We start from the raw sequence: 57,671 nt of genomic DNA, 5'->3' as shown, positions 1-57,671 counted from the left end.
ACTCCGGACGAAAATCATGTCCCCATTGAGAAATACAGTGGGCTTCATCGACGGCCAGTAAAGCAGGCTGCCAATCGTGAAGCTGATCAAGAAAGTTATCTGTTACCAACCGTTCAGGGGCGACATAGAGCAGTTTAATACCCCCTTGACGGCAACGTTGAATGATATCAAATTGCTGTTCACGACTTTGGGTTGAGTTCAGGCATTCTGCTTCAACTCCATTCGCACGTAGCTGATCAACCTGATCTTTCATCAATGAGATTAATGGAGATACAACCAGAGTCAGCCCGCTTTTTACCAGTGCAGGAATCTGGTAACACAGCGATTTACCGCCTCCCGTTGGCATAATGACCAGACAATCTCGCCCATCAAGAACGGCGTCAATAACCTGCTGCTGTCCCGGACGAAATTGTTGGTATCCGAATGTTTTTCGTAATGCTTGTTCAGCCAGCGATGCCGTGCTGATGAGTTCTGCGGTAGACACGCCTTTCCTCGATCGTTAGAAGCTAATCCCTGAAAAAACCTAAAAATAGGCTGTAAAGAATACAGCCGCGATCCAAGCGCCTGCATATTATGCTATCTCACTGTAAGAATTGTTACAGCATATCATTCAGCATGACACCTATACCAAAACGGGTCTGCTTGAAATTGTAGTCAATCATTGATTCGCCATAACCGCAGAAAAGTTGCGTATATACACGAACATGTTTCGATATCGGATAACTCCACCCCAATTCTCCACTACCATAACCATTGTTCCAGTTATAGTGCCCTTGAGCGGTAAACACACTATCGCCCCAGATATAACCAATTTTCAGTCGGTAATGCCCCATATAGCGGATCATCTCTGGGTTATCATCATGACGGGAGCTTTCGGGGAGTCGATACCACGGTTTAAAATCCACCTGCCAATTGCCATTCTGAGCCATAATGCGCGCATAAAGTCGGTTCCAGCTACGGGAAGTCGCTTCTGGCCGCCCGTTGGATTGATGGTTCAACCCTGCCTCAATTTCCCGCAAGTGCCAGCCGGCAAATTCATAGTCAGTTAACCATGCCAAAAAAAGTTGCGGTTCATAATTCGTTTCACGAAACGGAGACGATTCCGTTTTATTACTGAATTGCCACCATGAACGCTGTGTATAAGAGGCGCCAAGCAACGAATTCTCTCCAGCAATTCCTCGCCACAATGGAAAGCCGAAACTTATCTGAAAAATGACTTCATCTTTGCGGACATGATCTGCCCAATCATAGCTATGAATCGCCGGTTTATTAACTTTGTTGCCATAAGTGTAAATAATGTAATTCGTATCATAGGGATAGAGCATTAACGCAGAATCTTGCTCGCCCAACATCATCGAGAGCACACTCCCTCTCACTTCACCAACCTGATTGTTTGCTGCATGAGCCAATGGCGATAATAAACCGATAATAACCAGTATATTCCATAACAAGCGCATTTCTGGTTTTCCTATGGTGGTAATTTCAAACTAAAAAATTACTGCTTATTCTACACACTATATGATTATTTTTTGTAGTCTGTTTTTTTCGATGAATTGTTTTTCGAAGCACTTCACAGACTGGCAAAGTTGATAACGAAAGCATAAACTTAACAAGTTATTAACTATAAATATCCATTTAATATCAGTCGGCTTTACTTTTCATTATCAGGAAATCCACCATGGAAAATATACAGCGAGCAGACACAACCTTAACGCCAGAAGAAGCCCGAAAATTTATTGGTGAAGTTTTTGTTTATCATATGCCATTCAACCAACTGTTGGGTCTTGAATTGCTCCGCTTCGAACAAGACTATGTAGAACTGCAATTTCGCTATCAGGAAAAATTAGTCGGTAATATGGTGCATAAAATTCTGCACGGTGGTGCGATCGCTTCCATATTAGATGTTGCAGGAGGGCTGGTTTGTGCAGGCAACGCACTGGCGGCAATTGAAACGCTCACAATCCCAGAGATCCAAAAACGCCTCACGACATTGGGCACTATTGATTTGCGTGTGGATTACCTGAGGCCCGGACGTGGTGAAGTATTTACCGCCAGTTGCAACATTATCCGCTCTGGTAATAAAGTTTCTGTCGCCAGAATTGAATTGCATAATGAGAAACAAGTGCATATTGCCAGTGCAATGGGGACTTATTTGGTTGGTTAATATTCTTTATTAATTTCAAACAACAATATCCATCAAATACCAATACCCAAAATACAAATTTAAAATAAATAAAGGAATGTGCCAACAAAACACATTCCCTTTTCATTTGATACTGATAACTGCCAAACCCCCCATTTCTAACCCCCACCATGAGTTTATAATTTATTGAAGCCCTCTTCGCCTTCCCTATAGTACAATATCGGCAAAAACGCCCACAAAATGTTCATTTTTTAATCTTCCACAGTGTATACAAAATTTGAGATAAAACAGGAACCAGACTGTATAAATACAGACAACTAATTCACCTAATCATAAAAATTTAGCATAAAACGCCATTTAAATGGGTGAAAAAATTTAATTTATTACTCATGCCATTAACTACTTGTAAATCATTCATCCCAATGACACATTGTATAGGTTTATGAGCTATCATTTTCTTAACAAGCTCCTCTGATTTTTTCTGAACACTCTCTAAACATCCAAGGATATTATGACTAACCAAAATACGACCCAAGGTATCCTGTATGCCTTGGGGGCTTATCTCATTTGGGGATTGGCTCCTATCTACTTCAAGGCCATACAATATGTGCCCCCCGATGAAATCGTGTCACACCGCGTTATATGGTCGGTTTTTTTTATGGTACTGATGCTGATAGTGACTCGTCACTGGCGTCAAGTTTGGACTGTCGTCCGTCAACCTAAAATTCTGCTGCTGTTAGGTATCACTGCTTTCACTATTACCAGTAACTGGCTGACTTATATTTGGGCGGTTAATAATAACCATCTGCTTGAAGCGAGTCTGGGGTATTTTATTAACCCTCTGGTAAGTGTGCTGTTTGGCATGATTTTTCTTGGTGAACGTTTCCGTCGTATGCAGTGGATTGCCGTAGGATTAGCCTTTACTGGCGTACTGATCCAACTATGGCACTTTGGCTCTGTACCGGTAGTTGGTTTGTATTTAGCGACGACATTTGCCGTCTATGGGTTGATCCGCAAAAAACTGGGAGTGGATGCACAAACAGGTATGTTGATTGAGACAATCTGGGTGTTCCCTGTTGCTCTGACTTACCTACTATTTTTTACCCATAGTCCGACAAGCAATATGCTGGACAATGCGTATTCTTTGAATCTTATGCTGATTGCTGCCGGTATTATTACAACTGTGCCATTGTTGCTCTTTACCGCAGCAGCCGCACATCTACGTTTGTCCACCCTGGGCTTCTTCCAGTATCTTGGCCCAACACTGATGTTTTTGCTGGCAACACTGGCTTTTGGTGAGAAAATAGGACCCGAGCGTTTGATCACTTTTGGCTTTATCTGGGCTGCATTGATTTTGTTTACGCTGGATGCGCTTTATACTCAACGCCGCTTGCGTAAAGCAGCTAAACACCCCGAAACGAGATAAATCGCTCTCATCTGTTTGAACTGACCCAAAACATTATTAATAAATCGGGTCAGTTTATCCATTAAATCGGACGTGGTTTTTATTGACAACTGATGAAATGACTACAGCCAGTTTTTCCGCTTGAAGTAGAGATAAGGGGCCAAACCTGCTGCTATCATCAATCCAATAGCGGCAGGATAGCCGAATGTCCAGTCCAATTCCGGCATAAATTTGAAGTTCATACCATAACTGGACGCTACCAACGTCGGTGGCAGGAATACCACAGAAACAACAGAGAAGATCTTGATAATGCGGCTCTGTTCAATGTTGATAAAGCCCATCGCCGCCTGCATTAAGAAATTCACTTTCTGGAACAGAGATTCATTGTGTGGCAGCAAGGATTCAATATCCCGCAGAATTTCGCGGGCCTGTTCCAATTGATTGGCAGGCAAGCGGGCACGACGCACAAGGAAGTTCAGGGCACGTTGGCTATCCATCAAACACAAGCGGACTTTCCAGCCAATATCTTCCTGCTCAGCAAGGTTAGACAAAGCAGAATCAAACTCATCACCCTGCTTGCCTTTCATAATGACCCGGCTCAGGGATTCCAGCACACTATAAATGTTTTCAATGACATCAGCCAATTGTTCGATTTTAGTTTCGAACAAGTCCAGCAGCAGTTCATAGGCATTCCCGTCAACCATCGTCTGGTTACGGGCGCGCATTCGATATAATCGAAATGCAGGGAGTTCACGCTCTCGCAATGTGTAGAGACGACCGTCACGGATGGTAAATGCGACTGTCGAGTTGCCAGCATGGTCTTCGGCATCTTCAAAGTAGAAGAATGAGTGGACGTGCATACCATCTTCATCTTCAAAAAAACGGGCCGATGCCTCAATGTCATCTAATTCAGTGCGGGTCGCCAGAACTTGTCCCAGCTCATTCTGGACCCGGAGGCGATCATTATCCCCCAGCCCAACTAAATCTACCCACATAGAGTCAGATAACTTATCACCTTCTTCAAGTTCAAGACGGAGCAGGCGATTATTCTCTAATTTAAATGCGTTCAGCATGTACCATAAGTCTCCTTATACTCCCTACGTTTATCGTAAGGCGCGAATGTTACGCTTAGAAGAAAAAGCCTGTCAACATTCGACCGGATTATTGGCCCGTTTCGAGTCTGGCATAAGCGGCCACCAGCCACTTGATGCCTTCACCTTGAAACGCAATTTGCAAACGGCAATGCTCCCCACTGCCTTCTATATTGATAATCGTCCCTTCACCAAATTTGGGGTGACGTACACGCTGTCCAAGTACGTAACCACTATCGCTGGCGCTGATGGGCGTACCCAGCCGTTTGTGACTGACCGGACGGGATACGGTTGCTCTCAGACGAACTTCTGCCACGCATTCCGTCGGTAGTTCCCCAATAAAACGAGATGGGCGATGATTCACTTCCTTGCCATATAAGCGACGGCTTTCGGCATAAGTCAGCGTCAGTTTTTCCATCGCCCTGGTAACCCCAACATAGGCCAAACGCCGCTCTTCTTCCAACCGGCCGCTTTCGTCAATGGACATCTGACTCGGAAACATGCCTTCTTCCATGCCTACAATAAAGACTTGCGGGAATTCCAGACCTTTCGCTGAATGCAGTGTCATCAATTGCACGGCATCCTGATAGGCATCCGCCTGCCCTTCCCCGGATTCAAGCGCTGCATGGGAGAGGAAGGCCTGCAATGGCAGCAGGTTTTCATCTTCATCCTGATAGCTGAATTGGCGGGTTGCGGTGACCAATTCTTCAAGGTTTTCGATACGCGCCTGCGCCTTTTCACCTTTTTCTTGTTGATACATCGCCCACAGACCAGAATCACGGATAATGCGATCGGTCTGCACATGCAATGGCATTTCCTGCGTTTCAGTTTCCAACGCTTCAATCAATTCAATGAAGCGCTGCAATGCGGATGCCGCACGACCAGCCAACACTTTTTCTTGTATCAATAATAGGCTACTTTCCCACAAGGTTTTTTGCTGATCACGCGCTACTTGGCGTACAACATCAAGTGTTCTGTCACCAATACCGCGCGTTGGTGTATTCACCACGCGTTCAAAGGCAGTATCATCTTGACGGTTTACCACCAATCGCAGATAGGACAAGGCATCTTTGATTTCCTGACGTTCGAAGAAACGCTGGCCACCATAAATGCGGTAAGGCATGGAAACCTGCAACAAGGCTTCTTCCAAGACCCTAGATTGGGCATTGCTTCGATACAAGATCGCACACTCTTTCAGTGCACCGCCATTATCCAGCCAATGCTTGATACGACCGACAACATAACGGGATTCATCCAGCTCATTGAAGGCGCAATAAAGTGAAATCGGCTCTCCATCACTCCCTTCTGTCCATAAATTTTTGCCCAAACGATCACTGTTATGGGCAATCAGGGCATTTGCAGCCTTAAGGATATTGCTGGTCGAGCGATAATTCTGTTCCAGACGGATAGTCTCCGCCCCCGGAAAATCCTTGAGGAAGCGCTGGATATTTTCTACCTGCGCACCACGCCAGCCATAAATGGACTGATCATCATCCCCGACAATCATGACCTTGCCCCTCTCGCCAGCCAGCAGGCGAATCCAGGCGTATTGAATACTGTTAGTATCCTGAAATTCATCTACCAGTATATTCGTGAAACGTTCACGATAATGTTGCAGGATCTGTGGCTTATTCAGCCAAAGTTCATGGGCGCGTAACAGCAATTCGGCAAAATCCACCAATCCTGCCCGGTCACATGCTTCCTGATAGGCCTGATAGATTTTCAACCAAGTTGCTTCTACCGGATTGCCATAACTTTCAATGTGCTGTGGGCGCAAACCTTCATCTTTTTTGCCATTGATGTACCACATCCCCTGACGGGCTGGCCACTGCTTGTCATCCAGATTCATTGCCTTGACGATGCGTTTGATGAGACGGTGCTGATCGTCGCTATCAAGGATCTGAAAATCCTGCGGTAAATTGGCATCAAGGTGATGGGCGCGCAACAAACGGTGAGCAAGGCTATGGAATGTACCGATCCACATTCCCCCCTGACTGGTGCCAATCAGGTTTTCAATGCGGTGCCGCATCTCTGCCGCAGCTTTATTAGTAAACGTAACCGCCATGATGGAAAACGGCGAGGCATTTTCAACTGACAGTAACCAAGCGATCCGGTGAACCAGCACGCGCGTTTTACCACTGCCGGCACCCGCCAGCACCAGCATATTACTGCGGGATGCTGCGACCGCTTCGCGCTGTTTATCATTGAGGCTTTCGAGCAGATAAGAAACGTCCATAATTACCATCAGTTGTTAGCTCGGATAAATAAACCAAGCTGTTTTTTTATACAGATAACTAACTGAAATTATATCAGTGCTATCAAAGAAGCCAAATCAGAAATCTCAACATGTGGAACCAAACGCCCTTCAGGTTCCCGCATCAGGTCTTTATTTTCGATATTGAGCCAACAAGCCTGCATACCGCTGCAAAGTGCCCCTTCTACATCCGTATTCAGGTTATCCCCTACATGCAGGATCTGATTGGTGGGTAGGTTCAAACGCTCAGCCGCCAGATGGTACATATCAGGGCAAGGCTTGGAACGCCCATCTATGCCCGCTTTCAAGACAAAATCAAAATAAGGGGCAAGCCCACATGCGGCAGGTTCAGCGTTCCCATTGGTAATTGCCACCAACGGCATTTTTTTTGCCAATATGGCCAAGGTATTGTGGGTAGATTCTGGAACAGCAATTTGATTACGCCAATACGCAAAGCAAGACATAATTTCATCCATGCCACGTGCTGTCTCTTCATGACTGAAACCATGATGGGTAAACATGAGTTCTGCGGATTGTCGGCGCCATGATGTAACATCATGGTAAATATCCGGCTCCCGTTCAAGGACGGCCTGACGGTATAAATACAGATCTTCATGCCCAAAATGACCGAACCTGACATCGTACTGCCTGATAAAACACAACACTTCTTTTTCGGTTTTATCGATTACAGGATGATTATCATAAAGCGTATCATCCAGATCGAATGTCATCGCAGCGAATGGCGCGAGAGGCCGATAAAAACGCATTATGATTTCCCTCGTTTGGCTCTGGGGTGGGCCACATCATAAACTTTGGTCAAGTGTTGGAAATCCAAATGGGTGTAGATCTGGGTTGTTGACAAGTTCGCATGACCAAGCAATTCCTGCACTGCACGCAGATCACCGCTGGACTCCAGAATATGAGTGGCAAAAGAGTGACGCAATTTATGGGGATTGATGTGACTGCTAACGCCTTGCCGAATCCCCCACTGTTCAAATCGTTTCTGTACATTGCGGGCAGAGATACGTTTTCCACTCTTGGTGGAAATAAAAAGCGCATCACTTTCCGGCTCAAACAATTCCCGCATTTCCAGCCAACGCTGGAGCCATTCCTGAGCCATGCGACCGAACGGCACCTTGCGCTCTTTGCTGCCCTTGCCATATACCCAGACATCCCCACTTTCCAAATCTAAGTGGCGACAATCAAGACCCACTAGCTCAGACAAACGCAAACCCGCGCCGTACATAACTTCCAGCATAGTTCTGTCACGCACTGACAGAGGATCATTCAAATTAATATTGAGCAGTTGGCTGATTTCATCCACATCCATATTTTTAGGTAAGTGGCGTTTTTTACGAGGGGCACTGACTGTTTTAGCAGGATTGGCATCCAGTTTATTTTGCATCACCATCCAGTCAAGAAAACTACGTAAAGAAGAAAGACGCAGGGCAAGGCTGGCGGATTGCAACCCTGCCCGACGACTGTGGGAGGCAAACATTCTGACTTTCGCTGGCTCCAGTTCCTGCCATTCACGTATCCCCATTTCCAGTGACATTTTCGCCAATACTGCCAAATGGCGTCGATAGTTAGTGATCGTGACAGGGCTTAAACGTCGCTCAACCCGCAAATAGTGCAAAAAATTTTCTACGGGCGCTAACAGTAAATCAATCGGATGAGTCATGCGCGTTCAATCCAACGGGACAATAAACCCGGTAACAACTTCGCCAATTGATCGAGAATGTCAGTTCCCATATCTTCATGATAATGCTGTTTATCATGGCTATTGAAAATCACCATACCCAAATCTCCCTGCGATCCTAAAAGGGAAATTGCCACTGAGCCAACATGGCGTGCCTGTGGCATTAACAATAAAATCTCTGGGCCGTGCAATCGGCCAAGATAGTGATTCTTTTCACCAAATCGTTTAATGCGGACAGATTCAAAAGCATAACGGGAAATAGCCAGCTCCGGCGAATTCAGTGGTGCGCCGAGATGCCATTTGTCACTGAACAACCGAATATAACTGTTACTCAATCCAAGTGTTTTTGACCATGAACTCAGGCAGGAAAGAAAGTCCTGCAAACTATTGGCACCAGAGAGATCTGACAGCAATTGCAATAAGCTGCTGAACAGCACTTCATTCTGTTTCGCCTGTTCGACCAAATGGTTCAGATCGTCTTCCAAATAACAGATGCGGTTCCTCTGGCGGTTCATATGCCATTCCATCAGAGAGACGCATTCCCGTACCGGATGGGGGACCCTGATCTTGTCGACCATATTGGCATTACGGATAAAAAAATCTGGATTATTCAACAAATAATCCACTACCGCTTGGTCATTAAATCTGTTTTCGATGTGCAATGGATCGTTTTTTTCATCCATTTTCCAATGCCCCATATTTTCAAGAGTGACTCAGTAAACACAGAATCAATCACAAATGAATCGTACCATCATAAACGTGGGTTGCAGGCCCAGTCATAAAAAGTGGTTTATCCGGCCCATCCCAGCGAATTTGCAAAGTACCACCTGGAAGATCGACCCGAACCTGATTATCCAACAGATTCTGCTGAATACCGACTGCGACCGCAGCACATGCACCACTGCCACAGGCTTGTGTCTCACCTGCGCCACGCTCAAAGACACGCAACCGAATATGTCCCCGATTCATTACCTGCATGAAACCAACATTGACCCGTTCAGGAAAACGTTCATGACTTTCCAGCACTGGTCCCAATACTTCCACTTCGGCGGTGCCTACATCCTCAACTTGTATGACACAGTGAGGGTTTCCCATCGACACAACACCACAAAGCACCGTGCGTTCAATGGCACGGATAATGTAGGTTTTTTCAGCCTTATTGGCACGAAAGGGAACATGCTGCGGCTCAAAGTCCGGCTCTCCCATGTTCACACAGACTTGATCATCATTTGTGATGCTCAATACTATCCGGCCTGACTGCGTACTGACCTTGATATCACGTTTATTAGTCAGCCCCTTGAGGCGGACAAAACGGGCAAAGCAACGCGCTCCATTACCACACTGAGAAACTTCACTGCCATCAGCATTAAAAATGCGGTAGTGAAAGTCTAAGTCAGGATCATAAGGCGCTTCAACGATCAAAAGCTGATCAAAACCCACCCCAGTATTACGGTTAGCCAGACGGCAAATTAACTCTGGAGAAAAATAAACATTTTGGGTCACTGCATCAACGACCATAAAATCATTGCCAAGACCATGCATTTTGGAGAACTGCATATACGACTCCGAGAGAAATCATATTACCGAATCACTATCATTAAGCATCCATTGATATATTGTCTTTTAATAAGCTGTTTTTTGACAATTTTTCTGGCTGCGCCTTATCCGCTTTTTGCATAGGTGCCTGTGTCGCAGATGTTTCCACGGGGGGAAAATAGAGAGGTCCTTTCAAGCCACAACCAGCCAGAGAAAGTAATGTTATGATAGCCAGTGACCAACGGAGTTGTTTTTTCATTATATTAATGCCTGTGATTCATGCGCCAATACTCTCTATAATCGCAGCTAGGCCCTGAAAAGCAAATAGGAAATAAACATGAACGATAGCGAATTTCATCAATTGGCCGATCAATTGATGCTTCATCTTGAAGAGCAACTGGATAATTACGATGGGGATTCGGATATTGACTATGAAACAAACGGTGGTGTGATGACACTGAGTTTTGAAAACGGCAGCAAAATCATTATCAACCGCCAAGAGCCTTTCCATCAGATATGGCTGGCAACCAAAAGTGGTGGTTACCATTTTGATTATCGGGATAGTCAGTGGATTTGTGACCGCAGCGGTAATGATTTTATCTCCATGCTGGCACAAGCCATTACTGAGCAGAGCGGTGAATCATTCCAGTTTTCGTGACTATCTTTTACACACCTTATAAAAACAATTACCCAGTGGAAATAAGCGCCTAATAAAATAGGCGCTGAAAGTACTGGGAAAAACACGAAATCACCAATGTATTATCCAGAAAATGAGCAATATGAGCAGAATATGTAGAGTTTAGTCTGCCTAAAAAATATATATGATAATAAAATCAGGCTAAAAATTTAAAGAATAGCAAGCGTTCTACTTGACGGTTGGGCATTTAATATATTGTTCTAAGCTGTGCTTGGTATTTTAACTGTACCCAATGGATTTCAAGGTGCGTCGCGGCGGCAAGGGAGCGAATCCCTGAGAGCATAGATAACTATGTGACCGTGCTGAGCGAGCGCAGCCAACAAAGAGGCAACTTGAAAGACGCAGGGTATATCAATAATGATATAGCGAACGATAAGGGTCATGCGCCCCACAAGTTTCATCAGGTTGCTTATCAGAATGGTGCCTTGAGCCATTAACTTCTATATCATCCAATGGGAAAATACCATCTACAAATGGAGCAACATGGGTGCGTTCACCTTTCTTAACGATTTGATAGAATTGTGGCAGGTTGAAGTTGATAAAACTGGAGCCATAAGTAAAACGATCATGCGATGATGAATAAAAACGGCTGATATCTTGTACTAACTCTTCTTTGCTACCTTCGCAATGAGAATAAATTTCCACCCGGTTTGATTCATCAAGAATATAAATATTGAAACCTTGTTTCTCTTCGATATCCTCGAAAAAAAACTGAATAATTCCCTCACAAGCAAAGCCATCTATTACAGGTGGTAAGTGTTTTTCTTTGGTATCAATTTTGACAGGCAAACCATGCAATTTGGTATTGGAAATAGCACCATAAAATTCCACTGCGTTTTCCAATTTTTGTACCGAAACGTTTAACCGTTCGAAAAATAATCCCCAAGTTTGCCCTGAAATCCGTAGCGCCTTGAAACGATTTGGATCTTGCCGATTACTGGACAGGCGTAACTCTATACATTCCGAAACTAATTGCTGGATACGTGTACGGATCAATCCACACAAATGTTCGCTATAACAGAATACTTCAACGGCAGATGGTGGCGCTGCATCTTGATGCATTTTGCCCAATATGGTCTTCAATGCTTCCAGTACCGATTGTTCGCCACTGAAATGTAATGTTCTCACTTCGTTCCATGAATTGCGGTAAAGCAAATCGATGCTACCTACCAGACATTTTTGCGACTCACCAAAACTGAAAACATTCAGGTTTCTTAAATCAAAGCGCACAGCTTGCTCGGAAAATGCAGCTGTTGGATCTTGCTCTAAATTGACAATGAGAGCCAAGTGGCGGATTTCACAAGGACTGTATAACGCTTTTGGTGTGGGTGCAGGTAAACGGATCGAGAAATGAGTGGCAATGTCATCCACCAAATCACACAGTTTCGGCCCGTCACACTGAGACTTCCCATGATGCATATGAAGCCGGGTTTCTTTGGTCAGCAAACCATTAAAATAGGTCCAGGAAACTAATTTATTCAGGTAACGGTTGTATTCCAGTGGTTGATGACCAACGATGGATTCGATCGTCGGAGCATAATTGTAAAGATACCAACCACTGCGGTTTGCTCTCCCCGGAGGAACATAAATGAAGGTCAAATCCTTTTCTGACAGATCAGGGGATATCTGAGGATTCACCAAAGTCACTTTACCGGGCAATGCTTCAAAAGCCGCATACAATTTACGTGTCAATACACCAATATCTTGCGGACTGGCACTCACACTTAAATTATTGCGGCGGGCAAAACGGATTAGGTTGCGATAACTCTGCATCATGGTATCAAGCAATTCATTATGGGCATCACGCACCTGCTCAATTTTCCATGAGTTACGATTATCCAGCATGGCCAATTTACTGTCATCCCAGCCCCATTCACACACCAATTGGGATATAACCTGACGACGCCATCCTATACAACCTTTGTCATCTTGGCTTTCCAGTAATTTCTCACATACTTTGAGGTAAAAACAACGGCGCGCCAAATCAAGGCGCGTAAGATCGTTCGTGGCAGTAAGATAGCGAGTTACACGCTCCAGCATCATGCTATAGGCATCGAGACCAAAGGAAACAATCGCGCCATCATGAAAATATTGCTTCATTTCCATCGCCAGAAGTTTTCCATTGGGGTATTCCCATGAATAAGCTTCCAACAGCAGGCTTTTCAATACTGCCTTATAAGGAGAGTCCACACTCTTGTAAAGTTGCCAGAGACTCGCACCAAAATACTCTTCTGCGGACAATTCGCCCAAGCCGCCCAGATCCAACCACTCATTTGGCGTTAACACGCCTTGGGCATAGAGAGAAAGGACATATTCATCATAATGTGCTTCTTCTTCCACTGGAACCATTGTCCATAGCAAGCGTTTACCCGCCATGCAGACCGCAGTGCGATAGAATTCATCAAGTAGAAGAATATGTTGGGTTGAACCGCAGTCTTCACCGTTCAAACTACCGCTGGCATTATGCCGGAAGCGGTTCTCATCAATCAGAAAAAAGGTAACTTCAATTCCCAGTGAAGCTGCCCACTGTTCTATCAAGGCACATTTTTGCTCCAGCAAGGTTTTTTCATCGCTATCCAGCCAAGATTGATGGCAAACCCAAATATCTACGTCAGAGGAGCAACTTTGCCCTATAGAAGAGGTACTGCCCATGGAATAAATCCCCGTAATCGGCAATTCACCATTGGGCGTATGTGACGATACATCTGATAAGCCACCAATAAGATGACTGTCCAAATCATTAATCCAAAACTGTTGTGATTCATCAGGCATAAAAAAGCAAACACCATGAGGAACGTCGCTTTTGATATGGCCCGGCATCATTGGATGGTGATAATGCAATAATACTGGAATTAAACTATAAACTTGCTTGAAAGCGCTCCCCATTAAGCTGGTGGCGCGTTCTAATCTAAGTTGGTTAATTGCATCCAGTCGCTGCTTCAGCGTTTCAATATAGAGATACAAGAGTTTCGCCTGATATCAGTTCCAGTGCCTAAAGTAGTCCCCTGTTTCCGCTCATGCGTGGTAATACAAGATTATTTAAAATTATTTTTATAAACTTATTTGTCGGAAACGTGATCAATCTAACACCTTGCAGTCAAAGCGTAAAGTACGCATTAACACTTTTTCTCTTATCCCGCAACCGTGCAATTACAATTAAATGCTTTAAAAACATTAAGTTAATCACAAAATAAGAACAATAATATGTTTTAAGAATAACTATTATAGCTGGTTATTTTTTATATATCTTGATGTAATGCATTGTAAATAAATCAATCTTTCATAAATATGAAATCAAATAATAATTTAATGACCTATTATTGAAACACTTCTAAACTTTTTTATCATAAAGCTAAACATAAATATCAATTTTCTTTTAAATCAATATCTTTGTTCATCGCCTCCGTTTAATGAAATATTATTTTAATATTTAAAATTATTTTTATTTTATTGTCTGTATATCCATATACTATTCCGATTTTTCTGGCTTTTTCGTAACTGGAAAAAAAATCACCGAAGTGTTAAAACTGACACTATTTTTCATTAATTGGTGACTAACTGGTGGCTAAAAAAACACTACTTCCAATCAACGTCAAGTTGCGTAGCAATCAGTAAAGCAACAAATTGAAAAGAAGCAGGATTAGAAACCATTAGTTAATACGATTATTTAATACACTTATTTATGACAATGAAAATCATTCGCATCGCTACCCGCCAAAGCCCGCTGGCTATGTGGCAAGCTCAATATGTTCAAAAACAACTGAAACACTTTCATCCGGATCTGCAAATAGAGCTGGTTCCAATGGTTACACGCGGCGATATTATCCTTGATACACCATTGGCAAAGGTGGGAGGCAAGGGACTGTTTGTGAAGGAATTGGAGCTGGCACTGCTTGAAAAACGAGCTGATATTGCCGTCCATTCCATGAAAGATGTCCCCGTCGAATTTCCTGATGGTTTGGGGTTGGTCACAATCTGCGAACGCGATGATCCACGGGATGCTTTTGTTTCAGTAGAATACGCCTCGCTTGATGACCTACCCGCTGGCAGTGTAGTTGGCACATCCAGTTTACGCCGCCAGTGCCAAATCCGTCAGCTACGTCCTGATCTTATGGTTAGCGACTTGCGCGGTAATGTCGGTACCCGTCTGAGCAAGCTTGATAATGGCGATTATGATGCCATCATTCTTGCAACGGCTGGCCTGAAACGGCTCGGGTTGGAAAAACGCATTCGTATGTCATTAGAACCAGAGTTATTACTACCAGCCGTCGGTCAAGGGGCTGTAGGTATTGAGTGCCGGCTTGATGATCATCAAACCCGTGAGCTGCTGTCACCCTTGAATCATGCAAGAACAGAAGTTTGCGTTTTTGCTGAACGAGCCATGAATACTCGTCTTGAAGGAGGTTGTCAGGTACCGATTGGCAGTTATGCTATCTGGCAGGAAGATAACATTTGGTTGCGTGCGCTGGTTGGTGCCCCTGATGGTACGGTAATCGTGCGTGGTGAAAGAGTGGTATCACCAGAAGAGGCCTATCAAGCTGGTATTGCATTGGCGGAAGAATTATTGAGGAAAGGCGCACGCCAGATTTTGGCTAGCGTATACCAGAGGAATTCACCGGAATGAGCATTTTGATCACCCGCCCAGCCCCCGCAGGAGAAGAATTGGTCAAGCGGCTGCGAGCTATTGGAAAATCAGCTTTCAGCGCCCCACTCATCGAAATTCACCCGGGGGCAGATTTGCCATTACTGTCACAAAAACTACAATGGCTATCTGCGGGTGATCTAGTTTTTCTATTATCAAAAAATGCCGTCCATTATGCGAATAAGCAGCTTACTCAAGAAGGCCAGTCATGGCCTGATCAGCTATCTTATTATGGTATCGGTAAGTCAACTTCCTTGATGTTTCACCAATACACAGGACTGAAAATCCTCTACTCTGAGCAAGGTGAGACCAGTGAAGATCTACTGCAACTCCCCACGTTACAGAAAATGGACAATAAAAAAATTTTATTGCTCCGAGGCAACGGTGGCCGCGAAGTAATTGCCTCAACATTGAGAATACGTGGAAGTGAAGTAGATTACTGTGAATGTTATTCACGCCAGCCAGTCAAATACAATACAGCCGATTTCAGCCACCACTGGCAACAATGTGATATAAAAACCATCGTTGTAACAAGTGGCGAAATGTTGCAACTGCTATATAACTTAGTCACTGATAGCGATGGAAAAGCGTGGTTATTGGGCTGCGACCTGATTGTGGTCAGCGAACGCCTTGCTAATATCGCCCAGACATTGGGCTGGCAAACAATAAAAGTAGCTAAGAGTGCAGATAATGACGCCTTAATCCAGGCGCTGGAATAAATTAATACGGGATGCCCATTATGACGGAACAAAAGCAATCCACCGATGCGGTTGAGACAAAACAACCTCAGCAGCCTGCAACGCCTCCCCATAAACCCAAGAGTTATGGATGGGTAGGCAATACGCTTTCAATTGCCATTTCTCTGGCGATAGGTGTTGGTGGTCTTTATATTTACTATCATGGTCAACAGCAGAATGCAGCATTAAAGGCTGAAAATCTCGCTCTTCAACAAGAAGTTGCCTCTCTGACACAACAGCAATCTGCCAATCAACAAAGTCTTGATACCAAACTCCAAAATATGGAGGCTTCCTTACAACAAGCCAGCTCACAAGGCCAACAGTTAGATAGCCGCATGGATGAGCTTCAAAACCGTGTTGCTGCATTTTCAAATACTGATATCGAAAACTGGCGGCTGGCACAGGCAAGTTCACTCGTCAAAATGGCTGGCCGAAAAATATGGAGCGAACAGGATATCACCACAGCTATCGCCTTATTGAAAGATGCTGACCAGAATCTTGCTGAAATGGATGATCCCAGCCTGCTCTATGCCCGTGAAGCTATCACAGTAGATATTGATTCTCTATCCAAAATCAAACAAATTGATTTAGATGGCATTATCTTGATGTTGAATCAACTATCAAACCAAGTCGATAGCTTGCACCTTGCCAATAAAGTAGAACAAGCCGCATTACAGAACACAGACAAACATGAAATTACGGCTTCACTTTCTGATTGGAGTCAAAACCTGCGCAATAGCTGGCACAGTTTTATGGACAACTTCATTACCATTACTCCGCGTGATAACAGCAAAGCGCCACTGTTGGCACCCAACCAGGGCGTTTATCTTCGCGAAAACATTCGTTCCAAGCTGCTGATTGCTGCGCAGGCGGTTCCCCGCCATCAGGTTAAAATTTATCAGAGCGCATTAGCAGATATTCAAACTTGGGTGAAGGATTATTTTGATACCTCTAACCCGGATGCAGAAAACTTTTTAAAAAATGTTAATTCACTGCAAAAGAGGCCACTCTCTATTGATGTGCCTGAACAACTGAGCAGCCAACCAATATTGGTAGAACTGGTACGCAAGCGTATCTACAATTTACCGCATTCCGTACAATCACCTGATTCCAAACAATTGCCTAATTCCAAGCAATCACAAACCAGCACCCAACCAGAAACTCAGCCTGAAGCGCAATCACTGTCGAAAACAATTGACCCCGCCAATCAGGTAAAAACATCCACTGAGGAGATCTGAACATGCTAAAAGTATTATTGCTGTTCGTTATCCTTATTGCAGGGATCGTACTCGGCCCCTTGATAGCGGGCCATCAAGGATACGTATTGATCCAGACGGATAAAAACAATATCACTACCAGCATCACCGGGCTGGTGATTATCTTCCTTCTGCTGCAATTCCTGCTGATTTTCATCGGTTGGTGTTATCGTCGGTTAAAACGAACCAGTACGTCCACCCATAGCTGGATCTTTGGAGGATATAAACGTAATCGTGCTCGTTCACAGACTAAACAAGCATTATTGAAACTCGCCGAAGGAGACTTCAAGCAAGTTGAGCGCCTGATGACCCGCAACGCTGACCATGCAGAATATCCTGTCGTGAACTATTTGCTGGCGGCCGAAGCCGCTCAACGACGCGGCGATTATTTCCATACCAACCAATATATAGAACAAGCAGCAGAAGTTGCTGATAAAGATCAGCTACCTGTTGATATTACCCGTGTCCGTATCCAACTGGCACAAGGCGAAATTCATGCCGCGCGCAATGGTGTGGATAAATTACTGGAGCGTGCTCCTCGTCACCCTGAAGTATTGCGATTGGCTAAACAGGCTTATTCTCTTTCAGGTGATTATCAATCTCTGATTGATATCTTGCCTTCTATGCTGAAAGTTAATCTGCTTGATGAAGAAGAGAGCCTTAAATTGCATCAGCAAGCTTATATCGGATTAATGAATCAAGTTATAGCAGAGAAAGGCAGCACTGGGCTGAAAGTATGGTGGAAAGATCAAAGCCGCAAGATTCGTAATGATACTGTGCTGCAAGTCGCAATGGCCGAGCATTTGATTGAATGCGATGATCACGAAATTACTCAGCAAATCATTTTAAATGGATTAAAACAGCAGTACGACGAACGTTTCCTGCTATTAATTCCACATCTAAAGACAAGTGATTATGACGCTATACAAAAACTGCTTTCTCATCTATTAACGCAACATGGTGCAACTCCATTGCTCAACAGTACACTGGGGCAGGTTGCCTTGCGTCATAGTGAGTGGGCGAATGCTGAGTCAGCATTTAAAGCCGCTCTTGCACAACGCCCGGATGCCCATGATTATGCATGGCTTGCCGATGCATTGGACCGATTGCAAAAACGTGAAGAAGCCACCCAAACCCGCAATAAAGGCTTTATGCTGACCTTGAAGCGCAATAATACCTCCGAAGCATAAGAGAGCATATGACTTCACGCCTCAGTTAACGATGATATGTGTATGGGTGCAGTTGAATCGTTAGCCGAGGTGCTTTCATATGAGAGATGCGCCATAAAAATATAAACCTTTCAATTAGAGCCAATAGCAGACTTATTGCAGCTCATCCTCGCTTTTCTACAGACAAAAAAAACACCTATCAAAAAGACAGGTGTATAAATACAATCAGGTCTACAGACGGATAGTGCCTCACTCAACGTTGTGTCCGGTTTGCGATGAAAAGACAGTGATGCTTACTCATCTATAACTTGGACCATAGGCACTGACAATCAGCTCTACATCATCCCTGGGTTTATGAAGCCATATGCTGTCATAACGAGTGGGATGAGTATCTACAGTTCTAATAATGCATTTTGCATGCCAACTTTTTCAATTAAGATAAATACCTCTTACCCAAGGTTTAACTGACTTTCCATAATAGATAGTCTTACTTTCGCCAAATATCGTTAAAAACACCGTCTCTCATTTGAGACGCCTTTCGAGGGCATTCACATATAGATACTATTAATCATATAGTTAAGAGTCTCCAATTTGAGACACTATGAGGTATAATTTGTCGTTGAAATACAACACCAATATAATTATTTTTTTAAAATACAAAAAATTAACATATTGATGAAAGTGATAACATTAGATTTTATGTTAAAAAACCAGAAAGAAACTAAGAAGAAATAAAAAGGAAATTTTTTATTGGTAGGAAAAGTGGAAAAAAGAAAAAACCCCGCTATTGCGGGGTTTCCTCAGAATCTGGTCGGCGAGAGAGGATTCGAACCTCCGACCCACTGGTCCCAAACCAGTTGCGCTACCAAGCTGCGCTACTCGCCGAAATATATCTTTTATATCTCTTTTATGGTGCGAAGGGGGGGACTTGAACCCCCACGTCCGTAAGGACACTAACACCTGAAGCTAGCGCGTCTACCAATTCCGCCACCCTCGCGTTTCATAAAAAAGATGGGGTGGCTAACGAGACTCGAACTCGCGACGACTGGAATCACAATCCAGGGCTCTACCAACTGAGCTATAGCCACCATAACAATTGTCTTTTTACGAACAATTATCTTTTTACATACTACTATTTTTTACATACTGCTATATTTCACAACAACGCCATCGACCACGATAACTCTTTACCACTGCTCTTGCACGCTTTAAATGGCGCGCCCGACAGGATTCGAACCTGAGACCTCTGCCTCCGGAGGGCAGCGCTCTATCCAGCTGAGCTACGGGCGCTTAACGCCGTTGCGGTGGAGGATAGTACGGATTTAATGTCGTACTGTCCAGTGCTTTTTTAAAAGAAATGATGCGTTTGATTACGCTTTGCTCACTTAGTTGATAAAGACAGCACATTTCCACCGCAATACTGCTACAAACAGTTTAACCGATCAAATATTAGCCAATAAAACTATATTGATTTTTTTTGCGAAAACAATTTATTCAACCAATAAATTGATGACACGATCAGCAGAAATGCTCCCCCTACTATTAGAGAAAGGCGTGTGTCAGGGTTAATTGCCATCCCCACCAAGACACAGCAGAGGAAAATCAATGTCAGGTAATTGACATAAGGGAACAAGATCGACTTAAACCCATGTTGCTTTAGGGCTTCATCATGATGCTTCCGGAAACTCAGCTGACTAACCAGAATCACAAACCACGGCACCATGCCGGGTAATACACTGGCACTATAGACGTAAACAAATACTGATTTCGGATTTGGTATCAGATAATTCAGGCTGGAACCCGCAATCAAGCAACCAATGGTAATTGCAATACATCTTACCGGCACGCCATTTTTCGACAATTTCAGCAATGAAGCAGGTAATTGACGGTTCTGCGCCAAGGCATACAACATTCTGCCGCCGCTGTACATGCCGCTGTTACACCCTGAAAGCGCAGCAGTCAGTACAACAAAGTTAATCACCGCGGCCGCAGAAATAATGCCAACTTTAGAAAAAGTCATCACAAAGGGGCTGCCATGTGTTCCTACTTCTGTCCACGGGAATAACGTCACAACAATAAAAATAGCACCAACATAAAAAATCAGGATACGCCACAAAATATTGTTGATCGCTTTTTTGAGGGTAACTTGTGGGTTTTTCGCTTCACCAGCGGTAATGCCAACCAGCTCTACTCCTTGATAAGAAGCAACAACAATGCAGAGGGCAAATAAAAAGCCTTTCCATCCACCAGAAAAAAAGCCGCCATGTGAGGTCAGGTTATCCAAACCAATAGGTTGCCAATCGTTACCCAAACCGAAGAAAATCAGGCCGATACCAATCAGAATCATCACAATAATCGTTGTGACTTTAATCATGGCAAACCAAAACTCCAACTCACCATACAGTCTTACCGCCGCCAGATTCGCCAAGGCAACCAATCCAACCGCGACTAATGCTGAAACCCATTGAGGCAATTCAGGGAACCAGAATGCAGCATAGACGCCCACGGCCGTGATCTCTGAGATCCCCACAGAAACCCACATGAACCAGTATCCCCATGCTGTCAGGTATCCCCAGTACGGGCTGAGGTACTTATGCCCAAAAGCAGCAAATGAACCCGTTACAGGTTCAAGGAACAACATTTCTCCCATGGAACGCATGATGAAAAAGACAAAAAGTCCAGCAATAATGTAAGCCAGCAAAACAGAAGGACCGGCCCATTTCAAAGTACTGGCTGAACCCATGAACAACCCTACGCCGATTGTGCCACCCAGCGCAATCAGCTCAATATGACGTGCCTCAAGTCCCCTTTGCAGGCTCTGTTTTGAATCACTCATAAAACTCCCTATCCACTTTTATGATGTCTATATTTGCAAACAGAAAAAATACAGGAATTGATAATCAATCGTTGTAAAAAAGGCTGGGATCAAAACACGTTTTGCCAATCAGTGAAATAGAAAATTATAAAATTGAGTTGATGTCTGTTTTATTTGACACCGCAGCTGAAGAGAATAGCCTCATAATGACTACTTTTTGATCATCCAACAAGATGGTTATTTCACGTTTTCGCAAAATTAGATTTAAGAACAGATAACCAAACAACAAGTCATTGGAGAACAAAAAGCCCACAATAAAAATTGCCAGCAATCCATTAAACATGAACAAGAAAGAAGCATAAGCCTGCTGCATATAAATAACACATGCTCGGTGCAGCAGGCATAAGATAGATACGTTGTCGAGATTACAGCTTGCCGCCGTAATAATAACCAAGAAACCTCAACAGTTTTAGTTGCCTGCGAATGCGGCTTGGCTGGGAAAGCAAGCGATACAACCACTCCAAACCTAGATTCTGCCAGATTTTCGGAGCACGCTTGACTTGGCCAGTGAAGACATCGTAAGTTCCTCCAACTCCCATATACAATGCATCTGGATGAACTTTGCGGCAATCGCGCATAAAGATTTCCTGTTTAGGAGAGCCCATTGCTACCGTAATAATTCCCGCGCCACTGGCATGAATCCGCTCAAATACTTCATCACGCGTTTCAGACGTAAAATACCCATCCTGACTGCCCACGATATTGACGTTCCATTGGGTACACAATTTATTCTCGGTTTGTGCCAAGACATCAGGTTTCCCGCCTATCAGAAAGACCGGTGTGCCTTCTTGTCCTGCCCGTTCCATCAGGGCTTCCCACAAATCAGCACCCGCAATACGCGATACATCCGTATCAGGGTATTTACGGCGAATGGCACGTACGATACTAATACCATCTGCGTATAAGTATTCAGCTTCATCCAACAATTCATTTAGCTCATTGTCTTTCTCTGCCGTGAGAACTTTTTCTGCATTAATCGCAACCAATGTCCCCGTTTTTATCTGTCCATCCTGGAAAAGGTGGTCGAGGAAATGTGACATGCCACGGAACCCCCAGATACTGAGGCCACGAATGCGGTATTTGGGAATGTTATTCAACACTATTTTTTTTCCTTACATCCAAAATAACAGATGTTTTTCGCGCAGTAGCCAAATTACTGACCACTATCTTTCGAATCAGCCCTGCACTCTCAAATAGCCAATACAGCAATTTCGCCGCAATCAGACACAAACCAAAAACAATACAAAAGAACACAACCCTAGAAACAAAAGAATCTACACCTTCACGGGCAAGCACAATCATGTTAAAGATTGCTCCAAAACAGAAAGCCTGCAAAATTGCTGCCTTATGGCGATTGGTTTCCTGTTTTCCTGTTTCATAGATCCAATCAAACCATTTGATAATAAAACCGACGGCTATCGCGCCCAGAGGGATAGAGAATACGCCCCCCATAACGACAAGAGAACCAATCAGCGTTGGTGAAATCGCAAGGCCAGAGTGATTATTCAATACATCCCATGTGAAATAGTTAGCTGTATTCCAGACCAGATTAGGTCTGTCCGGCCATACCCAATTGGGGATAAAAACATAAAAATCACGGATAATCGGGGCCAGCCCCTGAAAATCGATTTTGCTGTAATTATCCAGCAACAGAGCCAAATTTTCCCACGGTGAGAAGGTATCCCGCGTGAGGTACAGGAACGTATAAAATGCTTCGGCTCCGCTCACATCCAAGCTATAACGCTTCAACGCCAGCCAGAACATGCCGACAATTCCCATAACACCCGCGGTAAACAGCATCCACAGCGTGATCCAACCACGAACAATCCCGATAAACAGGAATAATGCAAACGCGATAATAATGTTAGCCCGTGTTCCCCCAACTATCACATAAGTCAGGATTCCAAATCCTACTGTTCCCACCAAAAAGCACAGCCATCGTACTTTGGTCGGCTTCAGGAAAAATACCACCAACATGGCAGGGATAAAGAAATAAAAGAATCGCTTGAGTGCCACACCGGAAACTTTACTGGAAAATATCTGGCTATAGGACTGTAACTTAAACAACAAGAAGCCGTTCTGCATAAAAAACGAACCTACCGTAACGATGGCAATACCCGCGAGCAGCAGCCACGTCAGATTCGTTTCCACCCGATTCATGGTAAATAAAGGCTTCCGCGGAGAAGTGATTATTAAAGTTTCGGGTTTTATATTACCGCCAGACCGCGTTTTATAAGTGAGGCGTGTTTTATAAGCCACATAGTAAATGGCGTAAAAACAGCCGGATGCCAACATCGCATGTAGCAATGAATCGACAGGCACTACCTGCACATCAAACTGAAACACCAACAGGCTGGTCAATGGAAAGCCAAAATAGAATGTCAGCAAGTACAACAATGAGAAAAAAACATTAAAGTTAAAGCGGACACGCCGAAACTCTTGATACGTCAAGGTCAGGATAAAGACGAGAGATATCACGTAAACAACGAAAAGCCCACCGAATTGTGTCAAGGTCATTGATACTCTCCAGATGTATCCGATAGGGCAGCTTTCCACCCCTCAATGAAATTGGGATCAAAAAAAGCAATCGCTTTTTTATTGAGGGACAGCATCTGGCGCTGTGCTTCCTGCACCCAGCGTTTATTAAGTTCATCACCATCAAACAGGACTGGGATCTGCTGTTCTGTTAAATCATGCCAGAATGGATTTTGGCGGCTCAGAACAAACGGAATACCAAATTGAATTAACAAACAGAGTGTTCCAATCCCCTGCTGACGCTTGAAAAGGAAATACCCCAAATCACATTGGCGCAACAGTGATAAATATTCATCAAACGCTAATTTTCCTTTCAAAATTCGGATGTTTTGCGCTGGAAACAACGATAATGCCGTTTGCTCCACACTCTGAGTATAGGCTTGATTATTATCAGGATAGCCCATTGGAATAATCACTCTCGCTTCATCGCCAAACTGGCGCTGGATCTTATGCAAAGCTTCAATATGGCGATTGGATTGATCCCCTGAATTCCCCAATAAAATGGTAACCCCTTCTGGCGACAATGTTTTCTCCGTTACCGTCAACGCAGGATCCATTCTGGTCGGAAAATAGAGTAATGATGATGGTATATCAGGTTTGCCCTGATCCGAACGCGGGACGCAATATTGGGAACAATTCTGAAAGAAATACCGGAGATCGCCACGCGTGGCAAAAATCTGTCCCACCCGCTTCTGTGCCAAGCGCCGAAGCAGATAGAACAAACGGAATTTAAGTTGGCGGGATTCTTCATATAAATCAGCTCCCCAAACATGCCACAAAAATTGGTGCCGCTTGATTTTTCCTACTAATAAAGCCAACCATAAAGCAGCATTAAACTGCCCGTGAAAGAAGAAACGAGCTGTTCTATTCGCCTTCGCTTTCTCTATCACCGCCTGTGATAAGGCAGATTTGTTGTTATAAAGAGAAATAACCAAGTTAGGGTAATTAGATAGCCATGTGTGGTCTTTGGACACCACCATAAAACACGGTTTGGCGGGAAAATGTATTTCCTGTGCCAAGACGTCATTAAAGAAACTCAGTAGAGTTTGATTGTGATGTGGGATATCCGATCCCAAAACGTGAATTAGGGTTGTCATGCTCGCCTGCGATAAATAATAAATACGCTACAACAAAGAATGAAATAAACAATATAAGTTGCCATATATGACTGAGCCGCTCCCAAGGCCCCATTTGCCGGTATCAGCCAATGAGAAAAGCCCGTCAGTAAAAGAAATTGGCTCACTTCAGTCAATACATAAAAACGCAGTGCCGCTTTTGCTATCACCAGATAACCAAAAACATAAGCGCCAACTTTCAACACGTCGCCCACTAACTGCCACGCAAACAGATCCCGCATAGCGGTGAATTTATCTGAAAACAACAACCAGATAACGAAATCACGCAACAACCAGACAGAAAAGCTAGCAGCAGCCACAGCAGGCAAGACAAATTTCAATGCCTTTAAAATTTCGCTGGTAATTTCCTGTTTATCATCCAAACGAGAAAGAGTCGGCAATAGATAAACAGTGAAGGACGCGGTGATAAATTGCAAATAAGCATCCGAAATACTGCTCACCCCCAGCCAGATCCCAACGTCTTCCCAGCTATAACGCGCTGCCAGCAGATTTCGCATCATGATATAAGCGACTGGCAATGTAATGGAGGTCAACAACGCCATGAGGGTAAACTTACCCAGATCGCTGGCAATCGCACGATCCCACATGGGTTTCAGAGCAGAAAATGTAATGACCTTGTGACGCAGTATCATCAATCCCGCAGGTAAAACCACTAATGCAGGTACCAGCGCCAAGCCTGCTAATGCGCCTTCATAGCCTCCCAACCAATAGCAGAAACCATAGGCAATCACGCCCGTCAGGCTCCCCAAAATAATTGCCAACGCATTTCCCTTAGCATCCCTGAACCCTTTCAAGATAGCTAGAAAATAGTTGGCATAAGCAATGCCCATTTGAATAAATGCGAGCGCCTGCACAACAGTTTTGTAATGATTGTGACCAAACAAGCCAATGCAGATAGTTTCACTGAACAAGAGGAAAACCACCGCCAGTAAGGTCGAGAAACCAAGAATCATTGAGGACGATGTACCCAATATCGCCCTGAGCTTTTCCGGTTGCTGATGGTGTTCCGCCACGTACTTGGTGACACCATTAAAAATACCTGCACCAGAGAGCACACCCAGTACGGTAATGAGTTGGCGAAAATTACCTGCTTGCCCAACACCAGTTGGACCAAAAGACACCGCCAGAAGTTTAATGACCAGCAACCCCACACCGATTTTGATCAGCGTGGAGCCTGCTGTCCAAACAGAAGCTTTGGCAAGTGACATATCAGGCGAAAAACTCTTTAATTCGATCGATAACGACTTGCTGCTCTGCATCAGTGATATTGTAGAACATCGGTAAGCGGACTAATCGGTCACTTTCGCTGGTCGTAAAACGATCTTCGCCGTGGAAACGGCCGCATTTCTCACCCGCCGGGCTGGTATGCAATGCCACGTAATGGAATACGCTGAGGATATCATTCTCTTTCATGTAACGGTTGAATGTGCTGCGTTCTTCCACATCTTTGAGCTTGATATAGAACATGTGAGCATTGTGTTCCAAACCTTCTGGGACAATCGGCAAAGCCAGATGTCCAGCGTCTGCCAACGGTTTCAGGGCTTGATAATAGTTATTCCACAAGGTCAGGCGACGCTGGTTGATTTCTCCAGCAATTTCCAGTTGCCCCCACAGGTAAGCCGCCTGCAGGTCAGACAGCAGATAGCTGGAACCAATATCGCGCCAAGTGTATTTATCCACTTGCCCACGGAAAAATTGGCTTCGGTTAGTGCCTTTCTCCCGAATGACTTCAGCACGGGCAATCATGGACTTATCATTGATTAATGTCGCTCCACCTTCACCACCAGCCGAGTAGTTTTTCGTTTCATGAAAACTGAAACAACCAATATGCCCAATCGTACCTAATGCACGGCCTTTATAGGTGGACATGACACCCTGCGCTGCATCTTCCACTACATACAGGTTATATTTTTTCGCCAGTGCCATGATGGTATCCATCTCACAGGCCACACCCGCATAATGCACGGGCACGATAGCACGGGTTTTCTCCGTAATGGCGGCTTCAATTTTGTTCTCATCAATGTTCATGGTATCGGGACGAATATCCACGAACACAATGGTTGCACCACGCAGGACAAAAGCATTAGAGGTCGAAACAAAGGTATAGCTTGGCATGATGACTTCGTCACCCGGCTGGATATTCAGCAGCATGGCCGCCATTTCCAGTGAAGCCGTACAAGACGGTGTCAGCAATACCTTCGGACAGTTAAAGCGTTGCTCCATCCATGCTTCACAACGTTTGGTAAATTCACCATCACCACACAATTTGCCGCTAGCCATCGCCTGTTGCATGTATTCAAGTTCAGTGCCGACTACCGGTGGTTTGTTAAATGGAATCATTTCGTCCTCTGTATAACCAATATGCGGTGCTCTCAATAAGGGCACCACGACGTGTATAAAGACGCAAGGCAGTGATATTGCTGATTTGTGTAGCCACTCTCAGCCGTTGTATCTGATGGTTCTGACACCACTGTTGCGCCGCCGACATTAATTTTTTCCCAATCCCTTGATGATGATTGTCTGGTACAGCAGCCAATAAGCCAATGCGCGCCTCTCCATTACCCATGTCTCTTAAGGTGACAAAACCCGCCATTTGATCATGTTCATTATTAATAAGCAGGCATTCATGATCAAACGTCCCCAAAACGGCTTTTTCAACCCAAGCAGCATAAAATCGACCACTGTCATCCGGTTGATACCAAGGTGCGCGGAAGCGGCTCGCCGTAAATACACGAGCAGCCACGGCCTTCAATACGGGGATATCTGCTTTTTTCGCAGAAAGTAATTGTATGAGTTCTTTACCCGTATGAATGCCTAAAATATTTCCCGCCTCAATCGATAACAGTAAATCGACCTCACCTTCAACTAAAGAAAACCCCAAGGCAGACAGCCCATCAATAGTGGTCATTTGTTGAGCTGACACCTTGGCTTGCACCAATGCATATTGGTCCAAATCGGTAACCGTCAATACTGCCGATTCTGGCGAAAAATTCAGGCGGGCAGTGGACAAGCCAAAAAAATGGCTATCCCAAGCCAATGGTTCAAGGTTGGCGTGAATAGACATTGAGCAAATCCATTAGATATTTGCCGTAACCTGTTTTCGCCAAGTCCGCTGCTGCCACTTTTAACTGCTCAACACTGAGCCAATCATTGCGCCATGCGATCTCTTCCAGACAGGCAATCTTGAAACCTTGTCGTTTTTCGACGGTCTGAACAAAAGTACTGGCTTCAATCAGGCTGTCATGAGTCCCCGTATCTAACCAAGCAAAACCACGCCCCAATAACTCAACGTTCAATTCACCACATTCCAGATACATCTGGTTGATACTGGTAATTTCCAGTTCTCCACGGGCAGAAGGTTTCACTTGTTTGGCAAAATCCACGACTTTGCTGTCGTAAAAATAGAGACCCGTTACCGCCCAATTGGATTTAGGCTGTTCAGGTTTTTCTTCAATGGACAGTACCCGGTATTGCTCGTCAAATTCCACGACACCAAATCGTTCCGGATCCATCACTTGGTAACCAAAGACTGTCGCTCCTGTTTCTCGGGCAGATACATTTTTCAGTTTCGGGCTAAACGCCTGACCAAAAAAGATATTGTCACCCAAGACCAGACAACAGGAATCATTGCCGATAAATTCTTCTCCAATCAAAAATGCCTGTGCCAGACCATCGGGTGAGGGCTGTTCTGCATAACTAAGATGGATACCAAATTGTTCACCACTCCCCAGCAATCGCTTAAAAGCAGGTAAATCTTCCGGTGTTGAGATAATCAGAATATCGCGTATTCCCGATAACATTAAAACTGACAGCGGATAGTAAATCATCGGCTTGTCATAAATCGGCAATAATTGCTTCGATACACCACGCGTTATTGGATACAAACGGGTTCCAGAACCCCCGGCCAGTATAATTCCTTTCATCTGTCCCCCCTGACGGGCTTATTCATTGCCGAGTCCAAGTCGTTCCCCTGCATAAGAGCCATCTTGGACTCTGCGCCACCAATTCTCATTTTCCAGATACCATTGTACGGTTTTGCGAATGCCGGATTCGAATGTCTCCTGCGGTGTCCAACCCAATTCACGCTCAATTTTCGCCGCATCAATCGCATAACGCATATCGTGCCCTGGCCGATCTGTCACATAAGTAATCAAATCACGGTAATGTGAGATACCTGCTGGCTTTGCAAGGCACATTTTTTGAGTACAAAATTCTTCCAGCAATTCACAAATCGTTTCCACAACCTCAATATTTCGGCGCTCATTATGGCCACCGATATTATAGGTTTTACCGGGTTCCGCCGTGGTAACCACTAAATACAACGCCCGCGCATGATCTTCCACATACAACCAATCACGAATTTGCTCACCTTTGCCATAGACCGGCAAAGGTTTGCCTGCCAGCGCATTCAGGATCACCAATGGGATCAGTTTTTCCGGGAAATGATAAGGCCCATAGTTATTCGAGCAATTAGTGATCACGGTCGGCAAACCATAGGTGCGCTGCCATGCCCTGACTAGATGATCACTGGAGGCTTTCGATGCTGAATAGGGACTGCTCGGCGCGTAAGATGTGGTTTCAGTAAAGAACCCCTCTTCACCATGCAGATCGCCATACACTTCGTCTGTTGAAATATGATGGAAGCGGAATTTAGCTTGTTTTTCCTGATCCAGCTGTAGCCAAAATGCACGCGCTGCTTCCAATAAAGTATAGGTACCAATAATATTGGTTTCGATAAAAGCCGCAGGCCCGTCAATAGAACGGTCAACATGGCTTTCGGCAGCCAGATGCATGACTGCATCCGGTTGATATTTCTGGAACACATGATCCAAGGCATCACGTTGGCAGATATCAACCTGTTCAAACGCATAGCGGGGATGGTTGGCAACCGAAGCCAGTGATTCAAGGTTGCCGGCATAAGTCAGGCTATCAACGACAACCACGCTATCTTCAGTCTGGTTAATAATGTGACGGACAACCGCAGAGCCAATAAAACCTGCACCACCTGTAATAAGAATACGTTTCAACGCCAAACTCCTTTTGTATCAACAACCCATTTTTGTTTTATTGCAGAACCATCAATGGCTTTAAACTGGCTATGATCCACCAGCATCAATGCAACGTCAGCTTCTTCTAATGCCTGATTCACATCCATCAATTCCACCAAACCTTTCAGTGAATTAGGTAGCTCACACACATTGGGTTCAACCGCGATAGTCTGCCCCGCATGCCACTGGGCAACCATTTTTGTAATATGAACCGCTGGGCTTTCACGCAAATCATCAATATTCGGTTTGAAGGCCAAGCCAAAACAGGCAATTTTAACCTCATTCGCGCGTTTGCCACTCTCAGCCAAACAATCAGCTACCGCGGCTTTCACTTGCTCCACTACCCACAGCGGCTTGCCATCATTCACCAAGCGCGCAGTATGGATTAAACGGGATTGTTCAGGATTCTGGGATACAATAAACCATGGATCGACTGCGATGCAGTGTCCCCCTACACCAGGTCCAGGTTGTAGGATGTTTACACGTGGATGACGGTTTGCCAGACTAATCAGTTCCCACACATTGATTCCCTGCTCAGCACAGATCAAGGAAAGTTCGTTGGCAAAAGCGATATTGACATCACGGAAACTGTTTTCTGTCAGTTTGCACATTTCCGCTGTTCTGGCATTGGTGATAACGCATTCACCTTCAAGGAAAATCTTATACAGCTCACTTGCCCTGCGGGAAGATTTGTCTGTCATCCCTCCTACTACGCGATCATTTTTGATCAGTTCCACCATCACTTGACCCGGCAAAACGCGCTCAGGGCAATAAGCGATATCAATGTCTGAGTTTTCACCCGACTGTTGAGGGAATGAGAGGTCGGGGCGTGCTGCGGCTAACCATTCAGCCATTTGCTCTGTCGCACCAACGGGTGAGGTGGATTCCAAAATAATCAAATCGCCTTTTTTCAAGACCGGCGCCATTGATTCCGCCGCAGAACGCACATAAACCATGTCTGGTTCATGTGCTCCTTTGAAAGGCGTAGGAACAGCAATCAAGAAGGCATCCGCGGTTTGGGGAACAGTCACAGCGTGCAGAAAACCATCTTCTACCGCGACTTTGACTACTTCATCTAAATCAGGTTCAACGATATGAATCGAGCCACGATTAATCGTTTCTACCGCATGTTGGTTAACATCCACACCAATAACCATCTTTTTGCGGGAGGCGAATGCCGCTGCGGTGGGCAAACCGATATAACCTAAGCCGATAACAGAAATTGTTTCAAAACTCATAATGTCACCCGATTTTTTTTCAATGCTTCCAGAATTCGCTGGCAAGCCAACCCATCACCATAAGGGTTATGGGCGTGACTCATCTGCTGATAAGCGTTAACGTCCGTCAATAGACGCATAACTTCCGCAACAATAGTTTGTGTTTCTGTTCCCACTAATCGCACTGTCCCCGCATCAACAGCTTCAGGTCGTTCAGTGGCATTGCGCATGACCAGAACCGGTTTTCCCAGTGAGGGCGCTTCTTCCTGAATTCCCCCTGAATCGGTCAAGATCAAATAGGCATGATTCATCAAATAGACAAATGGCAAATAATCCTGAGGCTTGATAAGAATAACGTTATCAATGTCATGCAAAATACGCTTAACTGGTTCACTGACATTCGGGTTCAAATGAACAGGATAAACCACCTGAACGTCAGGATGTGCTCTGGCAATCTGAGCCAATGCTTCACAAATACGCTCAAATCCTTTACCAAAACTTTCACGACGATGACCTGTCACCAAAATCATTTTTTTATTCGGATTAAGGAAAGGGTAAAATTCAGCAAGCTGCTCATACATGACTTCATCATTTATAATGCGATCACGTACCGATAGCAGAGCATCAATAACCGTATTCCCTGTAACAAAAATACGGTTTTCCGCAATAGATTCTTTTAAGAGGTTGTTCCGGGAATTTTCTGTCGGTGCAAAATGGTACATGGCCAAGTGCCCGGCAATCTTGCGGTTGGCCTCTTCTGGCCATGGAGAATAAAGATCTCCGGTTCTTAAACCCGCTTCAACATGGCCCACCGGAATATGCTGGTAGAAGGCGGCCAGACTAGTTGCCATGGTCGTTGTGGTGTCTCCGTGCACCAACACCACATCTGGTTTGAATTCTTCCAATACCGGCTTTATACCTTGCAGGATACGGCATGTAATATCCGTCAGATCCTGCCCTTTCTGCATGATATTAAGATCAAAATCCGGAGTTATCCCAAACAAATGCAATACCTGATCCAGCATTTCCCTATGCTGAGCTGTGACACACACTTTTGCTTCAAAGGCAGTATCCATAGCTAACGCATGTACCAGCGGGGCCATTTTAATGGCTTCAGGCCGGGTACCAAACACAGTCAACACTTTCACAGTGACTCTCTTATTTTGTCAATCATTGCAGCTACTTCCAAGAAAGGGAATTCCCCTAAAAAACTATAGATTATTCATATATCATTATTTATATGAATTTCCGGAGCGCTGGCACCTTACCAAAGCGACACCTGCACCAACCAACAAGCCAACAGCTCCCCATAAAATCATCATGAAAGTACGGCGAGGGCTGTCTCGGTTGACTGGTTCCTCCGGTGTTCTGAGATAACGGTAAGTCAGGAAAGAATCTTGCAAAGTCGGACCGAAATTCAGTGTCGCCAGCATCGCAATATTTTGATCATAATCGATACTGTAATTAGGGCCTATGGCTTTCAATGTTTCAATTTGGGCTTGCAACAATGGCGTACCCAGCATAAACATTTTGGATTCAGGTAGTTCTTTGATGGGGATATCCGTCTGATTACGATGAATACCCTGTTTCTCAGCCACTTTCAGCGACTGCTGCAAGACATTCAATTCACGATTGTACATAGCCTGTGCCACTATCTCCTGACGTTTAACCAACGCTTTCATTGACTGGGCACGTGTCGCCCATGCGCCTTTAATTTCGTTGTTCAGGTGATTGCTCGCTCGTTGATTGGCAAATGCAATATATTGACGTAGCAGCCGATTAGCATCAGCTGCGGTTGCTGCCGTCAACTTGATACTGTCATTTAGCGATGTCTTATCATCACTGCGCGTAATTTTAATATCGTTGATCAATTCTTCCAACAATACGGTATCCGCTTTGACACGCCCTTCCTTACGCTGTTTGTAGTAATCAGAATGAAGCCAGAACTCACGACGAGTATCATATGCAGAAACTTGCGTCATGAATTCTTTATATGCACCATCCGGAATAGTCGGTAATTGTGCCTCTGGAGAAGCATTGATGTGAGTATCTAAATTACGCAAAAATTGTTGTTGCGAGTAATAGCTACCCAAGTTATTGGTTATCGGTAAATTCACAATAGCGGTTGCGCTCCATTTTTGCTGCATCAAGTAAGATGCACCCAGAGCGACAGCAGCGAAAATCATTGCCAGTGCGATAATCCATATCTTTCCACGCCACAAAGCATAAAACAGTGCCCGAATATCCAGCTCATGCTCTATAGCAGGTTGATCCTGTTTAGATTTCGTTTCTGAGTTTATCACTGCACAAAACCCCTTTGGTAGTCGATGTTTTTAATGATGGTTTGCTGCCCGACGCATACGGCGCTTACACCGTTTGATAAAACGGGCTACCCGCCATGCTCGGTTGATGCAATAGCCATACAACATAAATGCAAGCAAGAATAATGCCAACATCACCCATTCAGGGACGGAAATTAACCGTTCAGTAATGATTCCAACTGATGACAATAAAGCCGCAGCCAAAGTGATCAAGATAAATGCCTGACGGGAGGTAAATCCAGCACGCATAATCAAATGATGAATATGTTGGCGATCCGGAGAAAACGGACTCATTCCCTTACGCAATCGACGGTACATAATAGCAATCATGTCCATCAGTGGAATCGCAATAATCCATAGTGCTGTCACAGGACGAATAGACGGATTATTTCCTTGCGTCGATTCAGTCAATAACCAAATAATAGTAAAGCCTATTAGGGTACTTCCCGCATCACCCATAAATACCTTAAAACGTTTTCCTAATATTCCAAGATTAAGGAAGATATAAGGCAAAATCCCGGTTATAAATGCAAAACACCAAAACGCCAATGCTGTATTGCCACTTGTGTACAACAAAATACCTAATGCACCGAAAGAGACACAAGATAGCCCGCCCAACAGTCCATCAATACCATCTACCATATTGAAAGCATTGATAGCAGCCCAGACTGCGAATAGAGTCACAACGTAGCTGAATGGCCCCAGTGACATTTCCCATGACCCGAAGGCGTATCCCAAGCTATCAAGCTTCAGGCCAGCAAAATACATCATGCTGATACCAACCAAAGCCTGAATGGTTGCCCGAATCTTCACGCTGATATCAAAACGGTCATCTAAGGCACCGATAAGAACTAATATTCCTGCACAAGCCAAATAAAGCCATTTATCAGGCATAAACTCTTTCGTAATAAAAAATGCGAAACAAATACTAAAAAAAACAGATATCCCCCCCACCAAAGGGACTAAGCCATGATGACGCTTACGGTAATTAGGTTTGTCAACCAAACCAATTTTTTTTGCTGCTTTGCGAGCCACAAACAAAAACACAAATGAGAATATAAATACGTAAAAAATTTCGGCACTCATACTGGGAATGTTCACAATAACAACTCTCTATAAAAATAATAATGGGGCATCTATTATTCATATACTTATGGATGTCCCACGCGACATTGAATCCATAAGTTCCCTGTTAATAAAACAAGGCATCCTGACTCATAAAATCAATCAAATGGATCATGCATCTGTAAAACGTGATCCATAATTATAAAGTTCTCGGTTAGGAAAAATGCATCTATTCATTCGAATACAATGCAAAAAATGTACCATTTTAGGCAAATAGAGTAAGTAAGACGTAAAAAAACGCCACAAAAATGTGGCGTTTTAGCGAAATGAGCACTGACTATGATGAGATTACCAATCTTAAAAAACTATGAGCGTTTCATAAAGTCGAAGAATTCTTCGTTTGTTTTTGTCATAGCCAGTTTATTGATAAGGAATTCCATCGCATCAATTTCACCCATCGGATGAATGATCTTACGTAAAATCCACATTTTCTGTAGCTCATCCTGTGCAGTGAGCAGCTCTTCTTTACGTGTCCCGGAGCGATTGTAATCAATGGCTGGGAAAACACGCTTTTCAGCAATTTTACGGGACAGGTGTAATTCCATGTTACCTGTACCTTTAAATTCCTCGTAAATAACCTCATCCATCTTAGAGCCAGTATCAACCAACGCCGTCGCGATGATAGTCAGACTACCGCCTTCTTCAACGTTACGTGCAGCACCAAAGAAACGTTTTGGACGATGCAGGGCATTCGCATCCACACCACCAGTCAAAACCTTGCCGGAAGCAGGAACAACAGTGTTATATGCACGAGCCAGACGGGTAATGGAATCCAGCAGGATAATAACGTCTTTCTTATGTTCAACCAGACGTTTCGCTTTCTCAATAACCATTTCAGCCACTTGAACGTGACGGGAAGCTGGTTCATCAAAGGTTGAGGCAATGACTTCACCTTTTACCAGACGCTGCATTTCGGTTACTTCTTCTGGACGCTCATCAATCAGCAAAACCATCAGAACGCAATCTGGGTAGTTGTGGGCAATGTTAGCTGCAATATTTTGCAGCAGCATGGTTTTACCCGCTTTTGGTGGAGCAACAATCAAGCCACGCTGACCACGACCAATCGGCGCTGCCAGATCCAGAACACGAGCTGTCAAATCTTCAGTCGATCCATTACCGCGTTCCATGCGCAAGCGGTTGTTGGCATGAAGTGGGGTCAAGTTTTCAAACAGGATTTTACTGCGGGCGTTTTCAGGTTTGTCAAAGTTAACTTCATTAACTTTCAACAGGGCAAAATAGCGTTCGCCTTCTTTTGGTGGGCGGATTTTCCCTGAAATGGTATCACCGGTACGGAGGTTAAAGCGGCGGATTTGACTAGGAGAAACGTAGATATCATCGGGACCAGCAAGGTAAGAACTGTCTGCGGAGCGGAGGAAACCAAATCCATCCTGCAATATCTCCAGCACACCATCTCCGAAAATATCCTCTCCGCTTTTCGCATGCTGTTTGAGAATAGAGAAAATGATGTCCTGCTTACGCATACGAGCCAGGTTTTCCAGCCCCATATTTTCGCCGAGAGTAATCAACTCAGATACCGGCGTATTCTTTAATTCGGTAAGATTCATAATGGTGGGTTCTTTAACTCGGGGTATATCTCGAACTATGAACGTGAATGGTATGGCAGCGTTATCGATGCCTGTTTATTTGTACCAGAAACGAATAAAACCTTCTAACATACTAAATTATATTACAAGGCAATAGTCTGAAGTACTCAGATTGATTTCAAAATAAGGCTGACAAACTGTCAAAACACGACTGAGAGTAAGCAAAATATGGTTAATTTCAATATTAAGAACTACCTCAGCGTAAACATTATCTCGTTATGAGCACTGTTTATAACTCTTTATGACTGTCTTCGTCTTCTAACTATGTCTATGTGCCATATGCTATAACTATCTATAATGTAAATACAATTTTATAATGCAAAGCAAACACTATTATAAGTATTCTAACATGGGCACTATTTCAGTATACATATCCAGCATAAGTGCTTTTAACACAAGCATTTTTTAAAACAAAAACTGTTAACGGGTTTTATACCGAACACCTACATAAGAAGACTCAGCACAAAAAAAATGCCTAGGATAAAAGCACCCTGCTTAAAGATGTTCAGCATTAGGACGCTATGAGTATACTAAGCTATATACTGGGTTTCCCATATATAGACTCAGAAATTTTACCAAATGCGATATGCCATCAGATACTTCAGGTGACCCAGAGATAACAGATTTATCAGACACTACAGATTGTTTAGTATGCAATATGTTTAATGTCAACTCTTTATACTAATAAAGATCAATAAATACTAATATATCAATAAACCTTTATACCAAATAAAGAATTCACTCAAGCGAAACTTCATACAAGCACATAGACGCTAACTTACCATGCTTCGTGGCGGACGTCTAGCGGTCAATGGGATAAATCCCCTTATACGCTAAGCGCCCGTAATTACTGTGAACTCACTCTAAATTAGAGGTGCGGTTCCAAAAACTCTTTCAGTTGAGTTTTTGACAAAGCCCCCACTTTTACCGCAACCTTCTCACCACCTTTAAACAGAATCAGTGTTGGGATACCACGAATACCATATTCTGGTGCTGTTTCTGGGTTATCATCCACGTTCAGCTTGCCGATTATCAGTTTTCCTTCGTATTCGGCGGCAATTTCATCCAGAATAGGGGCAATCATTTTGCAAGGACCGCACCATTCCGCCCAGAAATCAACAAGAACTGGGCCTTCTGCCTTCAGGACGTCATTTTTAAAGCCAACATCCGTCAGGTGGATAATATTTGCACTCATTTTTTGCTCCAAAAGTAAAATCTTTTATAGTGTCAGTGTACGTTAACCAACATAAGGGTGTCTTTATTTCAGCGGATACACTTTCTTAAAGCAATAGTTAACTGATATTCTACCATACTATGAGCAAAACACATTTGACAGAAAAGAAGTTTTCCGACTTCACATTGCACCCCAAAGTATTAGAAGCCCTTGATAAAAAGGGGTTTTCCAACTGCACGCCGATACAGGCGCTGACATTGCCTTTTACTGTCGAAGGCCGAGATGTTGCGGGGCAAGCACAAACCGGAACGGGCAAAACGCTGGCATTTTTGGCGTCTACTTTTAATTATTTATTGACCCATCCTGCGTCAAAAGAACATAAAACCAATCAGCCAAGAGCGCTGATTATGGCACCTACCCGTGAATTGGCAGTTCAGATCTACTCTGACGCAGAAGAATTGGCGGAAGTCACCGGATTGAAAATGGGTCTTGCCTATGGCGGCGATGGCTATGATAAACAGCTTAAGGTGCTGGAAGCCGGTGTCGATATCGTGATTGGCACAACAGGACGCCTAATCGATTACGTAAAACAGGGACATATCCATCTTGGTGCCGTTCAGGTTGTTGTGCTTGATGAAGCTGATCGCATGTATGACCTGGGTTTTATCAAAGATATTCGCTGGTTGTTCCGCCGGCTACCTGCTGCCACAGAAAGAATGAATTTGCTGTTTTCCGCAACGCTGTCTTATCGAGTGCGTGAACTGGCTTTTGAACAGATGAATAGTCCTGAATATGTGGAAGTAGAACCTCTGCAAAAAACGGGGCACCGCATTCAGGAAGAACTATTTTATCCTTCCAATGAAGAAAAAATGCGTCTGCTACAAACTTTACTGGAAGAAGAGTGGCCTGATCGCTGCATCATTTTTGCCAATACCAAGTACCGCTGTGAAGATATCTGGACTCATCTGGCTGCCGATGGTCATCGTGTTGGTCTGCTGACCGGTGATGTTGCACAGAAAAAGCGCCTGCGTATTCTTGAGGAATTCAGCCTGGGCAATCTGGACATTCTGGTTGCCACAGATGTTGCCGCCCGTGGGCTGCATATCCCGTTAGTGACACATGTATTTAACTATGATCTACCGGATGACTGTGAAGATTATGTCCATCGGATTGGCCGGACAGGCCGTGCTGGAGAAAGTGGTCATTCCATCAGTCTAGCATGTGAAGAATATGTGCTGAACTTACCGGGCATTGAAGAATATATCCAGCATCAGATACCTGTCAGCAAATATAACAGTGATGCGTTGCTAAACGATCTTCCGGTACCTAAGCGCCGTAATCGCGCCCGCTCAGGGGGACACCCTCGGCGTACCAGCATGCCGCGCCGCGGTGGTAACGCAACGCGCAACCGTAAGCGCCCAAGCTAAAATGATGCGATATTGAAATAACACGATGTTGAAACAACACAAGCCGGAATAAATACTATGCTGAGTGCTTCTTCGCTTTATGCGGCTATTGATTTAGGCTCAAACAGTTTTCATATGTTGGTTGTCCGTGAAGTATCCGGCAACATTCAAGTCGTTACCCGTATCAAGCGAAAAGTCAGGCTGGCTGCCGGATTGGATAAAAATAACTATTTATCACAACAGGCAATGGAACGGGGATGGCAGTGTTTGCGCCTCTTTTCCGAATATTTGCAAGATATTCCTGCTACGCATATTCGCGTTGTTGCTACAGCAACCTTGAGACTTGCAGAAAATTCAGATGAATTTGTCAGGAAGGCCTCAGAGATATTGAGCACCTCCGTCAATGTGATCCGTGGTGAAGAAGAAGCTCAACTCATTTATCAAGGTGTTGCTCACACTACTGGCGGGCCTGAAAAGCGACTTGTCGTAGATATTGGCGGCGCCAGTACCGAATTAGTAACAGGGGCCGGAGCCAAAGCTAATCAGCTCTTCAGCCTTGAAATGGGTTGTGTTACCTGGCTGGAACGTTATTTCAATGATCGCAGCCTGACAGAAAAAAACTTTGCCAATGCGGAAGCTGCTGCACATGATCTTCTCAGCTCAGTCACTACTAAACTGCTTGAGCAAGGCTGGAAAATTTGCGTGGGTGCTTCTGGCACAGTACAGGCCTTGCAGGAAATTATGATTGCTCAAGGTATGGATGAACTGATCACCCTCCCCAAGCTTCAGCAACTCAAGCATCAGGCGATTGAGTGCGGCAAATTGGAAGAGTTGGAAATTGATGGGCTGACACTGGAACGAGCATTGGTTTTTCCAAGTGGATTAGCAATCTTAATCGCCATTTTTCAAGCATTGAATATCGAAAGCATGATATTGGCAGGTGGCGCACTGCGTGAAGGTCTGGTTTACGGGATGTTGGACTTGCCGATTGAGCAGGATATTCGTGCAAGAACCCTGCGCAATATCCAGCATCGCTTTCAACTGGATAGTGAGCAAGCACAACGAGTCAAACAGTTGGCAGAAAATTTTTGCCAACAAATTGCTAAGCCCTGGAAATTGGACGAACGCTGTCGTGAATTATTGAGCAGTGCATGTTTGCTCCATGAAATAGGCCTGTTTATTGATTTTCGTCAGGGGCCCGCACATTCTGCTTATTTAATCAGTCACTTGGATTTACCCGGTTATACTCCGGCCCAAAAACGACTGCTGGCTACTTTATTGAAAAATCAAAGCGGGCCAGTGGACTTAGCATCACTCAGCCAGCAAAATGCTGTGCGACCACTACAGGCGCAGCGGCTATGCCGCTTATTACGTCTGGCAATTATTTTTGCCAGCCGCCGACGGGATGACACATTGCCAGCTTTGCGGTTACAGGTGGAAAATGAAACTCTCATTATCACCTTGCCTCATCAATGGCAGATAAAACACCCACTCAGAACTGAAGCATTACAGCAAGAAATGAAGTGGCAGAGTTATGTCCAATGGTTGTTGTTCTTTGAGGAACAAAATAACTCTCATTTAGGCTGAAGTTTACTTTATTCCCCTCATTCCCTGCATTCATCCACAAATGCAGGGTTATCCCGTGTCAATCGTGCGATTTATTTATTGCCGTTTTTCTGACCGAGTCCCAAACGTGATCTAATGTCAGCAAGGCGCGATTGTCCCTGTTTCATCCTTTCTTCTGCACTGATCACCCGCTTGCCCTGCGGCCAGTACAAATCATCCTGTGGCAATTCAAGCAAGAATCGGCTCGGTTCCGGACGGATAAGTTCACCAAACTGGCGACGTTCTTTGCTAAGAGTTAAAAAAAGTTCTCTCTGCGCGCGGGTGATACCCACATAAGCCAAACGACGCTCTTCCTCAATGTTGTCTTCATCAATGCTACTCTGATGTGGCAACAACCCCTCTTCCATGCCAACCAAGAAAACATAGGGAAACTCCAGCCCCTTGGAGGCGTGCAGTGTCATCAACTGAACCTGATCTAATTCTTCATTTTCCTCGCCTCTCTCCAACATATCCCGCAACGTAAAACGCGCTACGACTTGGGAAAGGGTCATTGGTTCATTCAAGTCATCTCCCTCAAGCATTTCACTCATCCAAGTGAAAAGTTGATTAACGTTCTTCATTCTCATTTCAGCCGCTTTTGGACTGGGGGAGGTTTCATATAACCAGCTTTCGTAATCCATGCCACGTAATAAGTCTCTCACTGCCAGTAATGGTTCCCGCTCCGCCTGACGGGATATTTCATCCATCCAGTGAGTAAAGCGCTGCAATGCAGCCAGACCACGCCCGGCCAAATGTTGCTCCAACCCAAGATCAAAACTGGCTTGATATAAACTTTTGTTACGCTGATTCGTCCACTCACCTAATTTTTGGATGGTTACAGCACCGATTTCTCGTCGTGGTGTATTGATGATACGCAAAAATGCACTGTCATCCTCTGGATTAGTCAAAACACGCAGGTAAGAGAGCAAATCTTTAATTTCAGGGCGAGAAAAAAATGATGTTCCTCCCGAAATCCGGTAAGGAATACGGTTCTGCATCAACATTTTTTCGAGGATACGAGATTGATGATTACCACGATATAAAATGGCGTAATCTTTATATTCCGTTTTGTTGATAAAATGATGAGCGATCAACTCCCCCACTACACGCTCCGCTTCATGATCTTCATTATTTGCTTCGATCACTCTGAGCTGATCACCATAAGGCAACTCTGAAAAGAGTTTTTTCTCAAAAACATGGGGATTATTAGCTATCAGAATATTCGCCGCTTTCAATATCCGCCCTGATGAACGGTAATTCTGCTCCAGCTTAATCACGTTCAACTGCGGGAAATTTTCTTTCAATAGGATCAAGTTCTGTGGACGAGCACCACGCCAAGAATAAATGGATTGATCATCATCACCAACTACCGTAAAACGAGCCCGACTGCCAACCAACAGTTTTACCAATTGGTATTGGCTAGTGTTCGTATCTTGATATTCATCTACCAGCAAGTAACGAATTTTATTCTGCCAACGTTCCCTGACTTCCCCATCGCGCATTAACAGTAACGTTGGTTTGGTAATTAGATCATCAAAATCGAGAACATTACAACTATTCAGATGCAGGTCATAGCGGCGATAACACTCTGCAAACTGGTGCTCCTGCTCTGAACGCGCCACCCTCATCACCTGCTCTGGTGACATTAAATCATTCTTCCAGTTAGAAATGCTTGAAACCAGTTTTTGTAGTAGATCTTTGTCTTCTTCCAACAAATCCGAGGTGAGATCTTTCAACAAAGCCATCTGATCTTGATCATCAAACAGTGAAAAATTGCTTTTCATTCCCAGCGCTTTGTATTCACGCTTGACAATCTCCAAACCCAAGGTATGGAAAGTCGAGATCATTAACCCTCTTGTTTCCTTACGACCCAAGGTTTGTGCAACACGTTCTTTCATCTCACGTGCTGCCTTATTAGTAAAGGTGACTGCCGCAATATGGCGGGCCTGATAACCACAGGTGCGGATCAGATGAGCAATTTTATTGGTGATCACTCGGGTCTTGCCAGAGCCCGCACCCGCCAGAACCAGACAAGGCCCTGTTACAAATTCAACCGCTTGTTGTTGGCTTGGATTTAATCGCATACTGTTTCAAAAAATATATCAGATTGAAAGATCGGGGAACGGAATTGTAACAGAAAGAAAGGCTAATTATGTGGTTTTCTTTATATCAGCGAATTATTTCACAATAGAATGAAAAAGTGCGTCAATATAGATAACGTCTTATGATAGGGCTCATAATGATTGTAGTTCATTTCATTTTTAACGGATGAATAAGAAACCGAAAAAATACCTCTTTACGGTATCCTGTCTGCATTCATTTTCTTTGTTATCCTTCACATAAACAAACATCAACCAATAGCAGCAGCCAGTAATATCACCTGTAGGCCTTTCACATCATAAAGATAAGATGATTATGTAAAGGCTGACCATTTTATTATTAAACTATGTGATAAATAACAAAGATAATTTTTTAAATTAATTTAAATTAGTTAGGACAAATATATTAATATTGAATCCACTTCAATTGAAATATATAGAACCTATTTAATAAAATTAAGGTTATAACAATCATTACGTTTATTGACACACAATCAATATACCTAATAGGTTTTAAATTGCAGCTTGAAAGATAAAAGAACTCAAAGAGGATATAACATGCTACGTAAGACAGGCTTTTTCTTTGATGAACTCTGTTTCTGGCATAACTCTGGATTACCACATGTAGTCATATTTCCCGTTGGTGGATGGATACAACCACCGAACAGTGCAGGACATGCAGAATCCCCAGAAACTAAACGCAGAATGAAAAACTTAATGGATGTATCAGGTTTAAGTCGTTCACTGCAACTGCGTAGTGCTGAACCTCTTGATGATACAACGTTAAGACTGGTGCATACCGAAGAGTATTTACAACATTTTAAGTCCGTGAGTGATAATGGCGGAGGAGTATTGGGATCTGAAGCACCAATGGGACAAGGTAGTTATGAAATCGCCAAATTGTCCGCCGGACTCACCTACGCTGCGGTAAAAGCCGTGTTACAAGGTGAATTAGATAACGCTTACAGCCTTTCACGTCCTCCCGGACACCACTGTCTGCCAGATCAAGCGATGGGATTCTGTTTCCTTGCCAACATTGCCCTCGCCGTTGAGTACGCCAAAGAGCAGCTTGGCGTTGGCCGAGTTGCCGTCATTGACTGGGATGTTCACCACGGTAATGGGACACAGCATATATTCTGGGAACGTGACGATGTTTTGACAATTTCACTGCATCAAGATGGCTGTTATCCCGAAGGCTACAGTGGTGAGGAAGATATCGGAGCTGGCAAAGGGGAAGGTTTTAATATCAATATCCCATTGATGGCGGGTGCTGGGCACAATAATTATCTCTATGCCATGGATCAGATTGTGCTCCCTGCACTACGGCGTTACCAACCAGAACTGATCATCGTTGCTTGCGGTTATGATGCCAATGCATTTGATCCTCTGGCACGGATGCAGTTGCACAGTGACAGTTTCCGTGAAATGACCCGCAAGGTACAACAGGCTGCCGATGAACTGTGCCATGGCAAATTAGTCATCGTTCACGAAGGGGGTTATTCCGAAGCCTATGTTCCTTTCTGTGGATTAGCCGTCATGGAGGAATTAAGTGGCATTCGTACTGAAGTCAACGATCCCGTGCTGAACTTGATCCAATTGCAGCAACCGAAAGAACGATTTGAAGCATTTCAGCGTCAAGCTCTTGATGAACTGAAACTGAAATTTAATCTGTAAGGATTAAAGATATCCTGCCCGATAAAATAACTTCGGGCAGGATAAACGGCATATTAGTCACCAACAGCAATGCGTTTCATATCCGTCATATAACCACGCAAAGTACGGCCGATAATTTCAATCGGATGGTTACGGATCGCTTCATTCACATCACGTAACTGAGCATTATCAATGCCGCGATCTGCAACTGCTTTTCCTAAATCCCCTGCTTGCAGAGTCGCCATGAATTTCTCTTTCAACAGTGGAACCGCAACGTAAGAGAACAGGTAGTTACCATATTCTGCCGTATCAGAAATCACCACGTTCATCTCATACAGGCGCTTGCGAGCAATGGTATTCGCAATCAACGGCAATTCATGCAGAGATTCGTAATAAGCAGACTCTTCAATGATGCCAGTATCTACCATCGTTTCGAATGCCAGCTCAACCCCAGCCTTGACCATTGCAATCATCAACACACCATGGTCAAAGTATTCCTGCTCGCTGATGTTACCGTCATAGTCTGGGTAATTCTCAAATGGTGTTCTACCCGTCTCTTCACGCCAGGTCAGCAGGTTTTTATCATCATTAGCCCAGTCAGCCATCATAGTAGAAGAGAATTCACCAGAAATGATGTCATCCATATGTTTCTGGAACAAAGGAGCTAAAATCACTTTCAATTGCTCAGAAAGAGCATAAGCTCGCAGTTTTGCCGGATTGGAAAGGCGATCCATCATTAACGTAATGCCGCCCTGCTTCAAGGCTTCGGTGATAGTTTCCCAACCAAACTGGATTAATTTTCCGGCATAACCCGGTTCAGTGCCATCAGCAACCAGTTGGTCGTAGCACAACAGAGAACCGGCCTGTAACATGCCACACAAAATGGTCTGTTCTCCCATCAGGTCAGATTTAACTTCTGCCACGAAAGAAGATTCCAGCACGCCTGCCCGATGTCCCCCTGTTGCAGCGGCCCACGCTTTCGCGATCGCCATCCCTTCACCTTTTACATCATTTTCTGGATGTACAGCAATCAGGGTAGGTACACCGAATCCACGCTTATACTCTTCACGAACTTCCGTACCCGGGCATTTCGGTGCAACCATCACAACGGTAATATCTTTACGTACCTGCTCACCCACTTCGACGATATTGAAACCATGGGAATAACCTAATGCGGCATCTTCTTTCATCAGAGGTTGAACCGCCTGAACCACCACCGAATGTTGCTTGTCTGGCGTCAGGTTGATAACCAAATCGGCCTGTGGAATTAACTCTTCATAAGTGCCAACTGCGAAACCATTTTCTGTTGCCTTACGCCATGATGGTCGTTTTTCATCAATCGCTTCTTTGCGTAGCGCATAGGCAATATCTAAACCGGAGTCACGCATATTAAGACCTTGGTTCAGCCCTTGCGCGCCACAGCCAACGATCACCACTTTTTTGCCTTTCAAATACCCTGCTTCGTCAGCAAATTCTTCCCGCGCCATAAAACGGCATTTGCCTAACTGCGCCAATTGCTGGCGCAAATTCAACGTATCAAAATAATTAGCCATGGTGACTCCGATATAATTAGATGTGAGGTTGTTTGCACACAAACAATATATGACATGAAAGGCATTGCTTAAATTGATATATTGACAAGATTACATTGCAGATTATGCAACAAGCTTTTTCACCGCAAAAAACCTCTAGGTAAAGGGTCACAAACGATGGATTTACGTGATTTAAAACTGTTTTTACACCTTGCGGAAAGTTGTCACTTTGGGCGCTCAGCCAAGGCCACGCATGTCAGCCCATCCACACTTTCACGCCAAATCCAGCGCCTTGAGGAATCATTAGGGCACCCGCTTTTTCTGCGGGATAACCGAACAGTAAAATTGACCTCTGCCGGCGAGCAACTCAAACAATTTGCTCAGCAAACTCTCCTGCAATATAAGCAGCTACAGCATTCATTAAATCATCAAAGTCCATCATTGACGGGAGAGTTACGTCTATTTTGTTCAGTCACGGCTGCATATAGCCATCTGCCACAAGTCTTAGATAAATTTCGGGCGGAGCATCCCTTGGTGGAAATCAAGCTGACAACAGGAGATGCCGCTGATGCTGTTGATAAAGTCCAATCTGATGCAGCAGATTTGGGTATTGCAGGCAAACCGGAAAAATTACCTGATAGTGTCCGTTTTACCAAAATAGGTGAAGTGCCGTTGGTACTGATTGCCCCCTCACTGCCTTGCGCCGTGAGAATTCTCGCTACACAGGAATCCCCCGACTGGAATAGCATCCCGTTTATTCTGCCCGAGCACGGCCCCTCCCGCAAACGCATTGAGCTTTGGTTCCGGCGGAATAAGATCCTGCACCCCGTAATTTACGCGACAGTTTCCGGTCATGAAGCGATTGTTTCTATGGTGGCATTAGGCTGTGGAATTGCGTTAATACCTGCGGTTGTTGTCGAAAATAGCCCTGAACCTGTACGCAACCGTATCTCATTACTGGAAAATATTTCACTGGTCGAGCCATTTGAATTGGGTGTCTGTACGTTGAGTAAGCGCTTGAATGAACCATTAGTTAAAGCATTCTGGGAGCTATTGTAGTTTGGAAATCTTATATATCCATCGTTTTTCAAGTTGCAGCTTTGTTGGCTGCATCTTGAAATCCATAAGATAGAATAGGAAAAGTAGTGGAAGAGATAATGCCAACCTCGTCACTTATTACAGAAAAAAGAATAGAGTAAAATCAGCAAAATACCCCAAAAACGAAACTATTTTGCTGTTTATTGCTTTATTCTTTATTGCTTAAGTCAAAAATAATTTAAATGAGGGATTATCGGTTTCATCATGATATTCATAGCCTAGCGCATCCAAATGGCGGTCAAAACGCACTTCTGGCCCTGAAAGTTCAAAAGCAGCCAATACACGCCCATAATCCGTGCCGTGGCTACGGTAATGAAACAGAGTAATATTCCAATGAGTCCCCAGTGTCTGCAAAAATTTCAGCAAAGCCCCCGGAGATTCAGGAAAGGCAAAGCTAAATAACCGCTCCTGCAATGGCTTGGATGGCCTGCCTCCGATCATGTAACGCACATGCAGCTTTGCCATTTCATTATCAGTAAAATCAGAGACTTGATATCCCGATGATTTTAACTCTTCAATAATTTCACGACGCTCAGTATTTCCCCTGCTCAGTCTAATACCAACAAAAATACAGGCTTGGTTTGGATCTGTTGCATCCGAATAACGATAACTGAATTCAGTCACGACACGAGTACCCAGTATCTGACAGAACTGCAAAAAACTCCCCTTTTGTTCAGGAATAGTCACCGACAGCAAAGCTTCGCGTTGTTCTCCAAGCTCACAGCGTTCTGAAACGTAACGCAACCCATGAAAATTCACATTGGCCCCAGAAAGAATATGTGCCAATCGCTCTCCCTGAATCTGATGTTGCTGGACATATTTCTTCAGCCCTGCCAGTGCCAGCGCACCAGAGGGTTCTGCAATCGCCCTGACATCTTCAAAGATATCTTTCATGGCGGCGCAGATAGCATCACTGTCCACTGTAATGACATCATCGACATATTGCTGGCACAAACGAAACGTTTCATCGCCAATGCGTTTGACTGCCACGCCTTCGGCAAATAATCCAACTCTTGGCAAATCGACCGGATGCCCGGCTTCCAGTGCTGCTTTCAAACAAGCAGAATCTTCAGCTTCTACACCAATGACTTTCATTTCGGGTACAAGCTGTTTGATGAGAACGGCTACTCCCGCTATCAAGCCACCACCACCAACGGGAACAAAGATACGATCAAGATGAACATCCTGTTGTAGCAGCTCCATCGCCAATGTAGCCTGACCTGCAATGACGACAGGATGGTCAAATGGTGGCACAAAAGTGTAACCGTGCTTTTTTGCCATCTCGATTGCTTTTGCCTTCGCTTCATCGAAATTCGCACCATGCAACAGTACCTCTCCACCAAAATTGCGCACTGCATCGACTTTAATATCCGCTGTCGCTATCGGCATCACAATAGTCGCTTTTATGCCAACTTTATTGGCCGATAATGCAACACCTTGTGCATGGTTGCCTGCGGAAGCCGTAATCACGCCTTTGTTTTTTTGCTCTTCCGTCAAACCAGCAATCATCGCGTACGCGCCGCGCAATTTGAAACTGTGCACCAACTGGCGATCTTCCCGTTTAACCAAAATAGTATTGCCTAAACGAGACGAGATTTTTTTCATTTCCTGTAAAGGAGTGACTTGAGCAACATCATAAACCGGTGCACTCAGTGCAGCCTTGAGATATTCCGCTCCTTTGGGTTCAGTATTAAGAGGATAAACCGCCACAATCAGCTCCCCAGTTTAGTTTTATCGCGCACTGCGCCTTTATCAGCGCTGGTCGCCAATGAAGCGTAAGCTCGTAATGCAAAAGAAACCTGACGCTCACGGGATTTAGGTGTCCACGCCTTATCTCCGAGAGATAATTCGGCCTGTGTGCGTTCAGCAAGCTTGGTTTCAGCAACATTCAACTGAATTTTACGGTTTGGAATATCAATCTCAATGATATCGCCGTCATGAATCAGCCCAATCAAGCCTCCATTTGCCGCTTCTGGAGATACGTGACCAATGGATAACCCCGATGTTCCTCCTGAGAAACGCCCATCCGTAATCAATGCGCAACTTTTCCCCAGCCCCATGGATTTTAAATACGTAGTGGGATAGAGCATTTCCTGCATACCTGGGCCACCTTTCGGCCCCTCATAGCGAATGACAACCACGTCACCAGCCACAACTTTTCCACCAAGAATGGCTTCCACCGCATCTTCCTGACTCTCGTAAACTTTAGCTATGCCTCGGAAAATCAGAATTTCTGCATCAACGCCTGCTGTTTTCACTATGCAGCCATCTCTTGCAATGTTGCCAAATAAAACTGCCAGCCCACCATCCTGACTGTAAGCATGAGTGCGCTCACGAATACATCCTGCTTCGCGATCAGTATCCAGTGATGGCCAACGACAATTCTGTGAGAAGGCTTGTGTGGTACGAATCCCTGCTGGCCCTGCTGAATACATGCTCTTAACACTTTCGTCTTCTGTCAGCATAATGTCGTACTGAGCCAACGTTTGTGGCAAATCCAAACCCAAAACGTTTTTCACATCGCGATGCAAAAGCCCTGCGCGATCAAGCTCACCAAGAATCCCCATCACACCACCAGCACGGTGTACATCTTCCATATGATATTTCTGGGTGCTTGGGGCAACTTTACACAAATGAGGCACCTGACGAGATAAACGATCAATATCCGCCATAGTGAAGTCAATTTCACCTTCCTGCGCAGCGGCCAGCAGATGCAGAACAGTGTTAGTCGAACCGCCCATCGCAATATCCAATGTCATGGCATTTTCGAAGGCAGCTTTGGTCGCAATATTACGTGGGAGAGCACTATCATCATTTTGTTCATAATAGCGTTTAGTCAGCTCAACAATGCGCTTACCAGCGTTAATAAACAGGGTCTTACGATCCGCATGTGTAGCGAGCAGGGAACCATTACCCGGCTGAGAAAGACCAAGTGCTTCCGTCAGACAATTCATCGAATTCGCCGTAAACATACCAGAGCAAGAACCACATGTCGGGCACGCAGAGCGCTCAATTTGCTCGCTCTGTTCATCACTGACATTTGGATTGGCCCCCTGAATCATGGCATCGACCAAATCCAGTTTGATAAGTTGCTCGGATAATCGCGTTTTACCCGCTTCCATTGGGCCACCAGAAACAAAAATAACCGGGATATTCAAGCGTAGCGATGCCATCAACATTCCCGGAGTGATTTTGTCACAGTTGGAAATGCACACCATGGCATCAGCACAGTGGGCATTGACCATGTATTCCACCGAATCAGCTATTAGCTCACGCGAAGGCAATGAATAGAGCATTCCACCATGCCCCATAGCGATACCATCATCAACAGCGATAGTATTAAACTCTTTCGCAACACCACCTGATGCCTCAATCTGTTCTGCCACCAGCTTGCCGAGATCACGTAAGTGCACATGTCCTGGCACGAACTGCGTGAATGAGTTAACAACCGCAATAATCGGCTTTCCAAAATCTGCATCAGTCATCCCCGTGGCTCGCCATAAAGCACGGGCTCCCGCCATATTACGGCCATGCGTCGTCGTGGCAGAACGATATTTAGGCATTGTTTCTACTCCCAAGTCTGTCTTATCAATTGGCTTCAAAAATAATTAGCTTCAACAATCAAAACAGGCGAGGAACGATCGCCTGTTGGATTTTATATTTTTTAATTAAGGATTAACCGGATCCAACCAGCCCCACTTATCTTCTGTCGTGCCATCAAATAAGCCAAAGAACGCACTTTGGATTTTTTTAGTGACAGGACCACATTTGCCGATACCAACCTGAATGCCGTCTACACTACGAACCGGAGTAATCTCCGCGGCTGTTCCTGTCATAAAGACTTCATCCGCTAAATAAAGCGACTCACGAGAAAGCGCCTGTTCACGGACTTCCATACCAAGATCCTGTGCCAACTTGATGATGGCATCACGCGTGATCCCCGGCAGGGCAGATGAAGTAAATGGAGGAGTGAATAGAACTCCATCTTTCACTTCAAATAAGTTTTCACCCGCACCTTCTGAAATATAGCCATGAACATCCAGTGCAATACCTTCCTGATAACCATGACGCCGCGCTTCGCTTCCTACCAGCAAAGAAGAGAGGTAATTTCCACCCGCTTTTGCGCCTGTAGGGATCGTATTTGCTGCCACGCGATTCCATGAAGAAACCATCGCATCAATGCCCTGCTCCAAGGCTTCCTCACCGAGATAAGCCCCCCACGGGAAAGCGGCAATAATAACGTCTGTTTTATAACCATCAGGTGGATTTACGCCCATTCCAACATCACCCACAAATACCAGTGGACGAATGTAAGCACTGACTAATTTATTTTTACGGAGCGTTTCGCGGCAAGCCTCCATCAATTCATCAACACTTTGGCTCACTGGAAAACGGTAAATTTTGGCTGAGTCATGCAAGCGCTGCATATGTTCACGATGACGAAAAACAACCGGCCCTTTGTGGGAGTTATAGCAACGAATCCCTTCAAATACCGAAGTCCCATAATGTAAGGCATGGGACATAACATGAACTTTAGCATCCGCCCAAGGCACCATTTCCCCGTTGAACCAAATATAATCAGCTTGCTTTGTCATTCTCAGTTTTCCTTCAGTGGCGCGTTATGCGCTTATCAATTGTGATTCTTTGTGCTTGATCTCAACACCAGCAACATCCACCAATTTCATCAATTGGGAAAAAAGTAAATTAACTGGACGCTGGCTAGTCACGGTGAGCTCAATACTTACATTATCACTATCTGTTGTATGATCCATATTCAATGCACATATCTGAAACCCGCGATGGCGGGTAACCCTCAGAATCCGTTCCAAAATCTCAGGACAAGACCGCGCCTTAATAGCAAGTTGATGCTGTATCATGATGATTTCTCCAACATAGTTTCGTTACTTGCACCCGGTGGAACCAGTGGCCAGACATTCTCTAATTCATCAATAGACACGTGTAATAAATACGCGCCCTCGCTGTTGAACAAAGCATCCAAAGCTTCATTCACTTGTGCTTTATCAGTAATTCTCTGCCCCGGAATACCAAAGGCCTGCGCCAACGTAAGGAAATCAGGATTATCAGTTAAGATCGTTTCGCTATAACGTTTGTCAAAAAACAGCTCTTGCCACTGACGAACCATACCCAATCTTTGGTTATCCAATAAGATCAGTTTGACTGGCAATTGCTTACGTTTAATGGTGCCTAACTCCTGAACATTCATCATGAAAGAGCCATCGCCAGATATGCAGATAACCATATCTTCCGGACGCGCCATCTGAGCACCAATCGCTGCTGGAATGCCGAATCCCATCGTGCCTAATCCACTTGATGTGATGAAATTCTCTGGCTGACTAAACGTCATGTGTTGGGCAGCCCACATCTGATGCTGCCCAACATCAGTTGTGATAACTGTACTAGACAAGGTACGGTCAGAAACCTGCTTCAACAGCAGCGGAGCATAAATACTTTCACCTTGATAGTCATAACGACATACATGTTCATTTTTTAATTGTTTGATTTCTTGCTGCCAGGCTTGGATCGATAAGGATTGTTGTAAATGAGGCAACAGAGTTTTTAAATCACCCAATAATGAAACGTGAGTTTGGCGTAATTTATTGAATTCAACGGGGTCAATATCCAAATGAATAACTTTGGCATTAGGTGCAAAGGTATTCAGCTTCCCTGTAACACGGTCATCAAAACGCGCACCAGCAGCAATTAACAAATCACAGGATTGAACGGCAAGATTAGCTGCTTTAGCGCCATGCATCCCTAACATTCCTAAATAACATTCATGTTCAAAATCTGCCGCTCCCAAACCTTTCAATGTAGAAACAACAGGAATACCTGTTTCAGATACAAAATTACGTAATTCAGGAACAGCACCAGACATGCCAACCCCTCCCCCCACGTACAAAATCGGTTTCTGAGATGAAGCTAACAATTGACGAGCCAATTCCAGTTCTTTTGTTGGAAGAGAAGATTTAGGGGATGTTGGTATCAAATATGGAACAAAATCACCCTGCTCCAATTGAATATCTTTTGGTAAATCAACCAGAACAGGGCCAGGACGATCACTCATGGCAATGGTAAAGGCATCGGCGATGATTTGAGGTAATTTTTCCAGTGAATCAACAAGAAAGCTGTGTTTTGTACAAGAAAGAGACATTCCCAGCATATCGATTTCCTGAAAGGCATCCGTCCCTATAAATTCAGAGCTGACCTGACCGGTAATGGCCACGACAGGAACAGAATCCAATAATGCGTCAGCCAATCCCGTGATTAAGTTTGTCGCTCCAGGCCCTGATGTCGCAATACACACGCCAGGCTTGCGACTTGCCCTCGCGTAGCCGATTGCCGCCATAACGGCCCCTTGTTCATGGCGGCATAAAATGTGTTCAACACCTCCGTCATACAGCGCATCATAAACTGGCATGATGGCTCCACCTGGGTAACCAAAAACTTTTTCAACGCCCTGTGTTCGTAATGCCTCTACAACCGATTGTGCCCCGTTCATTGCCTTTACCCCTGTTATATTTATCTTATCGTTGGCTGTTGTGATGTTTTGTTATGCCCGCTTCTACGTGTCGAGCCTAAAAAAAACCCCCGCGCCTTTCGGTGCGGGGGTTTTTAGGATTCTGGCTATTCTTCTGTCTAAGCCATTTTACGTCCTAGTGCAGCCCCGCACGGTGGGATAATCACCACCACGCTCACAATAATTAGGCTAATCACTAGGACAAATGCGTTCATAATTTTATTCGTTTTCAATTCGTATGCTTGACGTATATTTAAGAGTTATCACTTTCTATGACTGTTTACAACGATTATTTTTTATTTTTCCATAACAAAATTATTTTATTTATATTTTTCATTTAGATAACTTAATAAACAGATAAATCCACTGGAATTTACTCATTTTTAGCTCAGAAAAAATCATTATCCTTCTGTTTAAAAACATAATTAATAAATTAATTCATAAAAAATGAGTTAATCATCTCATTTCTATGAGATGGTCAAAATACTCTCCAATCCACTTTGTTGATTAATGTTTGTCATCATTAACAAAATTAAAAATTATTGAAATTAAATTAATATATTTTTCTTTGTTATAATTTTATATGACATCATTTATTGCCATGCAGTTTCTTTATTATAAGAATTCCTATCTGTTAGATTATTCATATATAACATCATGTTATTATTAATGTTAAAACGACTAAATAATTTTCAGCATAGTCATAGCAAGAAATATATTTACGAACCTTTTCACAAAATAACGCAAGGCGACTTTTTATTATTTTTTATAGATTCATGATAGCAGCTTTCTTGCTAAGGAGAGCATCATGGCACTTTCCGTTATTTATACACGGGCAACAATTGGTATTGATTCCCCCATCGTCACGATAGAGGCACATATCAGTAATGGCTTACCCGGCCTCACTCTTGTTGGTTTACCTGAAACTACCGTTAAGGAAGCCAGAGATCGTGTCCGAAGTGCTCTTATCAATAGTGGTTTTACCTATCCCCCTAAAAGAATTACCGTCAATTTAGCACCTGCGGATCTCCCCAAAGAAGGGGGAAGATATGACTTACCCATCGCTATCGCGATTTTGGCTGCATCAGAGCAAATCGCAGCAGATAAGCTACATAATTATGAATTTTTAGGTGAACTAGCACTCTCTGGCGAAATACGGCGAGTCATGGGAGCCATTCCGGCCGCATTGAGCGCCAAAAAAGCAGGAAGACAACTTATCCTCTCATCAGAGAACCAAGCTGAACTAGCAATTTTGTCTCAGAACGAAACATTGATGGCAAATCATTTACTTCAAGTCTGTCATTTCTTACAGGGAGAAGAAACGACTTTAATCTCCCCTTCTTCTGTTAAACCACAGGCAGAACCCTCTGTTTTAGATATACAGGATATTATTGGGCAAGAACAAGCCAAACGAGCATTGGAGATCACTGCCGCTGGTGGTCATAATCTTCTGCTACTCGGCCCCCCAGGCACAGGAAAAACCATGCTTGCCAGCCGATTATGTAGTTTGTTACCTCCATTGACGCATCAGGAAGCTCTAGACGTCGCTGCAATCAATAGCTTATCCGGAGGCCCGGTTTATTTTCAAAAGTGGCACACGCGCCCATTTAGAGCCCCTCATCACAGTTCTTCAATGGCGGCTCTTGTTGGAGGGGGCTCAATACCTAAGCCGGGAGAAGTTTCCCTTGCCCATAACGGCGTGTTATTTCTAGACGAATTACCCGAATTTAATCGCAGTGTTCTTGATGCCCTGCGTGAACCGTTGGAATCAGGCGAAATAGTGATATCTCGCGCAAGAGCAAAAGTTTGTTTCCCTGCTCAGGTTCAACTGATTGCAGCCATGAACCCCAGTCCAACTGGTTATCATCAGGGGATGCATAACCGGAGTAGCCCACAACAAGTATTGCGCTATCTTTCCAAACTTTCAGGCCCTTTTTTAGATCGCTTTGATCTTTCAATTGACGTTCCCCTGCTTCCTCCAGGCACTTTAAGTCAATCCTCGACAAAGTATGGAGAAAGTAGTCTTGAAGTCAAAAAACGAGTAGCAAGAGCAAGAGAAATACAGATAGAGCGGTGTGGGAATATCAATGCCCATCTCAGTAGCAAGCAAACCGAAAATATTTGCAAAATTAGCATGGAAGATGCCATTTTTCTGGAAAATACTTTATTGAAATTAGGGCTATCTATACGTGCTTGGCACAGAATACTCAAAGTTTCCCGCACAATCGCAGACTTAAAAGAACAAACAAGAATAGAAAAACCAGATATTATGGAAGCACTCAGCTACCGAAGTATGGATAGGCTACTTATTCAATTGCAAAAACAAGCCGGATAAGTTGTAGATTAAGAAGAGGGGCAATTTTGCCCCTCTTGTATAGATGATTAATATCAATGATGGTATTAATCATCAGTATCGGTATAGTCCTCTGCAGAATCAACCTGCGGTTTTCCACCGGAAAGAGTATGAAAACGTTTTGGGCGGCTGATTTTTGCCAAATACTTAGCCCATACCTTTTCCTCAAGCGTTGCAGGTGCACGCTCACCACGGCAAACTGAAACAAACAGTTTCTCTTCTTCTGTTTGAGCCTCACGTTTACCAAGGTCCAATTCATTGAACGCATGACCATAACGTTCTAGCAATTGAGCCTCTTTGATGGTGAAATCACCATGACGGGAAAATCCACGTGGATAATTTTTATTATCAAAAAAACGATTAGTCGTGATGAAGCTTTCAGCCATCTGACACACTCCTAACTCTGATGTCATACTAATTATGGCGCGGAGTATTAGTGAGGCTTGACATTCTGTAAAACAAAATATTTAAATCTTAACGACAAAAATTATTGGAGATTACATGTGGATACTGAATTACTGAAAACCTTTTTGGAAGTCAGTAAGACTCGTCACTTCGGTCGGGCAGCTGAATCGCTCTATTTAACACAATCCGCTGTTAGCTTTCGGATCCGCCAACTAGAAAATCAATTGGGAACCAATTTATTCACACGGCATCGCAATAATATCCGCCTAACAGCAGCCGGAGAACGCCTAGTGCCCTATGCAGAATCACTAATGAATACTTGGCAACTAGCGAAGAAAGAAATCAATTATGTTGCCCAGCACATAAAACTTTCTATCGGTGCTACTGCATCTCTATGGGAAAGTTATCTCGCATCTTGGCTAAATACATTTTATCAACACCACCAAGAAACAAGAATCGAGTCTCTGGTTTCTACACGTCAGTCACTAGTCAAGCAATTACATTCTCGTGAATTAGATCTGCTAATTACCACTGAACTGCCCAAAATGGATGAGTTTCAAAGCCAATTGATAGGTAATATCCAGCTTATTTTATTAACAACCCAGCATAATCTTGATAAAGGAGTGGAGAATTATATTAAATTAGAGTGGGGAGCTGATTTTCATCAACAAGAACAACAAATATTAAAGAGCGATCATCCACCTATCATAACAACCACATCAGCACATATTGCCAGAGAATTATTGGATAGCGTTAACGCTACAACCTTTCTCCCTGTACACTGGCAAGAAAAATATCCTGAACTCGTTGCCACACCTAATAATAAGTTAATAGAACGGCCATTGTATGCTGTATGGCTGCAAAACAGTGACCAACAAACACTAATCCAACACTTATTAAAGATTCCTGTCGAAAAAGCGCCTGTAACTGCCTAAGAGTAGTTTTATAGTAAAAAGAAAGGGATATATAAAACAGCGCGCAAAGGAATAGCGCCATAAAGGGATTAGGATTAAAAGAGGCTCGGGATTAAAACTATACGTTAGAACCACATAGAGAATGACAAATAAGAAAAAACCCAGCTAAATTTAGCTGGGCTATTAATCTGAAAGCTATATCAATTATTACTTAGTTGTTAACTGGCAGGGGCGGAGAGGCTCGAACTCCCAACACCCGGTTTTGGAGACCGGTGCTCTACCAATTGAACTACGCCCCTAAATACGGTGGCGGTGCGGACGGGACTCGAACCCGCGACCCCCGGCGTGACAGGCCGGTATTCTAACCAACTGAACTACCGCACCACCGAATTTCTTTATCTTCG

At 44.1% G+C, this 57,671-nt stretch carries 47 protein-coding genes and 6 tRNA genes (1 of these 53 cut by a window edge); 13 read left to right on the top strand and 40 right to left on the bottom strand.

The genetic code is table 11. The features are described 5' to 3' along the window. Both recQ and pldA read right to left on the bottom strand, forming a co-directional pair. Positions 1-484, bottom strand: partial view of an ATP-dependent DNA helicase RecQ gene (gene recQ, locus Xvie_RS02535; RefSeq protein ID WP_086107813.1) — the beginning only. Its footprint begins 1,343 nt before the window's first position; 484 of the gene's 1,827 nt are visible here — the first part of the coding sequence; it begins with the start codon at positions 482-484; its stop codon lies beyond the left edge, outside the window. A gap of 112 nt (positions 485-596) precedes the next feature. Continuing rightward, the gene (gene pldA / locus Xvie_RS02530) at positions 597-1,457 is read right to left on the bottom strand and encodes a phospholipase A (RefSeq protein ID WP_086107812.1); all 861 of its coding nucleotides are present in this window, start codon (positions 1,455-1,457) and stop codon (positions 597-599) included. 221 nt (positions 1,458-1,678) lie between these two features. Here pldA and Xvie_RS02525 point away from each other — a divergent pair, with 221 nt between their 5' ends. Together Xvie_RS02525 and rarD are read left to right on the top strand one after the other, a co-directional pair. Beyond that, positions 1,679-2,164 carry a thioesterase family protein gene (locus Xvie_RS02525; protein ID WP_086107811.1) on the top strand — a complete coding sequence of 162 codons (486 nt, stop codon included), beginning with the start codon at positions 1,679-1,681 and terminating at the stop codon, positions 2,162-2,164. A 490-nt stretch (positions 2,165-2,654) separates the two neighbouring features. Beyond that, positions 2,655-3,569: an EamA family transporter RarD gene (gene rarD, locus Xvie_RS02520; RefSeq protein WP_086107810.1), complete on the top strand. Its 915-nt coding sequence runs from the start codon at positions 2,655-2,657 to the stop codon at positions 3,567-3,569. 101 nt (positions 3,570-3,670) lie between these two features. Here the strand turns inward: rarD and corA are convergent, their stop codons facing one another. The 7 genes from corA to lptM all read right to left on the bottom strand — a co-directional run bounded on the left by corA (position 3,671) and on the right by lptM (position 10,387). Then, positions 3,671-4,621, bottom strand: coding sequence for a magnesium/cobalt transporter CorA (gene corA, locus Xvie_RS02515; protein WP_086107809.1), 951 nt, complete (start codon positions 4,619-4,621; stop codon positions 3,671-3,673). An 88-nt stretch (positions 4,622-4,709) separates the two neighbouring features. Further along, positions 4,710-6,875, bottom strand: coding sequence for a DNA helicase II (gene uvrD, locus Xvie_RS02510; RefSeq protein ID WP_479688388.1), 2,166 nt, complete (start codon positions 6,873-6,875; stop codon positions 4,710-4,712). Between the two features lie 68 nt (positions 6,876-6,943). Further along, positions 6,944-7,660, bottom strand: coding sequence for a 5-amino-6-(5-phospho-D-ribitylamino)uracil phosphatase YigB (gene yigB / locus Xvie_RS02505; RefSeq protein ID WP_086107807.1), 717 nt, complete (start codon positions 7,658-7,660; stop codon positions 6,944-6,946). Next, the gene (gene xerC, locus Xvie_RS02500) at positions 7,660-8,574 is read right to left on the bottom strand and encodes a tyrosine recombinase XerC (protein WP_086107806.1); all 915 of its coding nucleotides are present in this window, start codon (positions 8,572-8,574) and stop codon (positions 7,660-7,662) included. Before xerC ends, yigB begins: the two co-directional genes overlap by 1 nt. Then, a complete protein-coding gene (locus tag Xvie_RS02495; RefSeq protein ID WP_167376222.1) occupies positions 8,571-9,275 on the bottom strand; it encodes a DUF484 domain-containing protein in 705 nt (234 codons plus the stop codon). Before Xvie_RS02495 ends, xerC begins: the two co-directional genes overlap by 4 nt. 49 nt (positions 9,276-9,324) lie before the next feature. Further along, positions 9,325-10,149, bottom strand: coding sequence for a diaminopimelate epimerase (dapF, locus tag Xvie_RS02490; RefSeq protein WP_086107804.1), 825 nt, complete (start codon positions 10,147-10,149; stop codon positions 9,325-9,327). A gap of 40 nt (positions 10,150-10,189) precedes the next feature. Next, a complete protein-coding gene (lptM, locus tag Xvie_RS02485) occupies positions 10,190-10,387 on the bottom strand; it encodes an LPS translocon maturation chaperone LptM (RefSeq protein ID WP_086107803.1) in 198 nt (65 codons plus the stop codon). Between the two features lie 78 nt (positions 10,388-10,465). Here lptM and cyaY point away from each other — a divergent pair, with 78 nt between their 5' ends. After that, a complete protein-coding gene (gene cyaY / locus Xvie_RS02480; protein WP_086107802.1) occupies positions 10,466-10,786 on the top strand; it encodes an iron donor protein CyaY in 321 nt (106 codons plus the stop codon). A 390-nt stretch (positions 10,787-11,176) separates the two neighbouring features. Here the strand turns inward: cyaY and Xvie_RS02475 are convergent, their stop codons facing one another. After that, positions 11,177-13,789 (bottom strand): class I adenylate cyclase, encoded by a 2,613-nt coding sequence (locus tag Xvie_RS02475; protein WP_086107801.1) that lies wholly within the window; start codon positions 13,787-13,789, stop codon positions 11,177-11,179. Between the two features lie 718 nt (positions 13,790-14,507). On the opposite strand from Xvie_RS02475, the gene hemC reads away from it, so the two are divergent. The 4 genes from hemC to hemY are packed head-to-tail and all read left to right on the top strand — an operon-like array spanning position 14,508 to position 18,650. Beyond that, on the top strand, positions 14,508-15,449 hold the full coding sequence (gene hemC / locus Xvie_RS02470) for a hydroxymethylbilane synthase (RefSeq protein WP_086107800.1): 942 nt from the start codon (positions 14,508-14,510) through the stop codon (positions 15,447-15,449). After that, the gene (gene hemD, locus Xvie_RS02465) at positions 15,446-16,186 is read left to right on the top strand and encodes a uroporphyrinogen-III synthase (RefSeq protein ID WP_086107799.1); all 741 of its coding nucleotides are present in this window, start codon (positions 15,446-15,448) and stop codon (positions 16,184-16,186) included. Before hemC ends, hemD begins: the two co-directional genes overlap by 4 nt. A 20-nt stretch (positions 16,187-16,206) precedes the next feature. Then, complete coding sequence (gene hemX / locus Xvie_RS02460; RefSeq protein WP_086107798.1) at positions 16,207-17,442, top strand: uroporphyrinogen-III C-methyltransferase; 1,236 nt, start codon at positions 16,207-16,209, stop codon at positions 17,440-17,442. Between the two features lie 2 nt (positions 17,443-17,444). Next, a complete protein-coding gene (gene hemY / locus Xvie_RS02455) occupies positions 17,445-18,650 on the top strand; it encodes a protoheme IX biogenesis protein HemY (RefSeq protein ID WP_086107797.1) in 1,206 nt (401 codons plus the stop codon). A 787-nt stretch (positions 18,651-19,437) separates the two neighbouring features. On the opposite strand, the gene Xvie_RS02450 is transcribed toward hemY, so the two are convergent. From Xvie_RS02450 to trxA, 19 genes are all read right to left on the bottom strand, one after another. After that, positions 19,438-19,514 (bottom strand) — tRNA-Pro (locus Xvie_RS02450). 25 nt (positions 19,515-19,539) lie between these two features. Next, positions 19,540-19,626: transfer RNA gene (locus Xvie_RS02445), tRNA-Leu, on the bottom strand. A 15-nt stretch (positions 19,627-19,641) separates the two neighbouring features. Next, positions 19,642-19,717 (bottom strand) — tRNA-His (locus Xvie_RS02440). Positions 19,718-19,842: 125 nt separating this feature from the next. Next, positions 19,843-19,919, bottom strand: a tRNA-Arg gene (locus Xvie_RS02435). A 172-nt stretch (positions 19,920-20,091) separates the two neighbouring features. Beyond that, on the bottom strand, positions 20,092-21,465 hold the full coding sequence (gene thrP, locus Xvie_RS02430) for a bifunctional threonine/serine APC transporter ThrP (protein WP_086107796.1): 1,374 nt from the start codon (positions 21,463-21,465) through the stop codon (positions 20,092-20,094). 404 nt (positions 21,466-21,869) lie between these two features. Next, positions 21,870-22,607 carry a lipopolysaccharide N-acetylmannosaminouronosyltransferase gene (wecG, locus tag Xvie_RS02420; RefSeq protein ID WP_086107794.1) on the bottom strand — a complete coding sequence of 246 codons (738 nt, stop codon included), beginning with the start codon at positions 22,605-22,607 and terminating at the stop codon, positions 21,870-21,872. After that, entirely contained in the window at positions 22,594-24,021 is a 1,428-nt protein-coding gene (gene wzyE, locus Xvie_RS02415) for an ECA oligosaccharide polymerase (RefSeq protein ID WP_086107793.1), read from the bottom strand. Before wzyE ends, wecG begins: the two co-directional genes overlap by 14 nt. Continuing rightward, the gene (locus Xvie_RS02410; RefSeq protein WP_086107792.1) at positions 24,018-25,136 is read right to left on the bottom strand and encodes a TDP-N-acetylfucosamine:lipid II N-acetylfucosaminyltransferase; all 1,119 of its coding nucleotides are present in this window, start codon (positions 25,134-25,136) and stop codon (positions 24,018-24,020) included. Before Xvie_RS02410 ends, wzyE begins: the two co-directional genes overlap by 4 nt. Then, positions 25,133-26,383 (bottom strand): lipid III flippase WzxE, encoded by a 1,251-nt coding sequence (gene wzxE / locus Xvie_RS02405; protein ID WP_086107791.1) that lies wholly within the window; start codon positions 26,381-26,383, stop codon positions 25,133-25,135. The genes Xvie_RS02410 and wzxE overlap by 4 nt, the downstream gene beginning before the upstream one ends. A 1-nt stretch (position 26,384) precedes the next feature. Then, on the bottom strand, positions 26,385-27,515 hold the full coding sequence (gene rffA / locus Xvie_RS02400) for a dTDP-4-amino-4,6-dideoxygalactose transaminase (RefSeq protein ID WP_086107790.1): 1,131 nt from the start codon (positions 27,513-27,515) through the stop codon (positions 26,385-26,387). Beyond that, positions 27,502-28,239 (bottom strand): dTDP-4-amino-4,6-dideoxy-D-galactose acyltransferase, encoded by a 738-nt coding sequence (rffC, locus tag Xvie_RS02395; protein ID WP_086107789.1) that lies wholly within the window; start codon positions 28,237-28,239, stop codon positions 27,502-27,504. The genes rffA and rffC overlap by 14 nt, the downstream gene beginning before the upstream one ends. After that, positions 28,217-29,098: a glucose-1-phosphate thymidylyltransferase RfbA gene (gene rfbA / locus Xvie_RS02390; RefSeq protein WP_086107788.1), complete on the bottom strand. Its 882-nt coding sequence runs from the start codon at positions 29,096-29,098 to the stop codon at positions 28,217-28,219. Before rfbA ends, rffC begins: the two co-directional genes overlap by 23 nt. 18 nt (positions 29,099-29,116) lie before the next feature. Beyond that, positions 29,117-30,202, bottom strand: coding sequence for a dTDP-glucose 4,6-dehydratase (gene rffG, locus Xvie_RS02385; protein WP_086107787.1), 1,086 nt, complete (start codon positions 30,200-30,202; stop codon positions 29,117-29,119). Further along, the gene (wecC, locus tag Xvie_RS02380; RefSeq protein ID WP_086107786.1) at positions 30,199-31,461 is read right to left on the bottom strand and encodes a UDP-N-acetyl-D-mannosamine dehydrogenase; all 1,263 of its coding nucleotides are present in this window, start codon (positions 31,459-31,461) and stop codon (positions 30,199-30,201) included. Before wecC ends, rffG begins: the two co-directional genes overlap by 4 nt. Then, entirely contained in the window at positions 31,458-32,588 is a 1,131-nt protein-coding gene (gene wecB, locus Xvie_RS02375) for a non-hydrolyzing UDP-N-acetylglucosamine 2-epimerase (RefSeq protein WP_086107785.1), read from the bottom strand. Before wecB ends, wecC begins: the two co-directional genes overlap by 4 nt. A gap of 84 nt (positions 32,589-32,672) precedes the next feature. Then, a complete protein-coding gene (gene wzzE, locus Xvie_RS02370; protein WP_086107784.1) occupies positions 32,673-33,743 on the bottom strand; it encodes an ECA polysaccharide chain length modulation protein in 1,071 nt (356 codons plus the stop codon). A 30-nt stretch (positions 33,744-33,773) separates the two neighbouring features. Continuing rightward, positions 33,774-34,862, bottom strand: a complete 1,089-nt coding sequence (gene wecA / locus Xvie_RS02365) for a UDP-N-acetylglucosamine--undecaprenyl-phosphate N-acetylglucosaminephosphotransferase (RefSeq protein WP_086107783.1) — start codon at positions 34,860-34,862, stop codon at positions 33,774-33,776. Between the two features lie 329 nt (positions 34,863-35,191). Further along, a complete protein-coding gene (gene rho, locus Xvie_RS02360; protein ID WP_074020680.1) occupies positions 35,192-36,451 on the bottom strand; it encodes a transcription termination factor Rho in 1,260 nt (419 codons plus the stop codon). 907 nt (positions 36,452-37,358) lie between these two features. After that, positions 37,359-37,685 carry a thioredoxin TrxA gene (gene trxA, locus Xvie_RS02350; RefSeq protein WP_086107782.1) on the bottom strand — a complete coding sequence of 109 codons (327 nt, stop codon included), beginning with the start codon at positions 37,683-37,685 and terminating at the stop codon, positions 37,359-37,361. Between the two features lie 119 nt (positions 37,686-37,804). Between trxA and rhlB the strand changes: the two genes are divergently transcribed. After that, on the top strand, positions 37,805-39,091 hold the full coding sequence (gene rhlB, locus Xvie_RS02345; RefSeq protein ID WP_086107781.1) for an ATP-dependent RNA helicase RhlB: 1,287 nt from the start codon (positions 37,805-37,807) through the stop codon (positions 39,089-39,091). 57 nt (positions 39,092-39,148) lie between these two features. Next, positions 39,149-40,657, top strand: a complete 1,509-nt coding sequence (gene gppA / locus Xvie_RS02340) for a guanosine-5'-triphosphate,3'-diphosphate diphosphatase (protein ID WP_086107780.1) — start codon at positions 39,149-39,151, stop codon at positions 40,655-40,657. 71 nt (positions 40,658-40,728) lie between these two features. Here the strand turns inward: gppA and rep are convergent, their stop codons facing one another. Then, positions 40,729-42,759, bottom strand: a complete 2,031-nt coding sequence (gene rep, locus Xvie_RS02335; protein ID WP_086107779.1) for a DNA helicase Rep — start codon at positions 42,757-42,759, stop codon at positions 40,729-40,731. A 573-nt stretch (positions 42,760-43,332) separates the two neighbouring features. Between rep and Xvie_RS02330 the strand changes: the two genes are divergently transcribed. After that, positions 43,333-44,448, top strand: coding sequence for a class II histone deacetylase (locus tag Xvie_RS02330; protein WP_086107778.1), 1,116 nt, complete (start codon positions 43,333-43,335; stop codon positions 44,446-44,448). A gap of 53 nt (positions 44,449-44,501) precedes the next feature. Here the strand turns inward: Xvie_RS02330 and ilvC are convergent, their stop codons facing one another. After that, complete coding sequence (ilvC, locus tag Xvie_RS02325) at positions 44,502-45,980, bottom strand: ketol-acid reductoisomerase (protein ID WP_086107777.1); 1,479 nt, start codon at positions 45,978-45,980, stop codon at positions 44,502-44,504. 156 nt (positions 45,981-46,136) lie between these two features. Here ilvC and ilvY point away from each other — a divergent pair, with 156 nt between their 5' ends. After that, complete coding sequence (gene ilvY / locus Xvie_RS02320) at positions 46,137-47,018, top strand: HTH-type transcriptional activator IlvY (protein WP_086107776.1); 882 nt, start codon at positions 46,137-46,139, stop codon at positions 47,016-47,018. 201 nt (positions 47,019-47,219) lie between these two features. Here ilvY and ilvA read toward each other — a convergent pair whose 3' ends face one another. The 6 genes from ilvA to Xvie_RS20675 all read right to left on the bottom strand — a co-directional run bounded on the left by ilvA (position 47,220) and on the right by Xvie_RS20675 (position 53,810). Further along, a complete protein-coding gene (gene ilvA, locus Xvie_RS02315) occupies positions 47,220-48,767 on the bottom strand; it encodes a threonine ammonia-lyase, biosynthetic (protein WP_086107775.1) in 1,548 nt (515 codons plus the stop codon). 2 nt (positions 48,768-48,769) lie between these two features. After that, positions 48,770-50,620, bottom strand: a complete 1,851-nt coding sequence (gene ilvD / locus Xvie_RS02310; protein ID WP_086107774.1) for a dihydroxy-acid dehydratase — start codon at positions 50,618-50,620, stop codon at positions 48,770-48,772. A 105-nt stretch (positions 50,621-50,725) separates the two neighbouring features. Then, positions 50,726-51,652: a branched-chain amino acid transaminase gene (locus tag Xvie_RS02305; protein WP_086107773.1), complete on the bottom strand. Its 927-nt coding sequence runs from the start codon at positions 51,650-51,652 to the stop codon at positions 50,726-50,728. Positions 51,653-51,676: 24 nt separating this feature from the next. Then, positions 51,677-51,934 (bottom strand): acetolactate synthase 2 small subunit, encoded by a 258-nt coding sequence (gene ilvM, locus Xvie_RS02300; protein ID WP_086107772.1) that lies wholly within the window; start codon positions 51,932-51,934, stop codon positions 51,677-51,679. Further along, positions 51,931-53,577 (bottom strand): acetolactate synthase 2 catalytic subunit, encoded by a 1,647-nt coding sequence (gene ilvG, locus Xvie_RS02295; protein ID WP_086107771.1) that lies wholly within the window; start codon positions 53,575-53,577, stop codon positions 51,931-51,933. Before ilvG ends, ilvM begins: the two co-directional genes overlap by 4 nt. 137 nt (positions 53,578-53,714) lie before the next feature. Continuing rightward, positions 53,715-53,810 carry an IlvGEDA operon leader peptide gene (locus Xvie_RS20675; protein WP_139838794.1) on the bottom strand — a complete coding sequence of 32 codons (96 nt, stop codon included), beginning with the start codon at positions 53,808-53,810 and terminating at the stop codon, positions 53,715-53,717. Between the two features lie 593 nt (positions 53,811-54,403). Here Xvie_RS20675 and Xvie_RS02290 point away from each other — a divergent pair. Next, positions 54,404-55,930, top strand: a complete 1,527-nt coding sequence (locus tag Xvie_RS02290; protein WP_086107770.1) for a YifB family Mg chelatase-like AAA ATPase — start codon at positions 54,404-54,406, stop codon at positions 55,928-55,930. Between the two features lie 65 nt (positions 55,931-55,995). Here the strand turns inward: Xvie_RS02290 and Xvie_RS02285 are convergent, their stop codons facing one another. Next, a complete protein-coding gene (locus Xvie_RS02285) occupies positions 55,996-56,334 on the bottom strand; it encodes a MaoP family protein (protein WP_086107769.1) in 339 nt (112 codons plus the stop codon). 117 nt (positions 56,335-56,451) lie between these two features. On the opposite strand from Xvie_RS02285, the gene hdfR reads away from it, so the two are divergent. Further along, positions 56,452-57,288: an HTH-type transcriptional regulator HdfR gene (hdfR, locus tag Xvie_RS02280; protein WP_086107768.1), complete on the top strand. Its 837-nt coding sequence runs from the start codon at positions 56,452-56,454 to the stop codon at positions 57,286-57,288. 202 nt (positions 57,289-57,490) lie between these two features. On the opposite strand, the gene Xvie_RS02275 is transcribed toward hdfR, so the two are convergent. Continuing rightward, positions 57,491-57,566, bottom strand: a tRNA-Trp gene (locus Xvie_RS02275). Positions 57,567-57,574: 8 nt separating this feature from the next. Continuing rightward, positions 57,575-57,651: transfer RNA gene (locus Xvie_RS02270), tRNA-Asp, on the bottom strand. Positions 57,652-57,671: the final 20 nt, after the last annotated feature.

This window comes from Xenorhabdus vietnamensis, assembly GCF_002127535.1.
In the GTDB taxonomy this organism is placed as follows: Bacteria; Pseudomonadota; Gammaproteobacteria; order Enterobacterales; family Enterobacteriaceae; genus Xenorhabdus; species Xenorhabdus vietnamensis.
This window is presented reverse-complemented; position numbering and strand designations above follow the sequence as displayed.

Coding starts and splice junctions, on each gene's coding strand:
- xerC (WP_086107806.1), bottom strand. CDS start 8,574: ATGACTCATCCGATTGATTTACTGTTAGCGCCCGTAGAAAATTTTTTG.
- uvrD (WP_479688388.1), bottom strand. CDS start 6,875: ATGGACGTTTCTTATCTGCTCGAAAGCCTCAATGATAAACAGCGCGAA.
- hemD (WP_086107799.1), top strand. CDS start 15,446: ATGAGCATTTTGATCACCCGCCCAGCCCCCGCAGGAGAAGAATTGGTC.
- rep (WP_086107779.1), bottom strand. CDS start 42,759: ATGCGATTAAATCCAAGCCAACAACAAGCGGTTGAATTTGTAACAGGG.
- Xvie_RS02410 (WP_086107792.1), bottom strand. CDS start 25,136: ATGACAACCCTAATTCACGTTTTGGGATCGGATATCCCACATCACAAT.
- yigB (WP_086107807.1), bottom strand. CDS start 7,660: ATGCGTTTTTATCGGCCTCTCGCGCCATTCGCTGCGATGACATTCGAT.
- Xvie_RS02305 (WP_086107773.1), bottom strand. CDS start 51,652: ATGACAAAGCAAGCTGATTATATTTGGTTCAACGGGGAAATGGTGCCT.
- rfbA (WP_086107788.1), bottom strand. CDS start 29,098: ATGAAAGGAATTATACTGGCCGGGGGTTCTGGAACCCGTTTGTATCCA.
- lptM (WP_086107803.1), bottom strand. CDS start 10,387: ATGAAAAAACAACTCCGTTGGTCACTGGCTATCATAACATTACTTTCT.
- rffA (WP_086107790.1), bottom strand. CDS start 27,515: ATGATTCCATTTAACAAACCACCGGTAGTCGGCACTGAACTTGAATAC.
- Xvie_RS02525 (WP_086107811.1), top strand. CDS start 1,679: ATGGAAAATATACAGCGAGCAGACACAACCTTAACGCCAGAAGAAGCC.
- ilvY (WP_086107776.1), top strand. CDS start 46,137: ATGGATTTACGTGATTTAAAACTGTTTTTACACCTTGCGGAAAGTTGT.
- pldA (WP_086107812.1), bottom strand. CDS start 1,457: ATGCGCTTGTTATGGAATATACTGGTTATTATCGGTTTATTATCGCCA.
- hemC (WP_086107800.1), top strand. CDS start 14,508: ATGACAATGAAAATCATTCGCATCGCTACCCGCCAAAGCCCGCTGGCT.
- wzyE (WP_086107793.1), bottom strand. CDS start 24,021: ATGACCTTGACACAATTCGGTGGGCTTTTCGTTGTTTACGTGATATCT.
- ilvM (WP_086107772.1), bottom strand. CDS start 51,934: ATGATACAGCATCAACTTGCTATTAAGGCGCGGTCTTGTCCTGAGATT.
- Xvie_RS02495 (WP_167376222.1), bottom strand. CDS start 9,275: ATGGATGAAAAAAACGATCCATTGCACATCGAAAACAGATTTAATGAC.
- thrP (WP_086107796.1), bottom strand. CDS start 21,465: ATGAGTGATTCAAAACAGAGCCTGCAAAGGGGACTTGAGGCACGTCAT.
- dapF (WP_086107804.1), bottom strand. CDS start 10,149: ATGCAGTTCTCCAAAATGCATGGTCTTGGCAATGATTTTATGGTCGTT.
- corA (WP_086107809.1), bottom strand. CDS start 4,621: ATGCTGAACGCATTTAAATTAGAGAATAATCGCCTGCTCCGTCTTGAA.
- wecC (WP_086107786.1), bottom strand. CDS start 31,461: ATGAGTTTTGAAACAATTTCTGTTATCGGCTTAGGTTATATCGGTTTG.
- Xvie_RS02290 (WP_086107770.1), top strand. CDS start 54,404: ATGGCACTTTCCGTTATTTATACACGGGCAACAATTGGTATTGATTCC.
- hemX (WP_086107798.1), top strand. CDS start 16,207: ATGACGGAACAAAAGCAATCCACCGATGCGGTTGAGACAAAACAACCT.
- rho (WP_074020680.1), bottom strand. CDS start 36,451: ATGAATCTTACCGAATTAAAGAATACGCCGGTATCTGAGTTGATTACT.
- ilvC (WP_086107777.1), bottom strand. CDS start 45,980: ATGGCTAATTATTTTGATACGTTGAATTTGCGCCAGCAATTGGCGCAG.
- hemY (WP_086107797.1), top strand. CDS start 17,445: ATGCTAAAAGTATTATTGCTGTTCGTTATCCTTATTGCAGGGATCGTA.
- gppA (WP_086107780.1), top strand. CDS start 39,149: ATGCTGAGTGCTTCTTCGCTTTATGCGGCTATTGATTTAGGCTCAAAC.
- Xvie_RS02330 (WP_086107778.1), top strand. CDS start 43,333: ATGCTACGTAAGACAGGCTTTTTCTTTGATGAACTCTGTTTCTGGCAT.
- Xvie_RS20675 (WP_139838794.1), bottom strand. CDS start 53,810: ATGAACGCATTTGTCCTAGTGATTAGCCTAATTATTGTGAGCGTGGTG.
- rhlB (WP_086107781.1), top strand. CDS start 37,805: ATGAGCAAAACACATTTGACAGAAAAGAAGTTTTCCGACTTCACATTG.
- Xvie_RS02285 (WP_086107769.1), bottom strand. CDS start 56,334: ATGGCTGAAAGCTTCATCACGACTAATCGTTTTTTTGATAATAAAAAT.
- rarD (WP_086107810.1), top strand. CDS start 2,655: ATGACTAACCAAAATACGACCCAAGGTATCCTGTATGCCTTGGGGGCT.
- wzxE (WP_086107791.1), bottom strand. CDS start 26,383: ATGTCACTTGCCAAAGCTTCTGTTTGGACAGCAGGCTCCACGCTGATC.
- trxA (WP_086107782.1), bottom strand. CDS start 37,685: ATGAGTGCAAATATTATCCACCTGACGGATGTTGGCTTTAAAAATGAC.
- cyaY (WP_086107802.1), top strand. CDS start 10,466: ATGAACGATAGCGAATTTCATCAATTGGCCGATCAATTGATGCTTCAT.
- ilvD (WP_086107774.1), bottom strand. CDS start 50,620: ATGCCTAAATATCGTTCTGCCACGACGACGCATGGCCGTAATATGGCG.
- rffC (WP_086107789.1), bottom strand. CDS start 28,239: ATGTCTATTCACGCCAACCTTGAACCATTGGCTTGGGATAGCCATTTT.
- ilvG (WP_086107771.1), bottom strand. CDS start 53,577: ATGAACGGGGCACAATCGGTTGTAGAGGCATTACGAACACAGGGCGTT.